Source organism: Janthinobacterium foliorum (genome assembly GCF_978021625.1).
In genome coordinates this window covers 167,543-224,413 of the sequence record NZ_CDXDQE010000001.1, presented here as the reverse complement: position 1 = coordinate 224,413, position 56,871 = coordinate 167,543, and the positions used below count along the sequence as shown (strand labels likewise).

At 63.4% G+C, this 56,871-nt stretch carries 53 protein-coding genes (2 of these 53 only partly in view); 47 read left to right on the top strand and 6 right to left on the bottom strand.

Annotated features, from left to right (window positions below; genetic code table 11):
- The 5 genes from ACZ92H_RS01065 to ACZ92H_RS01045 form a co-directional block, all read left to right on the top strand.
- Window positions 1-440, top strand: partial view of a succinate dehydrogenase iron-sulfur subunit gene (locus ACZ92H_RS01065; RefSeq protein ID WP_102293620.1) — the 3' portion only. The gene continues 271 nt to the left of window position 1, outside the view; the window shows 440 of its 711 coding nt (coding positions 272-711); its start codon lies beyond the left edge, outside the window; it ends in the stop codon at window positions 438-440.
- A gap of 117 nt (window positions 441-557) precedes the next feature.
- Complete coding sequence (locus tag ACZ92H_RS01060; protein ID WP_034752073.1) at window positions 558-839, top strand: FAD assembly factor SdhE; 282 nt, start codon at window positions 558-560, stop codon at window positions 837-839.
- 122 nt (window positions 840-961) lie between these two features.
- Complete coding sequence (gltA, locus tag ACZ92H_RS01055; protein WP_092795232.1) at window positions 962-2,266, top strand: citrate synthase; 1,305 nt, start codon at window positions 962-964, stop codon at window positions 2,264-2,266.
- Window positions 2,267-2,420: 154 nt separating this feature from the next.
- Complete coding sequence (locus tag ACZ92H_RS01050; RefSeq protein WP_465048307.1) at window positions 2,421-2,765, top strand: winged helix-turn-helix transcriptional regulator; 345 nt, start codon at window positions 2,421-2,423, stop codon at window positions 2,763-2,765.
- A 221-nt stretch (window positions 2,766-2,986) separates the two neighbouring features.
- Entirely contained in the window at window positions 2,987-3,526 is a 540-nt protein-coding gene (locus ACZ92H_RS01045; protein ID WP_465048308.1) for an NAD(P)H-dependent oxidoreductase, read from the top strand.
- Here the strand turns inward: ACZ92H_RS01045 and ACZ92H_RS01040 are convergent, their stop codons facing one another.
- Window positions 3,527-4,027, bottom strand: coding sequence for an MBL fold metallo-hydrolase (locus tag ACZ92H_RS01040; RefSeq protein WP_465048309.1), 501 nt, complete (start codon window positions 4,025-4,027; stop codon window positions 3,527-3,529). It abuts the gene before it with no gap.
- Between the two features lie 117 nt (window positions 4,028-4,144).
- On the opposite strand from ACZ92H_RS01040, the gene ACZ92H_RS01035 reads away from it, so the two are divergent.
- The 20 genes from ACZ92H_RS01035 (at window position 4,145) to ACZ92H_RS00940 (ending at window position 30,325) form a co-directional block, all read left to right on the top strand.
- Window positions 4,145-5,119 carry a LysR family transcriptional regulator gene (locus tag ACZ92H_RS01035; protein WP_465048310.1) on the top strand — a complete coding sequence of 325 codons (975 nt, stop codon included), beginning with the start codon at window positions 4,145-4,147 and terminating at the stop codon, window positions 5,117-5,119.
- Between the two features lie 255 nt (window positions 5,120-5,374).
- Window positions 5,375-8,227: a 2-oxoglutarate dehydrogenase E1 component gene (locus ACZ92H_RS01030; RefSeq protein ID WP_131372527.1), complete on the top strand. Its 2,853-nt coding sequence runs from the start codon at window positions 5,375-5,377 to the stop codon at window positions 8,225-8,227.
- 115 nt (window positions 8,228-8,342) lie between these two features.
- Entirely contained in the window at window positions 8,343-9,599 is a 1,257-nt protein-coding gene (gene odhB / locus ACZ92H_RS01025; RefSeq protein ID WP_465048311.1) for a 2-oxoglutarate dehydrogenase complex dihydrolipoyllysine-residue succinyltransferase, read from the top strand.
- A 93-nt stretch (window positions 9,600-9,692) separates the two neighbouring features.
- Window positions 9,693-10,076, top strand: a complete 384-nt coding sequence (locus tag ACZ92H_RS01020; protein WP_131372531.1) for a PspC domain-containing protein — start codon at window positions 9,693-9,695, stop codon at window positions 10,074-10,076.
- Entirely contained in the window at window positions 10,066-11,496 is a 1,431-nt protein-coding gene (lpdA, locus tag ACZ92H_RS01015; protein WP_465048312.1) for a dihydrolipoyl dehydrogenase, read from the top strand. Before ACZ92H_RS01020 ends, lpdA begins: the two co-directional genes overlap by 11 nt.
- Before the next feature lie 93 nt (window positions 11,497-11,589).
- Entirely contained in the window at window positions 11,590-12,687 is a 1,098-nt protein-coding gene (zapE, locus tag ACZ92H_RS01010) for a cell division protein ZapE (RefSeq protein WP_131372533.1), read from the top strand.
- Between the two features lie 16 nt (window positions 12,688-12,703).
- Window positions 12,704-13,411 (top strand): hypothetical protein, encoded by a 708-nt coding sequence (locus tag ACZ92H_RS01005; protein WP_465048313.1) that lies wholly within the window; start codon window positions 12,704-12,706, stop codon window positions 13,409-13,411.
- Between the two features lie 146 nt (window positions 13,412-13,557).
- Window positions 13,558-13,758: a YdcH family protein gene (locus ACZ92H_RS01000; RefSeq protein ID WP_010399897.1), complete on the top strand. Its 201-nt coding sequence runs from the start codon at window positions 13,558-13,560 to the stop codon at window positions 13,756-13,758.
- A gap of 62 nt (window positions 13,759-13,820) precedes the next feature.
- Window positions 13,821-15,845 (top strand): DNA repair helicase YoaA, encoded by a 2,025-nt coding sequence (locus tag ACZ92H_RS00995; RefSeq protein WP_465048314.1) that lies wholly within the window; start codon window positions 13,821-13,823, stop codon window positions 15,843-15,845.
- 278 nt (window positions 15,846-16,123) lie between these two features.
- Entirely contained in the window at window positions 16,124-16,729 is a 606-nt protein-coding gene (locus ACZ92H_RS00990) for a toll/interleukin-1 receptor domain-containing protein (RefSeq protein WP_131372539.1), read from the top strand.
- A gap of 19 nt (window positions 16,730-16,748) precedes the next feature.
- Window positions 16,749-19,202, top strand: coding sequence for a tetratricopeptide repeat protein (locus ACZ92H_RS00985; RefSeq protein WP_465048315.1), 2,454 nt, complete (start codon window positions 16,749-16,751; stop codon window positions 19,200-19,202).
- A 93-nt stretch (window positions 19,203-19,295) separates the two neighbouring features.
- Complete coding sequence (gene surE / locus ACZ92H_RS00980; protein WP_131372541.1) at window positions 19,296-20,033, top strand: 5'/3'-nucleotidase SurE; 738 nt, start codon at window positions 19,296-19,298, stop codon at window positions 20,031-20,033.
- A 35-nt stretch (window positions 20,034-20,068) separates the two neighbouring features.
- Entirely contained in the window at window positions 20,069-20,959 is an 891-nt protein-coding gene (locus ACZ92H_RS00975; protein WP_131372543.1) for a protein-L-isoaspartate(D-aspartate) O-methyltransferase, read from the top strand.
- Window positions 20,960-21,000: 41 nt separating this feature from the next.
- Window positions 21,001-21,915, top strand: a complete 915-nt coding sequence (locus ACZ92H_RS00970) for a peptidoglycan DD-metalloendopeptidase family protein (protein ID WP_465048317.1) — start codon at window positions 21,001-21,003, stop codon at window positions 21,913-21,915.
- Between the two features lie 8 nt (window positions 21,916-21,923).
- Window positions 21,924-22,955, top strand: coding sequence for an RNA polymerase sigma factor RpoS (gene rpoS / locus ACZ92H_RS00965; protein ID WP_465048318.1), 1,032 nt, complete (start codon window positions 21,924-21,926; stop codon window positions 22,953-22,955).
- A 243-nt stretch (window positions 22,956-23,198) separates the two neighbouring features.
- The gene (gene rlmD, locus ACZ92H_RS00960) at window positions 23,199-24,542 is read left to right on the top strand and encodes a 23S rRNA (uracil(1939)-C(5))-methyltransferase RlmD (protein ID WP_131372547.1); all 1,344 of its coding nucleotides are present in this window, start codon (window positions 23,199-23,201) and stop codon (window positions 24,540-24,542) included.
- A gap of 395 nt (window positions 24,543-24,937) precedes the next feature.
- Window positions 24,938-26,872 (top strand): glycosyl hydrolase family 18 protein, encoded by a 1,935-nt coding sequence (locus ACZ92H_RS00955; RefSeq protein WP_465048319.1) that lies wholly within the window; start codon window positions 24,938-24,940, stop codon window positions 26,870-26,872.
- Window positions 26,873-26,951: 79 nt separating this feature from the next.
- Entirely contained in the window at window positions 26,952-27,998 is a 1,047-nt protein-coding gene (locus tag ACZ92H_RS00950) for a cupin-like domain-containing protein (protein ID WP_465048320.1), read from the top strand.
- A 307-nt stretch (window positions 27,999-28,305) separates the two neighbouring features.
- A complete protein-coding gene (cfa, locus tag ACZ92H_RS00945) occupies window positions 28,306-29,451 on the top strand; it encodes a cyclopropane fatty acyl phospholipid synthase (RefSeq protein ID WP_465048321.1) in 1,146 nt (381 codons plus the stop codon).
- A 28-nt stretch (window positions 29,452-29,479) separates the two neighbouring features.
- Window positions 29,480-30,325, top strand: coding sequence for a LysR family transcriptional regulator (locus tag ACZ92H_RS00940; protein WP_465048322.1), 846 nt, complete (start codon window positions 29,480-29,482; stop codon window positions 30,323-30,325).
- A gap of 129 nt (window positions 30,326-30,454) precedes the next feature.
- On the opposite strand, the gene ACZ92H_RS00935 is transcribed toward ACZ92H_RS00940, so the two are convergent.
- Window positions 30,455-31,141 carry a Bax inhibitor-1/YccA family protein gene (locus ACZ92H_RS00935; protein WP_034752039.1) on the bottom strand — a complete coding sequence of 229 codons (687 nt, stop codon included), beginning with the start codon at window positions 31,139-31,141 and terminating at the stop codon, window positions 30,455-30,457.
- A gap of 221 nt (window positions 31,142-31,362) precedes the next feature.
- Between ACZ92H_RS00935 and ndk the strand changes: the two genes are divergently transcribed.
- From ndk to ACZ92H_RS00840, 19 genes are all read left to right on the top strand, one after another.
- Entirely contained in the window at window positions 31,363-31,779 is a 417-nt protein-coding gene (gene ndk, locus ACZ92H_RS00930) for a nucleoside-diphosphate kinase (RefSeq protein WP_092795197.1), read from the top strand.
- A 125-nt stretch (window positions 31,780-31,904) separates the two neighbouring features.
- Entirely contained in the window at window positions 31,905-33,080 is a 1,176-nt protein-coding gene (rlmN, locus tag ACZ92H_RS00925; protein ID WP_071326298.1) for a dual-specificity RNA methyltransferase RlmN, read from the top strand.
- Between the two features lie 11 nt (window positions 33,081-33,091).
- Window positions 33,092-33,892, top strand: coding sequence for a type IV pilus biogenesis/stability protein PilW (pilW, locus tag ACZ92H_RS00920; protein ID WP_465048323.1), 801 nt, complete (start codon window positions 33,092-33,094; stop codon window positions 33,890-33,892).
- 13 nt (window positions 33,893-33,905) lie between these two features.
- Window positions 33,906-34,877: a helix-turn-helix domain-containing protein gene (locus ACZ92H_RS00915; RefSeq protein WP_465048324.1), complete on the top strand. Its 972-nt coding sequence runs from the start codon at window positions 33,906-33,908 to the stop codon at window positions 34,875-34,877.
- Between the two features lie 44 nt (window positions 34,878-34,921).
- On the top strand, window positions 34,922-36,196 hold the full coding sequence (gene ispG / locus ACZ92H_RS00910) for a flavodoxin-dependent (E)-4-hydroxy-3-methylbut-2-enyl-diphosphate synthase (RefSeq protein WP_131372558.1): 1,275 nt from the start codon (window positions 34,922-34,924) through the stop codon (window positions 36,194-36,196).
- 83 nt (window positions 36,197-36,279) lie between these two features.
- The gene (hisS, locus tag ACZ92H_RS00905) at window positions 36,280-37,641 is read left to right on the top strand and encodes a histidine--tRNA ligase (protein WP_465048325.1); all 1,362 of its coding nucleotides are present in this window, start codon (window positions 36,280-36,282) and stop codon (window positions 37,639-37,641) included.
- Between the two features lie 53 nt (window positions 37,642-37,694).
- Entirely contained in the window at window positions 37,695-38,363 is a 669-nt protein-coding gene (locus tag ACZ92H_RS00900; protein ID WP_131372562.1) for a YfgM family protein, read from the top strand.
- Between the two features lie 85 nt (window positions 38,364-38,448).
- Complete coding sequence (gene bamB / locus ACZ92H_RS00895; protein WP_465048326.1) at window positions 38,449-39,594, top strand: outer membrane protein assembly factor BamB; 1,146 nt, start codon at window positions 38,449-38,451, stop codon at window positions 39,592-39,594.
- Window positions 39,595-39,599: 5 nt separating this feature from the next.
- Window positions 39,600-40,946 carry a ribosome biogenesis GTPase Der gene (gene der, locus ACZ92H_RS00890; RefSeq protein WP_070221915.1) on the top strand — a complete coding sequence of 449 codons (1,347 nt, stop codon included), beginning with the start codon at window positions 39,600-39,602 and terminating at the stop codon, window positions 40,944-40,946.
- A 250-nt stretch (window positions 40,947-41,196) separates the two neighbouring features.
- Window positions 41,197-41,433: an RNA chaperone Hfq gene (gene hfq, locus ACZ92H_RS00885; protein WP_008450615.1), complete on the top strand. Its 237-nt coding sequence runs from the start codon at window positions 41,197-41,199 to the stop codon at window positions 41,431-41,433.
- A gap of 114 nt (window positions 41,434-41,547) precedes the next feature.
- Window positions 41,548-42,792, top strand: a complete 1,245-nt coding sequence (gene hflX / locus ACZ92H_RS00880) for a GTPase HflX (protein ID WP_465048327.1) — start codon at window positions 41,548-41,550, stop codon at window positions 42,790-42,792.
- Between the two features lie 2 nt (window positions 42,793-42,794).
- A complete protein-coding gene (hflK, locus tag ACZ92H_RS00875; protein ID WP_465048328.1) occupies window positions 42,795-44,090 on the top strand; it encodes an FtsH protease activity modulator HflK in 1,296 nt (431 codons plus the stop codon).
- Window positions 44,090-44,977: a protease modulator HflC gene (gene hflC / locus ACZ92H_RS00870; RefSeq protein WP_131372570.1), complete on the top strand. Its 888-nt coding sequence runs from the start codon at window positions 44,090-44,092 to the stop codon at window positions 44,975-44,977. Before hflK ends, hflC begins: the two co-directional genes overlap by 1 nt.
- A gap of 269 nt (window positions 44,978-45,246) precedes the next feature.
- The gene (locus tag ACZ92H_RS00865; protein WP_131372571.1) at window positions 45,247-46,407 is read left to right on the top strand and encodes an ATP phosphoribosyltransferase regulatory subunit; all 1,161 of its coding nucleotides are present in this window, start codon (window positions 45,247-45,249) and stop codon (window positions 46,405-46,407) included.
- A gap of 3 nt (window positions 46,408-46,410) precedes the next feature.
- Window positions 46,411-47,724 carry an adenylosuccinate synthase gene (locus ACZ92H_RS00860; protein ID WP_099667093.1) on the top strand — a complete coding sequence of 438 codons (1,314 nt, stop codon included), beginning with the start codon at window positions 46,411-46,413 and terminating at the stop codon, window positions 47,722-47,724.
- 66 nt (window positions 47,725-47,790) lie between these two features.
- On the top strand, window positions 47,791-48,336 hold the full coding sequence (locus ACZ92H_RS00855; protein ID WP_034752020.1) for a phosphoribosyltransferase: 546 nt from the start codon (window positions 47,791-47,793) through the stop codon (window positions 48,334-48,336).
- Window positions 48,337-48,403: 67 nt separating this feature from the next.
- Window positions 48,404-48,913, top strand: coding sequence for a GNAT family N-acetyltransferase (locus ACZ92H_RS00850; RefSeq protein WP_465048329.1), 510 nt, complete (start codon window positions 48,404-48,406; stop codon window positions 48,911-48,913).
- Window positions 48,910-49,836: a WD40 repeat domain-containing protein gene (locus tag ACZ92H_RS00845; protein WP_131372577.1), complete on the top strand. Its 927-nt coding sequence runs from the start codon at window positions 48,910-48,912 to the stop codon at window positions 49,834-49,836. Before ACZ92H_RS00850 ends, ACZ92H_RS00845 begins: the two co-directional genes overlap by 4 nt.
- A complete protein-coding gene (locus tag ACZ92H_RS00840) occupies window positions 49,833-50,138 on the top strand; it encodes an NIPSNAP family protein (RefSeq protein WP_131372579.1) in 306 nt (101 codons plus the stop codon). The genes ACZ92H_RS00845 and ACZ92H_RS00840 overlap by 4 nt, the downstream gene beginning before the upstream one ends.
- Before the next feature lie 6 nt (window positions 50,139-50,144).
- Here ACZ92H_RS00840 and ACZ92H_RS00835 read toward each other — a convergent pair whose 3' ends face one another.
- The 3 genes from ACZ92H_RS00835 to ACZ92H_RS00825 all read right to left on the bottom strand — a co-directional run bounded on the left by ACZ92H_RS00835 (window position 50,145) and on the right by ACZ92H_RS00825 (window position 52,957).
- Window positions 50,145-50,804 (bottom strand): glutathione S-transferase family protein, encoded by a 660-nt coding sequence (locus tag ACZ92H_RS00835; protein WP_131372581.1) that lies wholly within the window; start codon window positions 50,802-50,804, stop codon window positions 50,145-50,147.
- Between the two features lie 182 nt (window positions 50,805-50,986).
- Entirely contained in the window at window positions 50,987-52,045 is a 1,059-nt protein-coding gene (locus ACZ92H_RS00830) for an AI-2E family transporter (RefSeq protein WP_465048331.1), read from the bottom strand.
- Between the two features lie 144 nt (window positions 52,046-52,189).
- Window positions 52,190-52,957: a hypothetical protein gene (locus tag ACZ92H_RS00825; protein WP_465048333.1), complete on the bottom strand. Its 768-nt coding sequence runs from the start codon at window positions 52,955-52,957 to the stop codon at window positions 52,190-52,192.
- Window positions 52,958-53,140: 183 nt separating this feature from the next.
- Between ACZ92H_RS00825 and ACZ92H_RS00820 the strand changes: the two genes are divergently transcribed.
- On the top strand, window positions 53,141-53,767 hold the full coding sequence (locus tag ACZ92H_RS00820; RefSeq protein WP_131372587.1) for a flavin reductase family protein: 627 nt from the start codon (window positions 53,141-53,143) through the stop codon (window positions 53,765-53,767).
- 9 nt (window positions 53,768-53,776) lie between these two features.
- On the opposite strand, the gene ACZ92H_RS00815 is transcribed toward ACZ92H_RS00820, so the two are convergent.
- Window positions 53,777-54,589, bottom strand: a complete 813-nt coding sequence (locus ACZ92H_RS00815; protein ID WP_131372589.1) for a FadR/GntR family transcriptional regulator — start codon at window positions 54,587-54,589, stop codon at window positions 53,777-53,779.
- A gap of 189 nt (window positions 54,590-54,778) precedes the next feature.
- Between ACZ92H_RS00815 and ACZ92H_RS00810 the strand changes: the two genes are divergently transcribed.
- A complete protein-coding gene (locus ACZ92H_RS00810) occupies window positions 54,779-56,107 on the top strand; it encodes an MFS transporter (protein ID WP_465048334.1) in 1,329 nt (442 codons plus the stop codon).
- Between the two features lie 16 nt (window positions 56,108-56,123).
- On the top strand, window positions 56,124-56,871 hold the 5' portion of the coding sequence (ltnD, locus tag ACZ92H_RS00805; RefSeq protein ID WP_465048336.1) for an L-threonate dehydrogenase. It continues 161 nt past the right edge of the window; only the first 748 of its 909 coding nucleotides appear in the window; it begins with the start codon at window positions 56,124-56,126; its stop codon lies beyond the right edge, outside the window.

Sequence of the window (56,871 nt, the reverse complement as noted above, 5' to 3'; positions counted from 1 at the left end):
GCCCGTTGCCAGGCTTGCCAGTCATCCGCGACCTGATCGTCGACATGACGCAATTCTTCAAGCAGTACGATTCGATCAAGCCGTTCCTGATCAACGACTCGATCCCGCCTGAAAAAGAACGCCTGCAGACGCCGGAACAGCGCGAAGAACTCGATGGCCTGTACGAGTGCATCCTGTGCGCATGCTGCTCCACGTCGTGCCCGTCGTTCTGGTGGAATCCGGACAAATTCGTCGGTCCTGCCGGCCTGCTGCAAGCCTACCGTTTCATCGCCGATTCGCGCGACGAAGCCACCGGCGCGCGTCTGGACAACCTGGAAGATCCGTACCGTCTGTTCCGCTGCCACTCGATCATGAACTGTGTCGACGTTTGCCCGAAAGGGTTGAACCCGAACAAGGCGATTGGCAAGATCAAGGAATTGATGGTCCGCCGCGCGATCTGATCCGTCAAATCGCGTCCGCCGGGCGCCGTTTCCGGGAAGGGAGTATGCTCCCTTCCTGCCGGGCGGCGCCTGCAAAGCAGCACCGTGCCGCAAGGCACACGTAAAGTGGTAAACCAAATGACAGAATCAATTTTGTCCTCGCATCAGGCCGACCCGGCCAACCGCGCCCGCCTGCGCTGGCGTTCACGCCGTGGCCTGCTGGAAAACGACATTATCCTGACCCGTTTTCTCGATGCGTATGAAACCGAATTGACCGATGAAGAAGTTGACGCGCTGACGCGTTTGCTGGATTTGTCGGACAATGCGTTAATGGATCTGGTACTGGCCCGTAAAGAGCCGGAAGGCGAAGTCGATCTGCCGCATGTGCGCGCACTGCTGCAACGACTGCGCATTGCCTAGACGCCTGGGCGATATATTGCAAACGGTGCGAGTGGCGCGCTGTAGCACTGCCGAATTGCGGTGCGAATTGCAGCCAGAATTTTTGATTTTAATTTCGACTCACTCCCGAGAAGGAAGAGCCCATGAATATCTCTGACACAAAAGCTACCCTGTCGTTCTCCGATGGCAGCCCATCGCTTGAATTTCCAATCTACAAAGGCACGGTTGGCCCGGACGTCATCGACATCCGCAAACTGTACGCCGGTAGCGGCAAGTTCACCTACGACCCAGGCTTTATGTCGACCGCCTCGTGCAATTCGTCGATCACCTACATCGATGGCGACAAGGGCGAACTGCTGTACCGCGGTTACCCGATCGAACAGTTGGCCGTCAACGCCGACTTCATGGAATCGTGCTACCTGCTGCTGAACGGCGAACTGCCGAACGCGGCACAGAAAGCCAAGTTCGTCGACACCGTGACCAAGCACACGATGGTGCACGAGCAGATGCAATTCTTCTTCCGTGGCTTCCGCCGCGACGCGCATCCGATGTCGATCCTGGTCGGCACCGTCGGCGCGCTGGCGTCGTTCTACCATGATTCGCTGGACATCAACGACCCGCGTCACCGCGAAGTGTCGGCCATCCGCCTGATCGCCAAGATGCCGACCCTGGTCGCCATGACCTACAAGTACTCGATCGGCCAGCCGTTCACGTACCCGCGCAACGACCTGTCGTACAGCGCCAACTTCATGCACATGATGTTCGCCAACCCGTGCGAAGACTACAAGGTCAACGACGTGCTGGTGCGCGCCCTGGACCGCATCCTGATCCTGCACGCGGACCACGAGCAGAACGCTTCGACGTCGACCGTCCGCCTGGCCGGCTCGTCGGGCGCCAACCCGTTCGCCTGTATCGCTGCCGGCATCGCCTGCCTGTGGGGCCCTGCCCACGGCGGCGCCAACGAAGCGGCACTGAACATGCTGAAGGAAATCGGCACCGTCGAGAACATCCCTGCCTTCATCGAGCAAGTCAAGGACAAGAACTCCGGCGTCAAGCTGATGGGCTTTGGCCACCGCGTGTACAAGAACTTCGATCCGCGCGCCAAGCTGATGCGTGAAACCTGCTACGAAGTGCTGAACGAACTGGGCCTGCAAGACGACCCATTGTTCAAGCTGGCGATGGAACTGGAAAAGATTGCACTGAACGACGAATACTTCGTTTCGCGCAAACTGTACCCGAACGTCGACTTCTACTCGGGCATCGTGCAATCGGCGCTGGGCATCCCCGTGTCGCTGTTCACCGGTATCTTCGCCATGGCCCGCACCATCGGCTGGATCGCCCAGTGGAACGAAATGATCGCCGACCCTGAGCAAAAAATCGGCCGTCCACGCCAGCTGTTCGTCGGTTCGACGACCCGCGAAGTACTGCCACTGGACAAGCGCGCTTAAGTTACGGTGCATTGTTCCTGCCGGGCCTTGCCGCCCGGCGCGCAAAAGCGAGCCCGCGGGCTCGCTTTTTTTATGCGCCGCTTCACTGGCCGTGGCAACGCCAGGCTGCCGGACTGGTATGCTCGGGGCCTGGTTAACCAAGAAGCAGAACGTGATGAACGAAGAAACATGCGCGCCCAGCGGCGTGGCCCTGGGCGAGACGGGATTCGGCTATACGCTGTCGCTGATCGGCGGCAAGTACAAGATGCTGATCCTGTATGCGCTGGCGGAAAACAAGGTGCTGCGGCATAACGAACTCAAGCGCCATCTCGATGGCATCGCCTTCAAGACCCTCAGCGTGGTGCTGAAGGAGCTGGAAGCCGATGCGCTGATCATCCGCAAGGAATACCCGCAAGTCCCGCCCAAGGTGGAATATTTCCTCTCCAGCAAGGGCGCCTCGCTGATCCCCGTCTTGAATACCCTGTGCGAATGGGGCGAGCAGCACCAGCGGGCCGGCTAGCGGCACGCAAGGGCTGGTCCATGCGGCCTTCTTTGGCTCTATAGCTTACTTTTCCTACTGTATGGGTAGTAAATGTGCGTACTTGTGAAAAGTACTCGCCGGGGCTATGCTGTTTTTGCCCCTGCCGGCGCGACAGCGCCCTGGGGCAGGGTACCGGCTTGCCTGCTTTCCTGAGGCGGCGGCCCGGTGCCTGCCGATCCCCTATCCATGAAAGCAGCATTATGAAAACCCTCGTTATCGTCTTCCATCCGTCCATCGGCACCTCCGTCGCCAACAAGCGCTGGCTGCAGGAAGTGGCGCTGCATCCGCAGCAGTACACCATCCACGACGTGCACCAGGCCTATCCCGACGGCATCATCGACGTGGCGCGCGAGCAGGCGCTGGTCGAGGCGCACGGCAGCGTGGTGCTGCAGTTCCCCGTGTACTGGTTCAACTGCCCGCCGCTGCTGAAGCAATGGCTCGACGAGGTGCTGGCATACGGCTGGGCCTACGGCACGGGCGGCGACGCCTTCCGCGGCCGCAAGGTGGCCCTGGGCGTCACGGCCGGGATACGCGAGGAAGATTTCACGCCGCAAGGCAAGTGGCAAACAACCCTGGCGCAGCTGCTGCTGCCGTTTGACGTGACGTTCCGCTACATCGGCGCCGAGCAGTGCCCGTTCTTCGCCTTCTACGGCGCGGAAGATGGCCCGTCGGAACAGGGTTATGCCGAACGGCTGGGGCGCAGCGCGCAAGACTATGTGCGCTTCCTGTCGGCGCTGTAATTACCGGATCGCCCCGTCCAGGCGGCGCAGGTCGACCTGCCGCCCTTCCAGTGGCAGGCTGGCCTCGTCATAAGGCTGGGGCAAGACGATGCAGCGGGGCGCATTGTGCTTGAGTATGCCGCCCCAGTGGGCGACCCGGGCACCGGCCTGGCGGCGGATCGCCTCGACCGTGTCGGCGCTGGCCAGGATGCGCGCCAGCGGGAACGCTGCCTGCAGCACGCCCAGCCCGAAATACGCCTGCGGCTGCGCGCAGCTGACGTAAATGGCGCGCAGGTGTTTGCCGCCCGCGCGTATCGTTTGCGCCACGTCCATCGCGTCGCTGTGCAGGAATTGGGCATTGACGAGGATGGCGTCGCGGGCACCGCTCAGCAGGATGGAGGGTGAGTGCGCACTGCCGATGTGCTGCATGGCAAAGCCGGCCAGCATGGCATGCGGGGCAGGGCAGCCGTCCGCAAGAGGGATGAAGGCGGGACGGTCATGCGGGGCAGGGTTCGACAACATGCGTTTTTCTCGTTATTCGTTATCACCGGCACATATTATCCTTTCGACTATGTGCAACAAATAGGGTAGATTGCAATACTTAGTTGCATGGATCGGCTGAATCAAAGGAGTGCCCGCATGGACCGCATCACCGCTGCACAAGTATTTGTCGCCATTGCCGAGCGCGGCAGCATGGTGGCCGCCAGCGACGCGCTGGACATGTCGCGCGCCATGGTGACGCGCTATCTGGCCGAGATGGAGCAGTGGGCGGGGGCACGGCTGCTGCATCGCACCACGCGCCGCCTGAGCCTGACGGATGCGGGCGACGCCACCCTGGCGCGCTGCCGGCAGATGCTGGAAGTGGCCGGCGCCATGGCCGTCGCCGCGCCGGAGGGCGCCGATACGCCGCACGGCTTGCTGCGCATCACGTGTTCGCAGTCGCTGGCGCAGACGGCGCTGGCGGGCGCAGTGACCGCTTACCTGCGGCGCTACCCGCGCGCCGCCGTCGACCTGCAGATGGAGAACCGCGCCGTCAACCTGGTGGAGCAGCGCATCGACCTGGCGATCCGCATCACGAACGCGCTCGAGCCGAACCTGATCGCGCGCCAGCTGGCCAGTTGCGCCTCCGTGGTGTGCGCCGCACCATCGTACCTGGCGGCGCATGGCACGCCGCGCCGGGTGGCGGACCTGGCCCTGCATAATTGCCTCACTTATACCTATTTTGGCAAGAGCCTGTGGCAATTCACGCACCAGGGGGAAGTGCTTACTGTGCCTGTCAGCGGGCGCTTGTCGGCGAATGAATCGCTGGTGCTGCTGGTGGCGACGGTGGCGGGGGCGGGCATCGCCATGCAGCCCCGCTATTCGGCCGCGCCGCTGATCGCCAGCGGCCAGCTGGTGGAACTGCTGCCGGCCTACGTGCCGCAGGACATGGGCATCTATGGCATCTATACGTCGCGCCAGCACATGTCGCCCCTGCTGCGCACCATGCTCGATTTTCTGGTGGAATGGTTCGCCCGCGATCCCCAGTGGCTGGCCGCCATCGCCGTCCCGCAGTTGTCAGGCAGACCACTTGCGCGCCAGCGCCGCGCCGGCGCGGATGGCGGAATCGCATAAGCGCAACAGTATGGCCCGCGCCAGCCCGGGAAATCAGGCATGCAGCTTACATTTGCTTGCCAAATAAAATTCAACTTGTGGTTGTTGCGTTACAATACCGCGTGCTATTCTAAATGACGGTATGAAGAATGCTGGCGCAATAAAAAAGCCCTTCCCCCACAACTTGATGTGCAATCCGCTAACCGGTCAGGCCGTGTCGCGGAAGGTTAGATTAACCCGCTAATCTCGCGAAGCGCGAAGAAAGGTGAGCAATATATGCAGCAATTAACGACCAACTCCTACCTGTTTGGTGGGAATGCTCCGTACGTGGAAGACTTGTACGAGGCGTATCTGAACAATCCCGGCTCGGTACCCGATAACTGGCGCTCGTACTTTGACGCCATGCAGCACGTGCCTGCCGTCGATGGCACCAACAAGCCTGACGTGGCGCATGCCTCCGTCGTCGCCTCGTTCGCCGAGCGCGCAAAAGCCGGTCCGATCCGTACCGTCACCGCTTCCTTCGATGCCGAAATGGGCCGCAAGCGCGTCGCCGCCACGCAGCTGATCGCCGCTTACCGCTACCTGGGCACGCACTGGGCCAACCTGGATCCGCTGCAGCGCCAGGAACGTCCGATGATCCCGGAACTGGACCCGAGCTTCTACGGCTTCACCGATGCGGACATGGACACCGTGTTCAACATCAGCAACACCTACTTTGGCCCCGAGACCGCCACCCTGCGCGATCTGCTGAACTATCTGCGCGATACCTACACGCGTTCGATCGGCGCCGAATTCATGTACATCTCCGACCCGGCCGAAAAGCGCTGGCTGCAAGAGAAACTGGAATCGATCCGCTCCACCCCGAATTTCACCCCAGAGAAAAAAATCCACATCCTCGACCGCCTGACTGCGGCTGAAGGCCTGGAGCGCTATCTGCACACCCGCTACGTGGGCCAGAAGCGCTTCTCCCTGGAAGGCGGCGAAACGTTCATCGCCTCGATGGATGAAACCATCCAGCGCGCCGGCGAAAAAGGCGTGCAGGAAATCGTCATCGGCATGGCCCACCGCGGCCGTCTGAACGTCCTGGTCAACACCCTGGGCAAGGCGCCGCAGGAACTGTTCGAAGAATTCGAAGGCAAGCATGGCGACGACCTGCCTGCCGGCGACGTGAAGTACCATCAAGGCTTCTCGTCGGACATCTCCACCGCGGGCGGCCCGGTCCACCTGTCGCTGGCGTTCAACCCGTCGCACCTGGAAATCGTCAACCCTGTGGTCGAAGGTTCCGTCAAGGCCCGCATGGATCGCCGCGGCGACGTGCACGGCGCGCAAGTGCTGCCGATCCTGGTTCACGGCGATGCCGCTTTCGCCGGCCAGGGCGTGGTCATGGAAACCCTGAATCTGGCGCAGACCCGCGGCTACGGCACGGGCGGCACGGTGCATATCGTGATCAACAACCAGATCGGTTTCACCACCTCGGACCCGCGCGATTCGCGCTCGACCCTGTACTGCTCGGACGTCGTCAAGATGATCGAAGCACCGGTCCTGCACATCAACGCCGATGATCCTGAAGCCGTGGTACTGGCGACGCAGATCGCGCTCGACTACCGCATGGAATTCAAGAAGGACATCGTCCTCGACATCATCTGCTACCGCAAACTTGGCCACAACGAGCAAGATACGCCGGCACTGACGCAGCCGCTGATGTACAAGCGCATCGGCCAGCATCCGGGCACCCGCAAGCTGTACGCGGACAAGCTGGTGGCGCAAGGCGTGATCCCTGCCGACGGCGGCGACAAGATGGTAGCCGCCTTCCGCGATGCCATGGACGCCGGCAAGCACACCGTCGATCCGGTCATCTCGAACTTCAAGAACAAGTACGCCGTCGACTGGCTGCCGTTCCTGAACAAGAAATGGACCGACTCGGCCGATACGGCCGTGCCGATGACGGAACTGAAACGCCTGGCCGCGCGCATCACCACCGTGCCGGAAGAATTCAAGGTCCACTCGCTGGTGGAGAAAGTCCTGGGCGACCGCGCCACCATGGGCCGCGGCGAAATGAACCTGGACTGGGGCATGGGCGAACACCTGGCCTACGCTTCGCTGGTATCGTCCGGCTACGCCATCCGCCTGACGGGCCAGGATGCGGGCCGCGGTACGTTCGTGCACCGCCACGCCGTGCTGCATGACCAGAACCGCGAGCGCTGGGATGCGGGCACCTACATTCCGCTGCAAAACGTCTCGGAAAACCAGGCACCGTTCACCGTCATCGACTCGGTGCTGTCCGAAGAAGCCGTACTGGCCTTCGAATACGGCTACTCGACCGCTGAACCGAACACCCTGACGATCTGGGAAGCCCAGTTCGGCGACTTCGCCAACGGCGCGCAAGTGGTGATCGACCAGTTCATCAGCTCCGGCGAAGTGAAGTGGGGCCGCGCTTCGGGCCTGGTCATGATGCTGCCGCACGGTTACGAAGGCCAGGGTCCCGAGCACTCGTCCGCGCGTCCGGAGCGTTTCCTGCAGCTGTGCGCAGACAACAACATGCAAGTGGTGCAGCCGACGACGGCTTCGCAGATTTTCCACCTGCTGCGCCGCCAGATGGTGCGCCAGTTCCGCAAGCCGCTGGTCATCCTGACGCCGAAGTCGCTGTTGCGCAACAAGGATGCCGGTTCGCCGCTGACCGACCTGGCCAAGGGCGGTTTCCAGACCGTGATCGGCGAAGTCGACGAGAAAATCGATGCCAAGAAAGTCAAGCGCGTCATCGCCTGCTCGGGCAAGGTCTACTACGACCTGGTCAACGCACGCAAGACCCGCGGCCAGACCGACACGGCCATCGTGCGCCTGGAACAGCTGTATCCGTTCCCGCACAAGTCGTTTGCTGCTGAACTGAAGAAGTTCCCGAACCTGGTCGAAGTCGTCTGGGCACAGGACGAGCCGCAGAACCAGGGCGCCTGGTTCCAGATCCAGCACAACATCTTCGAAGGCCTGGAATCGGGGCAGCGTCTGGCCTACGCCGGCCGTCCTGCTTCGGCGTCGCCTGCTGTCGGTTACTATGACAAGCACTACGCCCAGCAAAAAGATCTGCTGGAAACGGCATTCTCGAAGCTGAAGGGTTTCATTCTCACCAAGTAAGCGGGAATGCGGGCGCCGTGCGGCTTGCATGGCGCCTGATTACATAGATAATGACGGAGCGCCGCCCTTGCTACGCAGGGGCGGCGCCGCAAGAACAAAATAAACGGAGTTTTACATGGCACAAATCGAAGTCAAAGTTCCTCAGTTGTCGGAATCGGTTGCAGAAGCGACCCTGCTGGCATGGCATAAAAAAGTCGGCGAGCCAGTGGCGCGCGACGAAAACATGATCGATATCGAAACCGACAAAGTGGTCCTGGAACTGCCTGCGCCAGCCGCCGGCGTGATCATCCAGATCATCAAGGACAATGGCGCCACCGTCGTTGCCGGCGAAGTCATCGCCATCATCGACACCGACGGCTCGGCCAAGGTCAGCCCGATGGAAGTGTCGGCCGTTGCCGCGCCGGCCCTGGCTGCCGCCGCACAAGACGCTTCGACCGCTTCGGCGCCTGCCGCCGCGACCAAGGGCGATGTCGCCATGCCTGCCGCCGCCAAGATCCTGTCGGAAAAAGGCCTGTCCGCCGGCGACGTCGCCGGTTCGGGCAAGGATGGCCGCGTGACCAAGGGCGACGCCCTGGGCGCTGCCGCCAAGCCTGCCGTTGCGCCACTGGCGCCAGCCGCTGCCAAGCCAGCGCTGCAGCAAGTTGCCACGCCGTCCGCCGCCAACCTGGGCGACCGTCCGGAAGAGCGCGTGCCGATGAGCCGCCTGCGCGCACGTATCGCCGAGCGCCTGCTGCAATCGCAATCGACGAACGCCATCCTGACCACGTTCAATGAAGTGAACATGCAGCCGGTCATCGACCTGCGCAACAAGTACAAGGACAAGTTCGAGAAAGAGCACGGCGTCAAGCTGGGCTTCATGTCCTTCTTCGTCAAGGCCGCAGTCGCCGCCCTGAAAAAGTACCCGATCATCAACGCTTCCGTTGACGGCAACGACATCGTCTACCATGGCTACTTCGACATCGGCATCGCTGTCGGTTCGCCGCGCGGCCTGGTCGTGCCTATCATCCGCAACGCTGACCAGCTGTCGATCGCCGACATCGAGAAAAAAATCGGTGAATTCGGCGCGAAAGCAAAAGAAGGCAAGCTGACCCTGGACGACCTGACGGGCGGTACCTTCTCGATCTCGAACGGCGGCACCTTCGGCTCCATGCTGTCGACCCCGATCATCAACCCGCCGCAATCGGCCATCCTGGGCGTGCATGCGACCAAGGACCGCGCCGTTGTCGAAAACGGCCAGATCGTGGTGCGTCCGATGAACTACCTGGCCATGTCCTACGACCACCGCATCATCGACGGCCGCGAAGCCGTCCTGGGCCTGGTGGCGATGAAAGAAGCGCTGGAAGATCCTGCACGCCTGCTGCTGGACCTGTAAGCACTGTAGTCCCCCGGCCTGGCCGCCGGGGCAATGTAGCTGATACCCTTGCCAGAAGACGCAGCTGGCTGATCTCAACGAAAGAGGATTCCCATGAACGTCTCTGAAGAAATCAAGCGTCTGCACGATTTGCACCTGGCGGGCGCCCTGAGCGAGGCGGAATTCGCGCAAGCGAAAGCCAAGCTACTGAGCAGTATCAACCTGGACAAGCCGGACAGTACGTCCGGCTCCGCCGCGGGCTCCGGCCCGGCGAACGACCTGGTGCAGGAATTGAGCCGCCTGCGCCGTTCGCGCAACGACCGCTGGCTGGGCGGCGTGTGCGGCGGCCTGGGACGCGCCTCCGGCATGGAGGCGTGGATCTGGCGCCTGGTCTTCGTCCTGTTTACATTGACCTTCGGCTTCGGCGTGGTGATTTACCTTCTATTGTGGATTTTCGTACCAGACGAAGAGATTGGAATAACAAAACATGAGTACTAAACAATTTGACGTAGTTGTCATCGGCGCGGGCCCTGGCGGCTACATCGCCGCCATCCGCGCAGCGCAGCTGGGCTTTTCCGTCGCCTGCGTCGACGAGTGGTCGAACGCCAAGGGCGGCGCCGCGCCTGGCGGTACCTGCACCAACGTCGGCTGCATCCCGTCGAAAGCGCTGCTGCAATCGTCCGAGCATTTCGAACACGCGGGCCACAGCTTCGCCGAGCACGGCATCGACGTCGCCGGCCTGAAGCTGAACCTGGGCCAGATGCTCAAGCGCAAGGACACGGTCGTCAAGCAAAACAACGACGGCATCCTGTATCTGTTCAAGAAGAACAAGATCGCCTTCTTCCACGGCCGCGCCGCTTTCGCTGCCGCCGCCGCCGGCTCGTATGAAATCAGCGTCACGGGCGAAGCCAACGAAACCCTGTCGGCCAAGCACGTGGTCATCGCCACGGGTTCGAACGCACGCGAACTGCCGGGCGCACCATTCGACGAGAAACTGATCCTGTCGAACACGGGCGCACTGGCCATCGACGCCGTACCCGCCAAGCTGGGCGTCATCGGCGCCGGCGTGATCGGCCTGGAAATGGGCAGCGTCTGGCGCCGCCTGGGTTCCGACGTCACCGTGCTGGAAGGCCTGCCGGTCTTCCTGGGCGCTGTCGACGAGCAGATCGCCAAGGAAGCGTCGAAGCTGTTCACCAAGCAAGGCTTGAAGATCAACCTCGGTTGCAAGATCGGTGCGATCACGCCAGGCAAGAAAGACGTCACCGTGGAATTCGTGGACGCCAAGGGCGAAGCGCAAAAAGCCGTGTTCGACAAGCTGATCATCTCGATCGGCCGCACGCCGAACACGAATGGCCTGGGTGCCGACAAGGTCGGCCTGCAGCTGGACGAGCGCGGCTTCATCGCCGTCGACGGCGACTGCAAGACCAACCTGCCGAACGTGTGGGCAGTGGGCGACGTCGTGCGCGGCCCGATGCTGGCGCACAAGGCGGAAGAAGAAGGCGTTGCCGTGGCCGAGCGTATCGCTGGCCAGCACGGTCACACCAACTTCAACACCATTCCCTGGGTGATCTACACCTCGCCGGAAATCGCGTGGGTCGGCAAGACCGAGCAAACCCTGAAGGCCGAAGGCATCGCCTACAAGGCCGGCACCTTCCCGTTCATGGCCAACGGCCGCGCGCGCGCGCTGGGCGACACCTCGGGCATGGTGAAATTCCTGGCCGATGCGACCACCGATGAAATCCTCGGCGTGCACATCGTCGGCCCGATGGCGTCCGAGCTGATTTCCGAAGCCGTCGTGGCGATGGAATTCAAGGCCTCGGCCGAAGACATCGCGCGCATCTGCCACGCTCACCCGTCCTTGTCGGAAGCGACCAAGGAAGCGGCATTGGCAGTAGACAAGCGTACGCTGAACTTCTAAGCCAGTACAGTACCTCGCAGCGGGCCGGCAAAGCAGTTTCTGCCTTGCCGGCCCGTTTGCGCTATGTCCAGAATTCCAGTTGAATCGAATCCCATGAACGTTGAAGAGTTTTACCAGAACGCGTTGCAGAAGCGCGATTTCAAGGCCGACGCCGCCCAGCGCCGCGCGGTCGACCGCCTGCAGCAGTGCTATGACGAGTGGGTCGCCTACAAGGGCGCGCGCTCGAGCACCTTCAAGCGCCTGATCAACCGTCCCGCCGTGCCGAAAGGCGTGTACATGTGGGGCGGGGTGGGGCGCGGCAAGTCGTTCCTGATGGACAGCTTCTATTCCGTGGTGCCCGTGGTGCGCAAGACGCGTTTGCATTTCCACGAATTCATGCGTGGCGTGCACCAGCAGCTCGATGAATTGAAGGGCGTGGCCGATCCGCTCGACGAAGTGGCGAAACGCATCGCCAAGAAGTACCGTCTCATCTGTTTCGATGAATTCCACGTCTCGGACATCGCCGATGCGATGATCCTGTACAACCTGCTGTCGGCCCTGTTCGACAACGGCGTGTCCTTCATCATGACGTCGAATTACGACCCGGACCTGCTGTATCCGGATGGCCTGCACCGCGACCGCATGCTGCCGACCATCGCGCTGCTGAAGGACAAGCTCGACGTGATGAATGTCGATGCGGGCGTCGATTACCGGGGCCGCGCGCTGGAGCAGGTGGAAAGCTACTACACGCCGCTGGGCGCCGCCACCGACAAGGCCTTGCGCGACGCCTACGCGCGCATCGCCGAGACGGCCGACGAAGACGCGCGCATCCGCATCGAGAGCCGCGAAATCCACTGCCTGCGCCGCGCCGGCGGCATCATCTGGTTCGATTTCGCCACCCTGTGCGGCGGTCCCCGCTCGCAAAATGATTACCTGGAAATCGCCAGCCGCTTCCATACAGTGATATTGTCCGGGATACCGGCCATGTCGGCGGCGCAATCGTCCGAGGCGCGCCGCTTCACCTGGCTGATCGACGTCTTCTATGACCAGAAGGTCAAGCTGATCATGTCGGCCGAAGTGCCGCCCGAGCAGCTGTACACGAACGGCATGCTGGCCAATGAGTTTCACCGTACCGTTTCGCGTATCATCGAGATGCAGTCGCGCGAATACATGGAAAAAGAACAGCGCGGCGCTGCCGACGCGATCGTTTGAGGCAGGAAGAATGAACATGATGGCAAAAACACTCTACAAGCTGGCAGCGGGCGCTGGCCTGGCGCTGGTTCTGTCCGCCTGCGCCCACCAGGGCAGCGTTGCGCTGGATGAAGTCGGCGCGCCGCAGGTGCCCGCCACCCTCTCCGTCGACGAGGCGGATGCGAAACTGAAACAGGCCGCCAGCGAACGCGAGGCGGCGGAAAACGAGTATGCCGCCCGCGAACTGGAGTGCTACGACAAGTTTTTCGTGAATAACTGCCTCGACAAGGCCAAGGAAAAGCGTCGCCTGATCCTCGTGCGCCTGCGCGCCATCGAAGCCGAAGCGAACCACTTCAAGCGGGCCGAATCCGTGCGCCTGCGCGACATCGACCTGGCCAGGACGCAGGAAACGGCGCGCCTCGATGCGGAACAGCGCGCCGCCGCCGCGCCCAAGCCCATGAAAGTGGTGGCGCCCGAGCCGGAAGCGCCCAAGCCGCAAGGCAAGAGCGTGGCCGAGCGCGAGGCCGAGTATGCGGCCAAGGTGAAAAAACAGGCTGCCGACGATGCGGCCGAGGCGCCGCGCCGCGCTGCCCGCGAAGCGGCCTATGCCCGCAAGCAGGCCGAGGCCGTGGAGCGCCAGAAGCGCGTGGCGCAGCGCCTGGCCGAGCGCCAGGCCGAGGCGGACGCCAAGGCTGCCAAGGCGGCGGCCAGCGCATCGGCCCCGGCCGTTCCTCCCGCGAATTGACCGCCGCCGCGCGGGCAGGCCGGAAATGGCGTGCCGTATCGCGCGCGGCAGGTTAAACTATGCACTCGCCGGGAATCCCGGCGCAGATGTCCGCGCACGCGATGAAGGCGTGCGCCCGTTTCCCAACACTGCCTGGAACGCAACACATGAGCGATGCACAGCATATAGAGCGGCGCCTGATTGAACTCAACGTGGAACACCGTGACCTCGATGCCGTCATCGAGCTGCTGATACTCGATGGACACCATGACGAGCTGCAACTGCGCCGCTTGAAAAAGCGCAAATTGCAATTGAAGGATCACATCACCTTGCTGAAAATGCAACTGGTGCCCGACGTTCCAGCCTGAAGGGCGCTTGCCGCGCCCGGCCATGCCATCACTTTAAGTATATTTTGACCGATCACAATTTAATGTCAGCCAGCCAGGACGGCCAGCCACCCGAGGCCGCGGCCGAACCGCAGGCTGCGCCTGGCAAGCACGATGCCGATATCGAGCGCCTGTTTGGCGCCGGCGGTCCGCTGGGTCCGGCCGTCGGCAGCTACAAGCCGCGCCGCTCGCAAACGGAAATGGCCAAGGCCATCGCCAGCGCCATCGACAGCCAGACGACCCTGATCGCCGAGGCAGGCACGGGGACGGGCAAGACCTTTGCCTACCTGGTGCCGGCGCTGATGTGGGGCGGCAAGACCATCGTGTCCACCGGCACGAAGAACTTGCAGGATCAACTATTCCTGCGCGACATCCCCACCGTGCGCGCCGCGCTGCAGGCGCCCGTCTCCGTCGCCTTGCTGAAGGGCCGCTCGAACTACGTCTGCCATTACCATCTGGAACGCACCCTGCAAAACGGGCGCATGACGTCGCGCGACGACGTGGGGCATTTGCGGGAAATTTCGCGTTTCATCAAGATGACCAGCTCCGGCGACAAGGCGGAACTGGCCAAGGTGCCGGAAAACGCCATGATCTGGAACCTGGTGACTTCCACGCGCGACACCTGCATGGGCGCCGAGTGCCAGTATTACCAGGATTGTTTCGTCATGAAGGCCCGCAAGGAAGCCCAGCAGGCCGACGTGGTGGTAGTCAACCATCACCTGTTCTTTGCCGACGTGGCCCTGAAGGACACGGGCGTGGCGGAGTTGCTGCCTTCGGCCAATACCATCATCTTCGATGAGGCGCACCAGCTGCCCGACACGGCGACCCTGTTCTTCGGCAACACGGTGTCCACCTCGCAAATCCTCGAATTGTGCCGCGACGTGCTGGCCGAAGGCCTGGCGCATGCGCGCGGCATCGACTGGGCCAGGACGGTGACCGTCGTGGAAAAGGCCGCGCGCGACCTGCGCCTGACCTTCCCGCAGGACATCGTGCGCCTGTCGCTGCCGCAAATCGCCCCGTCCAGCGACTTCTTCCCCGCGCTGGACACTCTCAAGGATGAACTGGATGGCATGGTGGCCGTGCTGGAAACCCAGGCGGAACGGGCGGAAACGCTGGAGCAGTGCCGCGTGCGCGGCGTCGAGCTGGCGCAGCAGCTGAGCGGCTGGAAGTTCGACCCGAAAGCCAAGGTGGCGGCCGGCGAGGAAGCCGTGTTCTGGGTGGAAGCGTTTTCCAGTTCCCTGCAGCTGCATAAAACGCCGCTGTCGATCGCGCCGATCTTCAACAACCAGCGCGAAGGCACGCCGCGCAGCTGGATTTTCACCTCCGCCACCCTGGCCGTGAAAAACGACTTCAAGCATTTTTCCGAACAGATGGGCTTGACGGGCGAGCCGTCGCATACGTGGCCCAGTCCCTTCGACTATGGCCAGCAGGGCCTGCTGTTCGTGCCGCAGAACCTGCCTCAGCCGAATTCGCTGGGCTACACGGATGCCGTCATCGACTGCGCCCTGCCCATCATCGAGGCGGCGGGCGGGCGCACTTTCTTCCTGTGCACCACCTTGCGCGCCGTGAAGCGGGCGGCCGAGCGCCTGGCCGACGAATTTAAAAAGCGGGGGCTGGACTTCCCCCTGTTCGTGCAGGGCGACCGGGGCCGCACGGAATTGCTGGACCAGTTCCGCGCGGCCGGCAACGGCGTGCTGATCGGCAGCCAGAGCTTCTGGGAAGGCGTCGACGTGCGCGGCGACGCCTTGTCGCTGGTGATCATCGACAAACTGCCGTTCGCGCCGCCCGACGACCCGGTGCTGGCGGCGCGCATCGAAGTGATGGAAAAGCAGGGCAAGAATGGTTTCATGCACCATTCGCTGCCGGAAGCCATCATCAACCTGAAGCAGGGCGCGGGCCGGCTGATCCGCGACGAGGGCGACCGCGGCGTGCTGATGATTTGCGATCCGCGTCTCATTTCCAAGCCCTACGGCAAGCGCATCTGGCAGAGCCTGCCGCCATTCAAGCGCACGCGCGACACCGCCGAAGTGGTGGAGTTCTTCCGCAACCTGCCGCCGCGCGCCGGGTAGTCCATCTGGCCGGCGCGTGTGCGCCGGCTCTTTTCCTTTTGTAATTTTCTCTTTGTAATCAAGGTACTGCCGCTGCCGCGGGGCGCGTGCCTGCGCGCCTGGCGTGCCAAAAACCGGCGTGATCGCGCCAGCCGCTGGCATGGCGGCCCGTGTCCAGGACGCCAGACACATCTTTGCGCCAGCGCAAACAGGACGTTGCCCAGCGGTTTACAGTGGCTGCATGCCTTGTGCGATCAAGGCGCGGCGATGGCAGGCCGCACGGGGAACAGGGGGATGCCATGGATATCCGCTACGGCTGTTTCTTGAGCTACGCGCACGGCCAATATGCGTTCATGAACAAGTTCAAGAATGACCTCATTGAGGCGCTGGCCTGCTACCTGGAGCCGCACCTGGACCGCGAGGAAGTGCTGTTCATCGACAGCGAACAGCTCGGCGCCGGCGACGATATCGACATGCGCGTGGCGCGGGCCATGTGCCAGAGCGTGTGCATGATCGTGCTGTACACGCCGAAATACGAGGCGCACGGCTACACGCGGCGTGAATTCGCCGCCATGCAGTTGATCGAGCAGGAACGCCGCGCCTGGTATGACTTGCCCAGCCATCTGATCATTCCCATCATCATGACGCGCCATCCCGATGGCTTGCCGCAGCAGATCACGGAGTCGGGCCTGTACGTGGATTTTTCCGGCTACACGCTGGCCAGCGGCGACCTGAAATCGAATCCACGATACCTGCCCGACATTGAACGCATCGTGCAGCGCATTGCCACGCATTACCACTTGCTCAAACGGTCGACACCGCCGGGCCACGATTGCAGCCGCTTTGTGTTGCCCGATATTCCGCCGGAATGGCGCGCCGTTCCGCCTCCTCACTTTCCACGTTAATCACGTTAAAGGTACCGTCATGGAATGCCAACGCCTGTCCCTACCGCCTTTGAGCGCCCCTGGCGAAGTCGTCACTTTCTATTCCTACAAGGGCGGCACTGGCCGCACCATGGCGTTGTCGAATATCGCCGTGCTGCTGGCGCGGCGCGAAAACGCCAGCGTGCCCGTGCTGATGCTGGACTGGGACATGGAAGCGCCGGGCCTGCACCATTACTTTGAACAGCACGAGGAACGTCCCGGCGTGCTGGAATTCTTCGAGGCCTGCCGCCAGCAGCTCGAACGCATCGGCCTGGAAACGGGCGGCCAGCGGGGCTCGGGCGCGGACGATGCCGCCCTGGCGCAGCGCGTGCTCGACGCCATCGACTGGCAGCAATACGTGGTGCGCGTCGACCAGGGCAGCCCCCTGTACCTGATGCGCGCAGGGCGCTTCGACGCCAGCTACAGCGAGCGGCTGGCGCAGATGCGCTGGGATCAATTGTTCGACACGTGCCCGGCCCTGTTCCGTTGCTTCGCCGATACACTGGCCCAGCATTTCCGTTACGTGCTGGTCGATTCGCGCACGGGGCGCACGGACAGCGCCGGCATCTGCACCACCTTGCTGCCGAAAAAGCTGGTGGTGGTCTTCACGCCGAACCGGCAAAGCCTGGAAGGCGTCGATGCGCTCGTCACGCGGGCCATCGAGTACCGGCGCAGCCATGAAGACGAGCAGCGCCCGCTGCTCGTGTACCCCTTGCCGTCGCGCATAGAAATGGGCGATGGGGCGCAGCGCGCCGAGTGGCGCCGCGGCGATGCGCACAAGGGCATCGCCGGCTTCCAGCCCATGTTCGAGCGCCTGCTGCGCACTTCGTACGGCTTGCCGCAGATCGCCCTCGACAGCTATTTCGACGAGGTCCAGCTGCAGCAGACGAAAACCTTTGCCTATGGCGAGCAATTGGCCGTGCGCATAGACCAGGGCGGCGACCGTTTTTCCCTCACGCGCACCTTCGAGGCGTTCCTGCACTGGCTGACGGGCGGTTACTTTCCCTGGCAATCGAGCCGTGAAATCGCCTTGCTGGGGGCGATCGGCGAAGCGCGCCAGGCCGCGCTGCTGGAACCGGGTCGCGCCGTGGCCCTGCCGCTGGCGCGCGACCTGGCGCGGCTGGGCGAGCTATACCGCAAGGATGGCCGCAGCGCGCAGGCGCTCGATGCCTTCCGCCAAAGCGTCGAGATCCGCGTGCGCCTGCTGGGCGAGGAGCACCCCGACAGCCTGGCCGGCAAGAGCGGCATGGCGCGCCTGCTGCGCCAGCTGGGCAAGCTCGACGAAGCCCGTTTTCTGGAAGAAGACGTAGCCGACGTGCGCGAGCGCCTGCAGGGCGCCGAGCATCCCGACACCCTGGCCGCGCGGGCGTGCCTGGCGCAAACCCTGGCGCAGCAGGGCGACCTGGCGGGCGCGCTGCTGCTGCAGGACGCCGTGCTGGACAGTTATGCGCGTCTGCTGGGCGACGAGCATCCGATGACCCTGGGGGCCATGGATGGCCGCGCCGCCACCTTGCTGCGCATGGGCCGGCTGGCGCAGGCGCAGCAGGTGCTGGCCCGCGTGGTGGCGGCGCGTGAGCGCCTGTTCGGCGCCGAGCACGGCGACACCCTGCGCAGCAAGCTGGCCCTGGCGCAGGCCCTGGGGCGCGACGGCGACCTGGAAGGCGCGCGGCGCCTGCTCGACGCCGTGCTGCAGGCGCAGGAGCGGCGCCTCGGCGTCGACCATGCGGCGACCCTGGCCACGCGCGACTTGCTGGCCGATATCGTTGCCGGGCAGGGCGACTGGGCCGGGGCGCGCCAGTTGCATGAAGACCAGGTGGCGGCGCGCGAGCGCACGCGCGGGCTCGATCACCCTGAAACCCTGATGAGCCAGCGCAAGCTGGCGGAAGCCCTGCTGCGGCGCGGCGAGCTCGATGCGGCGCGCAGCGTGCAGGAGCAGGTGCTGGAAGTGCATGCGCGGCTGCTGGGCGAAGACCACCTCGATACCTTGCACAGCAAGAAGCAGCTGGCCGGTACCCTGCTGCAGCAGGGCGACAGCGAGGCGGCGCGCCAGCTGGAAGATGACGTGCTCAGCGGCAGCGACCGGCTGCTGAACGCGCCCGTGACGGGCCATGCCGACAGCGTGCTCGACGGTGCGCGCCACTTGCAGGAAACCATCCTGGCGGGCCGCGCCAACGGGCATGACGGCGCGGAGCCGGATACCCTGGCCAGCATGATCGGCATGCTGCAAGGCATGATCGAGCGCGAGCAGTATGCGCAGGCGGGCGAGCTGGCCGAGCACTTGAAGTCCTGCCTGCTGCGTCCCGGCGTGCCGGGCAAGCTGCGCAAGCGCGGCATGGCGCAGCTCAAAAGAATGTACAAACTGCAAGGCGACCTGGACGGCTTGCTGGCCTTGCAGGAGGATGAGGTGCAGGCGCTGGAAGGGGCGCTGTCGGAGGCGCGCATCGAACAGCGCTGAGGCCGCGCCCCATGGCGCAGCGGCGGCGAAAAAATGCAGCCGATCGGCGTGCCGTATGCGCAGTGTTGGCATTGCTTCAGGTAAAATCTCGTTATGAGAATTCTTATCAGTAACGACGACGGCTACCTCGCGCCTGGTATTGCCGCACTGGCCGACGCGCTGGCGCCCATCGCCGAGATCGTGGTGGTGGCACCCGACAGCAACCGCTCGGGCGCTTCCAATTCGCTGTCGCTGGATCGCCCCCTGTCCGTGCACAAGGCCGCCAACGGCTTTTATTTTGTCAATGGCACGCCCACCGACTGCGTGCACGTGGCGCTGACGGGCATGCTCATCGAACGTCCCGACCTGGTGGTGTCCGGCATTAACAACGGCCCCAACATGGGCGACGACACCCTGTATTCGGGCACGGTGGCGGCGGCCACGGAAGGCTATCTGTTCGGCATTCCCGCCATCGCCTTTTCCCAGTCCGAATTCGGCTGGGCCAACCTGGATGCGGCCGCCCGCATGGCGCGCGAGATCGTCGAGCGGCGCTTCGACGCCTTGCAAAAGCCGTATCTGCTGAACGTGAACATCCCGGCGATTCCCTACGAGCAAATGCAAGGCGTGGTGGCCACGCGCCTGGGCAAGCGCCATTCGGCCGAGCCGGTCATCCGCGCGCTCGACCCGCGCGGCCGCGAAATCTTCTGGATCGGCCCGGCCGGCGCCACCAAGGACGGCGGTCCCGGCACGGACTTCCACGCGGTGAAGCAAGGACAAGTGTCGATCACCCCGTTGCAGATCGACCTGACGCATACCACGCAACTCGATGCACTGGCACAAGGCCTGGCATGACCGCTGACCATGATTGCTCACGATGACCGCTCACCATGACCGATAAGCCGCGCACCTTCCCCCTTTCCCTCGATTCGCTGGCCGGCAAGCCTGCCAGGCAGGGCGGGGGGCAGACGCTGGCGCAATCGCGCATCGCCACGCCGCAGACGGCCACGCAGAACGCGGCGCAGAACGCGGCCCGGGGCGGGGCGCAGCCGTATGGCGCGCACGCGGCCATCGCGCCGTCGCGCGCCCAGGCCATCGCCAACGAGCGGGCGCAGCCAGCGGTCGCCGCGGCGCCACGGCAAAACCCGCTCGTGTCGGACGCCGTGCGGCGGGCCATGGTGGCGCGTATCGCCAGGCAGGGCGTGAAGGACCAGGTGGTGCTCGACGCCATGCAGGCCGTGCCGCGCCACATGTTCATGGACGAGGCGCTGGCCTCGCAGGCGTATATCGATGCGTCGCTGCCCATCGGCCACCACCAGACCATTTCGCAGCCCTATATCGTGGCGCGCATGATCGAGGTGATGCGCAATGGCGGGGCGCTGCAGCGGGTGCTGGAAATCGGCACGGGCTGCGGCTACCAGGCCACCGTGCTGTCGCTGGTGGCGAAAGAGGTGTATTCGATCGAGCGCATCCGCCCCCTGCACGAGCTGGCGAAGGCCAATTTGCGCCCGCTGCGCGTGTCGAATCTGCGCTTGCAGTACGGAGATGGTATGCTTGGCCTGCCGCAGGCGGCGCCCTTTGATGGCATCATCCTTGCCGCAGCCGGCCTGGAAGTCCCGCAAGCCCTGCTGGAACAGCTGACGCTCGGTGGGCGTCTGGTTGCGCCGGTCGGGGCGAAATTGCAACACTTACAACTCATTACCCGGGTGGGGAAAATGGAATGGACCAGCCAAACCCTGGAAGATTGCCATTTCGTGCCTTTGCGCCCGGGCACCATATGATCCCCGGATCAGTTAGCAGCAGGACCTACAATTACATGCGAATGATTAAGAAAAGTAACATACTCCTATGCAGCATCACCCTGGCCGCCCTGTTGAGCGGTTGCGGCACGACGGGCGTGCAGGCGCCGGTGGTGGAGCGCCAGCCCGTCACCAGCAATGCGGCGGCCAGCGATCCGCGCGACCGCGATCCCGCCTTTTACCGGGTCAAGCGCGGCGACACCCTGTTGCGCATCGCCCTCGAGCATGGCCAGAATTACCGCGACCTGGTGACGTGGAATGACTTGAGCAATCCGAACGACATCAAGGTCGACGAAATCCTGCGCGTGCTGCCGCCGACTGGCGAGTCGGGCGGCGCGCAAACGTCCGCCATCGTCATGCCGCCGTCCACGGAAGTGCGCGCCGCCGCGCCCGTGGTGCCGAAGAAAACCGGGCCGCGCGGCGAGAAGCGCGCCTATTCCGATGCCACGCTGGCCGAGCTGCGCGCCGATGGCGGCACGTCGGACGCCAAGCCTGCGCCGGCGGCGCCGGCGGCAACCGTCGCCGCCGCGCCGGCCGCGGCCGCCCCTGCGGCATCGGCGCCCGGCGACGAGAAGATCAGCTGGATGTGGCCTTCCGAAGGCAAGGTCATCGGTACTTTCGACGAAGGCAAGAACAAGGGCGTCGACATCGCCGGCAAGGCGGGCCAGCAAGTGGTGGCGGCCGGCGCGGGAAAAGTCATGTATGCCGGGAGCGGAATCCGCGGTTATGGTAATCTTGTTATCGTGAAGCACAGTAATAGTTTATTGTCGGCCTATGCGCATAACCGCAGCATCCTGGTGAAGGAAGGGCAGAACGTGAACAAGGGCCAGGCCATCGCCGAGATGGGCGATTCCGATGCCGACCGCGTGAAGCTGCACTTTGAAATTCGCCAGCAAGGCAAACCTGTCGACCCTTCGAAATTCCTGCCTAACCGTTAGGTAAAGCAATGACACACGCGCCGCACGACCAGCTGGATGATGACCAGGAACCGCCGGAAGACGGGGCGGACGAAGTCGTGACGGACGATGCCGGCGAACTCGACGGCATTGACGCCGTCGAGGCGGGCGAGGGCGGCGAAGTGGCCAGCGTCAGCGCGCTGGTCGAAAGTGTCGATGAATTGAAGAAAGTGCTGGCGGCCGAACTGTCGACCGATACCACGCAACATTATCTGAACCAGATCGGCACGCGGCCGCTGCTGACGGCGGCGCAGGAGGTGCATTACGCCACCCTGGCCAAGCAGGGCAATTTCGAAGCCCGGCAAACCATGATCGAGCACAACCTGCGGCTGGTCGTGTCGATCGCCAAGCATTACATCAACCGCGGCGTGGTGCTGCTCGACATGATCGAGGAAGGCAACATCGGCCTCATGCGCGCCATCGACAAGTTCGAGCCCGAGCGCGGTTTCCGTTTTTCCACCTACGCCACCTGGTGGATACGCCAGAGCATCGAACGGGCCATCATGAACCAGGCGCGCACGGTGCGCCTGCCCGTGCACATGGTGCGCGAACTGAACCAGATCCTGCGCGGCAAATACCACCTGGAAGCCCAGCACCACGACGGCAAGGATGCCACGGCGGAAGATATCGCCCACCTCGTGGGGCGTCCCGTGGAAGAGGTGCAGGACATCCTGGCCCTGTCCGAGCACGCCACCTCGCTCGACGCGCCGCTCGACAACGATCCGCAATCGTCCCTGATGGACATGCTGCCCGGCGCCAGCGAGGACAGTCCCGACTCGCGCGCCGAACACCATGAAATGACGGTGCTGGTGCGCGACTGGCTGACCAAGCTGCCCGACAAGCAGCGCGTGGTGATCATGCGCCGTTTCGGCCTCGACAACGACGACCCGGCCACCCTGGAAACCCTGGCCGAGGAAATGGGTGTGACGCGCGAGCGCGTGCGGCAGATCCAGCAGGAAGCCCTGATTAAGCTGAAGCGCGCCATGGCGGCGCGCGGCGTCGTGCGCGACTCCCTGCTGTAGCAAGTCTGATAAAACGCGCATGGCGGCGTTGCATGGCCTCGCCGTACTGGCCTGCTGTCTTCGGCAATGCGCCTTGCCCCGGACATTTTCTCAGGCACGCTAAGGCGGCGCAGCTGCGCTCCGGACTTAAGCCAGGCCGCATCTGCTATCATACGCCCCGCTCGCGGCGCCTGACCTTTCCCCCTTTGTTTGCAAGTTCCAGCGCGGCCCTGCGTCCTGGCCCACTCTTACCTATTGATCGCTATGCAAGAAAATATCATCGAAATCAAATCGCTCGACATGGACGCCCGTGGCGTTGGCCATATTGAGAACGAAGACGGCTCGCCGGGCAAGGTCGTGTTTGTCGAAGGCGCGCTGCCAGGCGAGCGCGTCAGCTTCGTGACATACAAGAAAAAGAAAAACTGGGAAATGGCCCGCATGACGGCGCTGCACCGCGAATCGTCCATGCGCGTGACGCCCAAGTGCAAGCATTTCGACAATTGCGGCGGCTGCTCCATGCAGCACCTAGAACCATCGGCGCAGGTGGCGATCAAGCAGCGCGTGCTGGAAGATAACCTGTGGCATATCGGCAAGGTGCGTCCGCAAAGCATCATGCGTCCCATGTATGGCCCCACCTGGGGCTACCGCTACCGCGCGCGCCTGTCGGTGCGCCACGTCAAGAAGAAAGACGCCGTGCTGGTGGGCTTCCATGAAAAGAAATCGGCCTTCGTTGCCGACATGGATAGCTGCGAGATCCTGCCGCCGCACATTTCCGCCATGCTGCTGCCGCTGCGCGGATTGATTGCGTCGCTGTCCATCTTCGACCAGATGCCGCAGATCGAGCTGGCCGTCGGCGAAGACGTCACCGCCATGGTCTTGCGCATCATGGCGCCGCTGACGGCGGACGATGAAACGAAACTGAAGGCGTTTGCCGACGAGTACGGCGTGCAATGGTGGCTGCAGGTGAAGGGCCCGGAAACGGCCGTGCCGTTCTACCCGCTGGACAAGCAGCTGCACTACCTGTTGCCGGAATTCGGCGTGAAGATGCCGTTCAAGCCCGTCGATTTCACCCAGGTGAACCACCACATCAACCGCGTGCTGGTGTCGAAAGCCTTGCGCCTGCTGGAAGTGCAGCCAACCGACCGCGTGGCCGACCTGTTCTGCGGCCTGGGCAATTTCACCTTGCCGCTGGCCACGCAAGGCAGCGAAGTGGTGGGCATCGAAGGCAGCACCACCCTGACGGAGCGGGCGCTGGAAAACGCCCTGGCCAATGGCCTGGCGGAAAAAACCTCGTTCTCCACGCGCAACCTGTTTGAAGTAACGACGGACGACCTGATCGCGCTGGGCAAGTTCGACCGCATCCTGATCGATCCTCCGCGCGATGGCGCCATGGCCCTGTGCCAGGCGCTGGTCGGCCTGTCGCAAGCGCGTCCGGACATGCTGCCGAAACGCATCGTCTATGTGTCCTGCAGCCCGTCGACGCTGGCGCGCGACGCCGGCATCCTGGCGCTGGAAGCGGGCTATGTATTGAGCAAGGCCGGCGTGGTGAATATGTTCCCGCATACCTCGCACGTGGAGTCCATGGCGGTATTTGACCTGGCGCAATAACTAGGTGCATCGGGCGGGTGGCCAGGCAGGCACCCGCCGCTGTTCAGTGCAACAAGGCAACAAGCCACCGCCATACCACTTACACTGTGTTATAAAATTGGTCTGTTTTTTCCTGATCAAGCCCTATTCTGCTGTTTCCCCCTGCAGTTTTTCCATCCTCCAGTAGGACAACACGCCATCGGCATATGCTTTCGCGCTTTTTGTTCAAAGTGGTATTGCATGGATTGATGCCACTTCAAAACCACTTGACCGCCTATTTTTTCAGCAGCATGCTGTTCTTGCAACTGAAGAAAAACGAAAACACAGGGTAGCTTTTATTGAAGCAGAGTGGTCTTTCCGCAACCTGAACAGGAGACAGCGTGGAAAATTTAATACTCAGAAAGACGATCAGAAACATGATGGTATGCCTGGCCAGCGGCGGTGTGCTGGCGGCATGCGGTGGCGGCGGTGACGCCGGCGGCCCAGGCGGCTCGCAATTGCTGGCGGCCAGCGCGGCGGTGGCCTGCGTGCCATGGCAAGAGGGCGGCACGTACAACGCGGGCACGGTGGTCACGTACCTGGGCGCCAATTACACGGCCCTGGTGACGCAGACCGATCACGTGGGTTCGGGTTGGAATCCCGTTTCCACGCCGAGCCTGTGGAGCGCCGGCGGCACTTGCGACGGCGGCACCACGCCAACGCCCACCCCGACGCCCACCCCGACGCCGACGCCGACGCCAAATCCAACGCCGACACCGACTCCAACGCCAACGCCAACGCCGACGCCGACGCCAGCCGGCGGCACGTGCGCGCTGGCCTGGGCCGCCGGCACGGCATACAGCGCGGGCGCCACCGTCAGCGTGGGCGGCACGAATTACCGCGCCAACTACTGGACGCAGGGCGACAACCCGACCACCAGCAGCGGCGCCGCCGGCACGGGCAAACCATGGACCAGCCTGGAAATCTGCAGCACCACGCCAACGCCGACGCCAACGCCTACTCCAACGCCGACCCCGACGCCTACTCCAACGCCTACTCCAACGCCGACGCCGACGCCAACGCCGACGCCAACGCCAACGCCAACGGGCCGCGAAGTGGGTTCCTATTTCGCGCAGTGGGGCGTGTATGGCCGCGACTATGAAGTGGCGAACGTGCACACGAGCGGCGTGGCCGACAAGCTGACCTTCATCAACTACGCCTTCGGCAATATCTATCCGAAAAACGGCGGCTACGAGTGCGGCATGATCACCAAGGCCGAGCCGGGCGCGACGAACCCGAATGCGCCGGACGCGGGCACGGGCGGCGATGCCGAGGCCGACTACATCCGCACGCCGAAGCGCACCGTCGATGGCCAGGCCATTCCTTGGGATGCTCCACTGTCGGGCAACTTCCTGCAGCTGAAAAAGCTCAAGGCGGCGCACCCGAATCTCAAGCTGTTCATCTCGCTGGGCGGCTGGAGCTGGTCGAAGAATTTCTCCGTCGGCTCTGCCACCGATGCACTGCGCAAGCAGATGGTCAGTTCCTGCATCGACCTGTACATCAAAGGCAACCTGCCGCTCTCGCAAGGGCGCGGTGGCCCGGGTTCGGCGGCGAATATCTTTGACGGCATCGACATCGACTGGGAATATCCGGTCGGCGGCGGCCAGCCGTACAACACGGTCAGCCCGAACGACAAGCGCAATTTCACCTTGCTGATGGCGGAATTCCGCAGCCAGCTCGATGCGCTGGGCGCCGCGAATGGCAAGCGCTACTTGTTGACGGCCGCCGTCGGTGCGGGCAAGGACAAGATCGACAACACGGAACCGGCCCTGTACTCGCAGTACATGGACTGGATCAACCTGATGACCTACGACTTCCACGGCGGCTGGGAAAACAGCACCAACTTCAACGCCCAGCTGTTTGCCGATCCTGCCGATCCATCGACGGGCATGGCGCGCGAATACGTGGGTGACAAGGCGGTGCAATACATGATCGCCGCCGGCGTGCCGCGCAACAAGCTGCTGCTGGGGATTCCATTCTATGGCCGTGGCTGGACAGGCGTGGCGCCGGGACCGAATGGCGATGGCCTGTACCAGGCCGCCACCGGCACGGCGCCGGGCACCTACGAGTCGGGCATCGACGACTACAAGGTCCTGGTGGCCAAGGCCGGCACGCGCTACTACCATCCCGTCACCAAGCAGCTGTACCTGTACACGGGTGCGGGCGGCCAGTGGTGGAGCTATGACGATCCGACCGTCATCGGCACCAAGGTGAAATACGTCAAGGACCAGGGCTTGCGCGGCGCGTTCTCGTGGGAACTCGATGGCGACGCGAATGGCGTGCTGGCGACGGAGGTGTGGAAAGTGCGCTAACAGTGTGCTAGCGTAGGATGCGGCCGGGCAGTGCAAGCTGCCTGGCCGCTTGACCATATAAAAACACAGGAGACGGGCGATGGCGGCGGTATCGACATTGGGAGTCAAGCAGCACGAGCAGAAGCTGGAGCAAGAGCTGAGCCGCGAATGGCGCAGCTGGATCGCGGAAAACCTCATGCTGGGCAGCCATCCATCGGCGCTGATGCCGGTGCTGCAACAGGCCGGCATCAGCGCGCCGCTGGCGCGCCGCGAAGTGGAGCTGGCGCTGCAAAGTCCCTACCTGGCAGGCGCCGTGCGCCTGTCGAACCGGCTGGCCAAGCGCGACTGGGTGATCGACATCCAGCGCCGGCTGAACCACCTGCGCAATCCCGGGATTCCCCGCCGCGAGAAGCTCTCCGCGCAGGCGTTCCTGGACGAATACTATTCCCTCAACCAGCCCGTGATCATCACCGGCATGATGGACGACTGGCCGGCCATGGCCAAGTGGAATCCCGCCTACTTCCGCGCGCATTTTGCACAGCGCGAAGTGGAAGTGCAGTTCGGCCGCGAAGCCGATGCCCAGTACGAAATGAACAGCGTGGCGCACAAGCGCAAGATGGCCTTTGGCGAATACGCCAGCCTGGTCGAGAACAGCGGCGCCACCAACGATTTCTATATGACGGCGAATAACAATTCGCAGAACCGGCAAGCCTTGCGCGAGCTGTGGGACGATATCGGCCAGCTGCCCGAATACCTGAAGCAGGATGGCGGCCCCACGGGCTTTCTGTGGTTCGGCCCGGCCGGCACGGTGACGCCATTCCACCACGACCTGACGAACAACTTCATGGCGCAAGTGGCGGGGCGCAAGCGGCTGCGCATCATGGCCGCCTGCGAAGTGGCGCGCGTGTACAACCAGCGCCACTGCTTTACCCCCGTCGACGGGCGCGACATCGACGTGCAGCGCTATCCGCTGATGGCCGACGTGCAGGTGCGCGAGTGCGTGCTGGAACCGGGCGAGATCCTCTTCCTGCCTGTCGGCTGCTGGCATTTCGTCGAGGCGCTGGACGTCTCGATGACGGTGGCTTTCACCAACTTCAAATGGGAGAACGATTTTTACACCAAGTATCCGCCGAATCACGACTTTTGATCGTCGCGCGCAGTGCCGCGAACGCGCAGGGAACAGCCGCCGAACAGGCGGCTTTTTTCATGCTACGGCTTGCTTCGTGCCGTGGATATTTCTAAAAAATAATTGATTCAAGTCATTTCAAAGCAAAATTTTTGATATGAACGGCCATGATGTTTCATTATCCAGATGGCCATGGCGGGCGGATAATTTTATGGCTGATGCGCCGCCAGCCCTTTGCATGACTGGCCGGCGCGCACCAGCACCGACAATCATCTGGAGGCGGCAGGGCATGAATACGCAGCACACGACACAAGCACGAATGCAGGCTATGCAGTCGCAGCAAGCACCGAAGATCACCCTGGACACGCGGCTGACGCGCGAAGCGGCCGAATTGCTGGCCAAGGCCGATATCCACCTGAATGGCCGCGCCGCCTGGGACATGCAGCTGCGCAAGCCGGGCGTGCCCGAGCGGGCCTTCGCCAGCGGCAACCTGGGCCTGGGCGAGGCCTACATGGACGGCGACTGGGACGCAAATCAGCTCGACGAATTCTTTTGCCACCTGCTGCGCGCCAGGGTGGCCGACGACGTGCGCCCCATGCGCCTGGCCTTCCACGCGCTATATGCGCGCCTGTTCAACCTGCAGACGGAGCGCCGCGCCTGGGTGGTGGGCAAGGAACACTACGACCTGGGCAACACTTTTTATGCGGCCATGCTCGATCCGCGCATGACCTATACCTGCGGCTACTGGAAAGACGCCAGCACCCTGGCCGAGGCGCAGGAGGCCAAGCTGGACCTGGTGTGCCGCAAGCTGGGCCTGGAGCCGGGCATGCGCGTGCTTGACATCGGCTGCGGCTGGGGCAGCTTCATGCGCTATGCGGCGGAAAAGTACCAGGTGCAGTGCGTCGGCGTGACCATCTCGAAAGAGCAGGCCGCCTATGCGCGCGCCATGCCGGGCGGCGAGCGCCTGGACTTCCGCCTGCAGGATTACCGCGAGACGGATGAAAAATTCGACCGCATCGTCAGCATCGGCATGTTCGAGCACGTAGGCCACAAGAACCACCGCACCTTCATGGAAGTGGCGCACCGCTGCCTGGAAGACGATGGCCTGTTCCTGCTGCACACGATAGGCAAGAACAAGCGCCACTCCACGTGCGACCCGTGGATCGACAAATACATCTTCCCGAACGGCGACCTGCCGTCGATCGGCCAGATCGGCGACGCCATGGACGATCTGTTCGTGGCCGAGGATCTGCACAATTTCGGCGCCGACTACGACAAGACCCTGATGGCCTGGCATGCCAACTTCGAGCGCGCGTGGCCGCAGTTTTCCGCCCAGCTGGGCGAGCGTTTCCACCGCATGTGGTCGTATTACCTGCTGTCCTGCGCCGGCGCCTTCCGCGCGCGCGACTTGCAGCTGTGGCAGTGGGTGCTGTCGAAGCAGGGCGTGCTGGGCGGCTATGCGCGCATGAGTTGAGATGTGTGGCAACTGATATCATGGCCTGATGGATATCAATCAAGCGCGGACCTTTCTCGAAGTGGCGTCCAGCGGCAGTTTCATCATGGCGGCCGAGCGCATGCACGTGACGCAGACGGCCGTCAGTGCCCGCATCCGCACCCTCGAGCAGCAGCTGGGGCGCCAGCTCTTCGTGCGCAACAAGGCGGGCGCGCGCCTGACCCCGGCCGGCGAGCGCTTCATGCGCCACGCGGCCACCATGGTGCAGGTATGGGAGCGGGCGCGCCACCAGGTGGCCCTGCCGCCGGGGCGCGACGACGCCATCAGCATCGGCTGCGAACTGAGCTTGTGGCAGCCGCTGCTGGGCGACTGGCTGATCCGCATGAGCCGGGACTGCCCCGAGATCGCCCTGCGCGCGGAAGTCGACAGCCCCGCGCGCCTGCTCGACGCCGTGCACGACGGCTCGCTGGACCTGGCCGTGCTGTACAACCCGCCGCAGCGCCCGGGCCTCGTCAGCGAGTTGCTGGCCGAGGAAAAGCTGGTGATGGTGACCACGCGCGCCGACGGCCAGATGCATGCCGATGCGTATGTGTACGTGGACTGGGGGCCGGCGTTTGCGGCGAACCACCAGGCCGCGTATCCGGAGCTGAGCAGCCCGCCCGTTTCCATTTCGCTGGGACCGCTGGCCCTCGTCTACCTACTGGACGTGGGCGGCGCCAGCTACTTCCGCATCGGCAGTGCCCAGCCCTATCTGGACGCGGGCCTGCTGTATCGCGTGCGCGACGCCCCCGAATTCTCGCATTCCGCCTACGCCGTGTATGCGGCCCAGCGCGACAACCCCACCCTGGACCGCGCCCGCGGCTGCCTGCTGGACGTTGCCGAGAAGGCCAGATAGATTCGCCAGACGTAAAAAAGCCGACCCGAGGGTCGGCTTTTATTTTCGGGCGTCAGCGCCAAAGCGCAGCGCATAAAACGTTCAGGGCAAGGCACTGTAACCCCGCCCTGGGCGTTTTTGCGTCAGCGCTTAGTCGCGGCTGCCGCCGGCGAAGCCCAGGAGCGACAGCAGGCTGGTGAAGATGTTGTACACGTCCAGGTAGATGCGCAGGGTGGCCGAGATGTAGTTGGTCTCTCCGCCGTTGATGATTTGCTGCACGTCATACAGGATGTAGGCCGAGAAGATGGCGATGGCGACCATGGAGATCACGATCGACAGTGCCGACAGGCCCAGGAAAATATTCGCCACCGATGCCAGGATCAGTACGATCACGCCGGCGAACAGCCATTTGCCCATGGCGGAAAAATCGCGCTTCGACACCGTGGCGATGGTCGCCATGACTGCCAGGATGGTGGCCGTGCCGCCGAACGCCGTCATGATCAGCATGCCGCCGTTCGAATAGCCGAGCGTGCGCGTCAGGATAGGCGTGAGCATCAGGCCCATGAAGAAGGTAAAGCCCAGCAGGACGGCGACGCCCAGGCCCGAGTTCTTGGTTTTCTCGATCGCGTACATGAAGCCGAACGCGACGGCCATGAAGATGATGAAGCCCATGCCGCCGGTCAGCATCGGCAAATGCATTTGCACGCCGATGAAGGCGCCCAGCACGGTCGGTATCATGGACAGTGCCAGCAGCCAGTAAGTGTTGCGCAAGACCTGGTGGCGGACTTGCTGCATGCCCCCCGACAGGTCAAAGGTGCGTTGCATGTTCTGATTCATAGTGCCTCCGTGTTGTCAATTCAAATTACTACTTTGCCCAAGGATAGCATGGACCCCGGTTTTTACAAAAAAACCAGCTTAAGATTTAATTAAACACAGGCATCAAGGAAGGGTGTCCCCTGCCTGTCTGGGTGATATGGGGTGGAGTATGGTAAAATCAAAGGTTGATTGAGTTATCAATTTACCGTTTTAAACCTTTCTTTTTATTGGAGTTTTCACACATGGCAATCGAACGCACCCTGTCGATCATCAAACCAGACGCAGTTGCAAAAAACGTAATCGGTCAAATCTACACCCGTTTTGAAAACGCTGGCTTGAAAATCATCGCTGCGCGCATGACCCAACTGACCCGCGAACAAGCCGAAGGCTTCTACGCAGCGCACAAAGAGCGCGGCTTCTTCAAGGATCTGGTTGACTTCATGGTTTCCGGTCCAGTCATGATCCAAGCCCTGGAAGGCGAAAACGCCGTTCTGGCCCATCGTGACCTGATGGGCGCGACCGATCCGAAGAAAGCAGAAAAAGGCACGATCCGCGCCGATTTCGCCGATTCGATCGACGCTAACGCCGTACACGGCTCCGACGCCGTCGAAGCTGCTAAAGTGGAAATCGCTTACTTCTTCCCAGAACTGAAGGCTTAATTGCCTTAGATAACGTTATTTCCTGGCGTTATCTGTGAAATAACTTATCACCCCCTGTTCCCGCTGCGCTGTGGAGTTTTCGCTCCGGATGCGCGCGGGGACGGATTTTTAGAATAGACATGATCATGAATACGACGACCCTCACCAACTTGCTGGACCTCGATCCCGCGCAACTCATCGCCTACTGCGCCGAGTTGGGAGAGAAACCGTTTCGTGCGAAACAATTGCAACGTTGGATACACCAGTTCGGCGCTTCCGATTTCGACGCCATGACGGACCTGGCCAAGTCGCTGCGCGACAAGCTGGCCACGCGCGCCGAAGTGCGCGCCCCGGCCATCATCAGCGACCACACGTCGACGGATGGCACGCGCAAATGGCTCGTCGACGTGGGCAATGGCAATGCCGTGGAAACCGTGTTCATTCCGGAAGACAACCGCGGCACCCTGTGCATCTCGACCCAGGCCGGCTGCGCCGTGAATTGCCGTTTCTGCTCGACGGGCAAGCAAGGCTTCAACCGCAACCTGTCCGTGGGCGAAATCATCGGCCAGCTGTGGATGGCGGAATTCGAATTGCGCCGCACCAAGGGCATCGAGCCGGGCCCGAAAGGCGAGCGCCAGATCACCAATGTGGTGATGATGGGCATGGGCGAACCGCTGCTGAACTTTGAGCCAACCGTCACCGCCCTGAAATTGATGCTCGACGACAACGCCTACGGCCTGTCGCGCCGCCGCGTGACCCTGTCCACCTCGGGCGTGGTGCCGATGATGGACAAGCTGTCGCAGGAAGTGCCGGTGGCCCTGGCCGTCTCGCTGCACGCCTCGAACGACACCTTGCGCGACGGCTTGATTCCACTGAACAAGAAATACCCGCTGAAGGAATTGATGGCGGCCTGCAAGCGCTACCTGGAATTCGCCCCCCGCGATTTCATCACCTTCGAGTACTGCATGCTGGACGGCGTCAACGACAGCGACGAGCACGCGCGCGAACTGCTGGCGCTGGTGCAGGACCGCGAGTTCGGCGTGAACTGCAAGTTCAACCTGATCCCGTTCAACCCGTTTCCCGAGTCGGGCCTGTTCCGCTCGAAAAACCCGCGCATCAAGGCCTTTGCCCAGGTGCTGATGGATGGCGGCATCATTACCACCGTGCGCAAGACGCGCGGCGACGATATCGATGCGGCCTGCGGCCAGCTGGCCGGCGAAGTCAAGGACCGCACGCGGGTGCAGGAGCGCATGGAAAAAATGACGGAATACCAGCAAAAGTTTGGCGCCAATTTCGGCAAGATCGTGGAGATCCGCTCCTGATGGGGGAAGGCATGGCTTACCATCGCTCACTCGCTGTGGCCGCTGTTAGCCTGGCTGTGCTGCTGGTCGGCTGTGCTTCCTCTGTGCCGCAGGCGGGCGCCGCAGCCGGGCGCCAGGACGGACTGGCGAGCGCCGGGGAGCGCGCCGCGCTGCGCCTGCAGCTGGCCAGCGCGTATTATGCGCAAGGCCAGCTGGACGTGGCCCTGGCGGAAGCGGCGCAAGCCGTGCAGCTGGCGCCCGGCGATGCGCAGGCGTATGGCATGCGCGCCTTGATCCTCGCCGCCCAGCGGCAAACTTTGCCCGCTGAGAAAGATTTCCTTTACGCTTTGCGCCTGGCGCCCCACAATCCTGAGTTGAGCAATAATTACGGCCTGTTTTTGTGCCAGACGGGACGCGCCGCGCAAGCGCTGGCGTATTTCGATGCGGCGCTGGCCGACGCGGCGTATGTGTCGCCGGAAAAAGCGCTCGGCAACGGGGGCGCCTGCAGCCTGGCCCTGAACGATTACCCGCGTGCCGGCGCATATTTATTGCGCGCGGTACGCATCGCACCGGACGTGGCAGTGACCAACGCCGGCCTGGTGCGCGTGTATTACCAACAGCAAGACTACCGGCAAGCGGCTTATTATCTTGAGCGGCTCGGTAAAATAGCGACAATGGAGAGCCAGACGGCCGATGTGCTGTGGCTCGGGATCAAGGTGCAGCATAAGCTCGGGGATGCGGGTGCGGAAGCTGGCCTGGGGGCGCATTTGCGCAACCACCATTCCGGCTCGTCCGAATATGCTGCTTATCAAAGTGGGGCGTTTGATGAGTGAGACAGGGATACCAATGAATTCAGAGTGGGCAGAAACGCCTCAGCAGCAGCCCCAGGGCAATCTGGCGTCGGCAGGCGCGCAGTTGAAGGCGCAGCGCGAAGCGCTGGGCTGGCCGGTGGAACAGGTGGCGGACCAGCTCAAGCTGGCGCCGCGCCAGGTGATCGCGCTGGAAGAGGGCGACATGGCGGCCTTGCCGAACCTGGCCGTGGTGCGCGGTTTCGTGCGCGCCTACGCCAAGGTGGTGCGTCTCGACGCGGCGCCGCTGGTGGCCATGATCGAAGTCCATCCGGCGCCGGCGCAAGACCCGGCCGCGCCCGTGCGGCGTGAAATTTCCGCCACGTTTTCCGAATCGCGCTTCCCGTCGATGACGCAGCGTTCGTCGAACCAGGCGCCCCTCTGGATCGCCGGCGCCGTGGCCGTTGTCGTGGCGGCCGCCTTTGGCGCGTATAAACTCGGCTATGTGCCGGCCAGCCTGCTGTCCGCGCACGCCGAGAAGGAAGCGCCGCATGCCGACGTGGGTCCCGTGGAAACGACCCTGATCAAGCCGGGCCAGGATCTGACGCCCGTGCAGACGCCGTCCGTGCCGCTCATTTCCGTGCCGCCGCCACCGGGTAACGACACGCAGACGGGCGCGCCAGCCGCGTCCGCCATCGCCCCGGCGTCCGCCGCAGTGCCGCCGGCCGGCGCACCGGCCGCGGCGGCCACGCCGGCCGCCGTCACGCCGCCTGCCGCCGCTGCGGCCGTTGGCGCGAATGCGCTGGTGCTGAAGGTGGAGCAGGATTCGTGGGTCGAGATCCGCCGTCCTGGCGCCACGCCGCTGATTTCGCGCATGGTCAAGGCGGGCAGCACGGAAACATTCGATATCACGGGGCCGGCCACGTTGGTGGTAGGCAAGCCGGGTGTCGTGCAGGCAACCTTGCGCGGTACCAAGCTGGACTTGCCGACCGTCGCGGGCGGCACGATCTCGCGCGTGAGCATCAAGTAATTTTAGTTTAGCAACCAGTTCAAGCAAACTCAGAAGATAATATTATGGCTACCTCGAAAACAGCGATCGGCTCCGGTCCATCCGACCGGCGCGACAGCCGCAAGGTGCTGATTGCGCACGGCCAGCGCCAGATCTGGGTGGGCGGCGACGCCCCCGTGGTGGTACAGTCGATGACGAACACGGATACGGCCGACGCCATCGGCACGGCGATCCAGATCAAGGAACTGGCGCGTGCCGGTTCGGAACTGGTGCGCCTGACGGTGGACCGTCCGGAAGCGGCTGCGGCCGTGCCGTACATCCGCGAGCAGCTCGACAAGATGGACATCGACGTGCCGCTGGTGGGCGATTTCCACTACAACGGCCATACCCTGCTCAACGATTATCCCGATTGCGCGCGCGCGCTGTCGAAGTACCGCATCAATCCAGGCAACGTGGGCAAGGGCGCCAAGCGCGACACGCAGTTTGCGCAAATGATCGAAGCGGCCTGCAGGTACGACAAGCCGGTGCGCATCGGCGTGAACTGGGGCAGCCTGGACCAGGCCTTGCTGGCGCGTATCATGGACGAGAATGCGGGCCGCGCGGAACCGTGGCCGGCGCAAGCCGTCATGTACGAGGCGCTGGTGACGTCGGCCATTGAAAACGCCGTGCGCGCCGAAGAACTGGGGCTGGGCCGCGACAAGATCATCCTGTCCTGCAAGGTCTCGGGCGTGCAGGACCTGATCGCCGTGTACCGCGAACTGGCGCAGCGCTGCGACTATCCGCTGCACCTGGGACTGACGGAAGCGGGCATGGGCAGCAAGGGCATCGTCGCGTCCACGGCGGCCCTGGCCGTATTGCTGCAAGAGGGCATCGGCGACACCATCCGCATTTCGCTCACCCCGGAACCGGGCGGCGACCGCACGCGCGAAGTCATCGTCGGCCAGGAAATTTTGCAGACCATGGGCTTGCGCAAGTTCGCGCCGATGGTCATTGCCTGCCCTGGCTGCGGGCGCACGACGTCGACCACGTTCCAGGAACTGGCCGACAACATCCAGACGTATCTGCGCGAGCAGATGCCGGAATGGAAAAAATCGTATCCGGGCGTGGAAGCGATGAACGTGGCCGTCATGGGCTGCATCGTCAACGGTCCCGGCGAATCGAAGCATGCGAACATCGGCATCAGCCTGCCCGGCACGGGCGAATCGCCGGCCGCGCCCGTGTTCGTGGACGGCGAAAAAGTCGTCACCCTGCGCGGCGAACGCATCGTCGAGGAATTCCAGGACATCGTCCTGAATTATGTTAAAAGCCATTATGGCAAAGCCGCACCGGTTGCCGCGTAACCGGTCGGGTAGGTCGGATTAGCGGGGCCGCCGAGGCGCTACGCGCGTCATCCGACAATCAAGTTAAAGCAAAGAAGAACACTATGTCCGAAAATAAAAAATTCGATAAAATTACCGCGGTGAAAGGCATGAATGACGTGCTGCCCGCCGATGCCCCGCTGTGGGAATTGTTTGAAAACACGGCGCAGTCCGTGCTGCAAAGCTATGGCTTCCAGCAGATCCGCACGCCGATCGTGGAAGAGACGAAATTGTTCGCGCGCGCCATCGGCGCCGTGACCGATATCGTGGAAAAGGAAATGTATTCGTTCACCGATTCGATGAACGGCGACAACCTGACCCTGCGCCCGGAAGGCACGGCGGGCGTGGTGCGCGCCGTGGTCGAGCACAACCTCGTCTACGAAGGTCCGAAACGCCTGTGGTACAAGGGCCAGATGTTCCGCCACGAGCGCCCGCAAAAGGGCCGCTACCGCCAGTTCCACCAGTTCGGCGTGGAAGCCATCGGCTTCACGGGCCCGGATATCGACGCCGAGATCATCATGCTGTCGCGCCGCCTGTGGGATGACCTGGGCCTCGAAGGCATCCGCCTGGAACTCAATTCGATCGGCGACGCGCAAGAGCGCCTGCGCCACCGCGCCGACCTGATCGCCTACCTGGAAGGCCACAGCGAGTTGCTCGACGAAGAAACCAAGCGCCGCCTGCACAGCAATCCGCTGCGCATCCTCGACACCAAGAATCCTGCCATGCAGGACCTGGTCAACGGCGCGCCGAAGCTGCTGGACTACCTGGGCGAGGAATCGCTGGCGCATTTCCACGGCGTGCAGAAGATCTTGAATCACAACAATATTCCATTCACCATCAATCCACGCCTGGTGCGCGGCCTGGATTACTACAACCGCACCGTGTTCGAGTGGGTCAGCGACAAGCTGGGCGCACAGGGCACGGTCTGCGCCGGTGGCCGCTATGACGGCATGGTGGAAATGTTTGGCGGCAAGCCGACGCCCGCCGTCGGTTTCGGCATGGGCGTCGAACGCCTGGTACTGCTGATGAAGGACGCGGCCGAACCAGAGCAGCCGGCGCAGTGCGACGTCTACCTGGTGCACCAGGGCGAGCAGGCAGGCTTGCAAGCCTTCGTGCTGGCCGAGCGCATTCGCGATGCGGGTCTGGACGTTGTGCTACATTGCGCAGCGAGCAACGGCGGCGGCAGCTTCAAGACGCAAATGAAGAAGGCCGACGCCAGCGGCGCGGCGTTTGCCGTGATCATGGGCGACGATGAAATCGCCAATAACGTCGCCACGGTGAAAGCCATGCGCGAGGCCGATGCGGGCGCGCAGCAAAACACGGTGCCGTTCGACGATGTCGTCGACTACGTGGTGGACCAGATCATCGGCGACCACGACTGCGGCCATGACCATGGTCCTGGCGGCCACGTGCATCACCACCACTGATTTGAAGCAATACAGTTCTACCCTCGATCAACTACTCATTAAAACTGACGACCATGGCATACGATCACGAAGAACAAGAACAACTGGCAACCCTCAAGGCCTGGTGGCAGCGCAATGGCAATCTGACCTCCTGGGTCCTGATCGTGGCGCTGGCAGGTTATAGCGGCTGGGCCGGCTGGCAGTACTACCAGCGCACCCAGGCGGCGCAAGCGGGCCAGTTGTACGACGAGCTGCAAAACGCCATCGCCGCCAAGGATACGGCCAAGGTCATGCGCGCCGCCGGCGACATGCAGTCGCGCTTCAGCGGCACGGCCTACGCGCAGATGAGCGCCCTGGCCGCGGCCAAGGTGGCGTTCGATGCGAACGACCTGAAAACGGCGAAGGCCCAGCTGCAATGGGTAGCCGAGCATGGCACGGACGAATACAAGGCCATCGCCAAGCTGCGCCTGGCCGGCGTCCTGCTGGATGAAAAAGCCTACGATGAAGCGCTGAAAGTGCTGGCGACGGCTACCGTGCCGCAATTTGCCGGCGCCGTGGCCGACCGCAAGGGCGACATCCTGGTGGCGCAAAACAAGCTGTCCGATGCCCGCACCGCCTATCTGGCCGCGATAGCAGCGACGGACAAGAACAATCCAGGCCGTCAACTGATCCAGGTCAAACTGGAAGCGATCGGCGGTACGGTACCGGAAGACAAGGCCAAGGCTGACAAGGCCGCCGCCTGACAGGAACACTGATGGTGCGGCCGTGCGGCGTTCTTCGCCGCCCGCCTTGCCCTTACAAGTACAAGAAAAAGGTTGGATAACACTTATGCGTGTCACTGAAAAGCTGGTAGCTGCAAGCCTGTTGGCCCTGATGGCCGGTTGCTCGTCCTGGAACCCGTTCGCCTCGAAAGATCCGAAAACCGAACCGGCCAAGCTGGTCGAGTTAAAATCGAGCATCGCCGTGCGCGACGCCTGGAAATATTCGATCGGCAAGGCGGGCGTGTATGCGTTCACGCCGGCACTGGCCGGCAGCAGCCTGTACGTGGTCAACGCCGACGGCGCGCTGGCGCGCCTCGATGCGGCCAGCGGCCGCGAAACCTGGCGCATCAAGGCGGGCAGCGATATCACCTCGAGCGCCGGCAGCGATGGCAGCGTGGTGGCCGTGGGCGCCGCCAAGGGCGCCGTGCTGGCATTTGACGCGGACGGCAAGCAGCTGTGGAAGGCGCAGGCGTCCAGCGAAGTGCTGACGCCGCCAGTCGTCGGCCAGGGCGTGGTGGTGGTGCGCAGCGTGGATAACCGCATCGTCGGCTTCGATGCCAAGACGGGCGAGCGCAAATGGACCGTGCAGCGCGCCACGCCGGCGCTGACCCTGCGCAATGCCCCGGGCATGGTGCTGGGCGGCGCGAACGTGTATGTGGCCCAGCCGGGCGGCAAGCTGCTGGCCCTGACGGCGGCGACCGGTGTGGTACGCTGGGAAATCGTCGTCAGCGAACCGCGCGGCGCAACCGAACTGGAGCGTGTCTCCGACATCGCCGGCACGCCGGTGGTGTTCGAGGGCGAAGTGTGCGCCGTCACGTACCAGGGCAAGGTCGGCTGTTTCGACGCCGCCACGGGCGTGCCGCGCTGGACCAAGCCGATCTCGTCCGATGTGGGCGTGGCCGTCGACCAGCGTTTCGTGTTCACCGCCGACGACCAGGGCGCCGTGGTGGCGTTCAGCCGCGACGGCGGCCAGAGCGCGTGGAAGAATGATGCGCTGGCGCGCCGCCGCCTGTCGACGCCGGCCTCGTTTGGCCGCAGCGTCGCCGTCGGCGACTATCAAGGTTATATCCACTTCCTGTCACGGGAAGATGGCGCATTAATAGGTCGGGTCAGCACCGACGGCAGCCCGATTGTTTCGGCTCCCGTTGTTGCCGGTTCGAATTTGATTTTTCAAACCCAATCAGGGACAGTGACCGCTCTCGCGGTCGAGTAATACAAATGAAGCCGGTAATTGCACTAGTAGGTCGACCCAATGTTGGGAAATCGACTTTATTCAATCGTCTGACCCGCTCGCGCGATGCGCTGGTGGCGGATTTGCCTGGGTTGACGCGCGATCGTCACTATGGCGAAGGCCGTGTCGGCGAACGTCCCTTCCTGGTCATCGATACGGGTGGTTTCGAACCCGTCGCCAAGGAAGGCATCATGCACCAGATGGCACTGCAGACCAAGCAGGCCGTGGCCGAGGCCGATGTGGTGGTCTTCATCGTGGACGGCCGTCAAGGCCTGACTCCGCATGACAAGACCATCGTCGACTTCCTGCGCAAGAGCGGTCGTCCGGTCTTGTTGGTGGTCAACAAAAGCGAAGGCATGCGCTACACGGCCGTCGTGTCCGAATTCTATGAATTGGGCATGGGCGATCCGTACGCGATCTCGTCGGCGCACGGCGACGGCGTCAACGACCTCGTCGAAGTGATGCTGGACCTGGCGTTCGCGCAGCGTCCGGATGAGCCTGAAGAGCTGGAAAAGACCGACCGCGGCATCAAGATCGCCCTCGTCGGCCGTCCGAATGTGGGCAAGTCGACCTTGATCAACACCCTGCTGGGCGAAGAGCGCGTGATCGCCTTCGACATGCCGGGCACGACGCGCGACTCGATCGAGATTCCGTTCGAGCGCGATGGCCAGCAATACACGCTGATCGACACGGCCGGTATCCGCCGCCGCGGCAAGGTATTCGAAGCGATCGAGAAATTCTCGGTGGTGAAAACCCTGCAGTCGATTTCCGAGGCCAACGTGGTGGTGCTGATGCTCGACGCGCAGCAGGATATTTCCGAGCAGGATGCGCATATCGCCGGCTTCATCCTGGAATCGGGCCGCGCGCTGGTGGTGGCCGTGAACAAATGGGATGGCCTGCAATCGCACCAGCGCGACGAGATCAAGATCGATATCGACCGCAAGCTCGATTTCCTGTCGTTCGCGCAGATGCATTTCATTTCCGCGCTGAAGGGCACCAACATCGGTCCACTGATGAAGTCGCTCAATGCCGCGTATGCGGCCGCCATGTGCGACCTGTCGACGCCGAAGCTGACGCGCGCCCTGATCGAGGCCGTGGAGAAGCAGGAGCCGCGCCGCAAGGGTTCGATTCGTCCGAAGCTGCGCTATGCCCACCAGGGCGGCATGAACCCGCCTGTGATCGTTATTCACGGCAATGCACTGGATGCCGTTGGCGATCCGTACAAGCGCTATCTGGAAAAACATTTCCGCGATACCTTTGCGCTCGTCGGCACGCCATTGCGCATCGAGCTGCGCACGGGTAAAAATCCGTTTGCACGCACGCCCAGCAAGTAAAAACTGCGGACTCAAGCGTTAAGTTAAGCGTTAATTAAGGCGCCGCGGCAATAATGCGGCGCCGACAGCAAATAAATATGGCCATTTGCACGGAAATAATAAAGTGTTAATGCGCCATGCGCGACAGCGATCGCGAAAACAGGTTACAGTAGCTGTGACGCATCTTTCTCTCTTTGAAAGGTGTGAGAGCACTTGAAATCAAGCGAGTCGCCTCCAATTCTTACACAACAACATAAACAACGGAGCTGTTATGAGCAACAAAGGGCAACTGTTACAAGACCCATTCCTCAATGCATTACGCAAAGAGCATGTTCCTGTCTCGATCTATCTGGTCAATGGCATTAAATTGCAGGGCCATATCGAATCGTTCGATCAATATGTCGTATTGCTGCGCAATACGGTCACGCAGATGGTGTACAAGCACGCCATCTCGACAGTGGTGCCGGCCCGTGCCGTCAATCTCAATATTGAATCCGAAGCGGAGTAAAGCGTTGAGCTTGACGGCCCAGCGCCTTTCACCCTTCATCGCCCCCGTCCGCGCCAGCGGCGCTGATGCGTTTGCATCGGCGTCGGCGTCCGTTTCAACGACACAGTTGCCATCATGCGCGCGGCACTAGTCGGGGTTGACTTCGGTCACAGCGACTTCGCCGCCAGCATGGAGGAACTCATGCTGTTGTCGCGTTCGGCTGGCGCGGAACCGATTTCCACCATCACGGCCAAGCGTTCCAGTCCGGATTCCGCGTATTTCGTCGGCAGCGGCAAGGCCGATGAAATTGGCGACGCCGTCGTCAACGATGGCCTGGAAATCGTCATCTTCAATCACGCCCTGTCACCTGCCCAGCAGCGCAATCTGGAAAAGCGCCTGAATGTGCGGGTGCTCGACCGTACCAGCCTGATCCTCGACATCTTCGCGCAGCGCGCCAAGAGCCACGAGGGCAAGCTGCAAGTCGAGCTGGCCCAGCTGCAGCATCTGGCCACGCGCCTGATCCGCGGCTGGACCCATCTGGAACGGCAGAAGGGCGGTATCGGCTTGCGCGGTCCCGGCGAGACGCAGCTCGAGACCGACCGCCGGCTGATCGGCGACCGCGTCAAGGCCTTGCGCGCGCGCCTGGAAAAACTGCACAAGCAACGCGAAACGCAGCGCCGCGCGCGCGGCCGCAATCACACATTCTCGGTGTCCCTGGTCGGCTATACCAACGCCGGCAAGTCGACCCTGTTCAATGCCGTGACCAAGGCCGGCGTGTATGTCGCCGACCAGTTGTTCGCCACCCTGGACACGACCTCGCGCCGGGTGTACCTGGGCCAGGAAGTGGGCAATGTGGTGATCTCCGACACGGTCGGCTTCGTGCGCGAATTGCCGCACCAATTGGTGGCCGCTTTCCGCGCCACGCTCGAAGAAACCATCCATGCCGATTTGCTGCTGCACGTCGTCGACGCCGCGTCGCCGGTGCGCATGGAGCAGATCGAACAGGTCAACCTGGTCTTGAAAGAGATCGGCGCCGATCATATTCCGCAAATTCTCGTGTGGAACAAGATCGATGCGGCCGGCCTGGAGCCTTCGGTCGAGCGCGACGAATATGCTACGATCAGTCGCGTGTTCGTCAGCGCGCAGAAGGGCAGCGGCCTCGATCTGCTGCGCGATGCCATTGTCGAGATGGCCAGGAAGGCGCCGGGTTCGGCCCACCTCTATCAGAACGATGGGAGCGGCGAAGCCCAGCTGCAGGAAGATCAGTTTGACGGTCAGTACGACCAGCAGGACCAGCACGATGGCGCCGCCCCGGACCAGGCCGAAGAGCCTGGCGAGGACGATAGGTTTTCCACCCACTCCAAAGTCGGAACACGATAGTTATGCTTGTCTCCCTACTCAAAAAAACAGGCTTGAAGTTGTCCCTGAACGATCCCCGCTGGGGCAATCGCAAGGACGACGGCAAGAAAGCCCAAGAAGGCAAAAAGCCCGGTGAAGGTCCGCCGGACCTCGACCAGTTATGGCGCGATTTCAATCAGCGCCTGAATGCCTTTTTCGGACAGAAGAACCGTCCCGACAATGGCGGCAATAACAATGGCGGCGGCAACGGCCCGCGTCCCGACATGAAGGGCGCCGGCATCACCGCCGGCGTCGTCGGCGTGATCGCGGTGCTGATCTGGCTCGCCAGCGGCGCCTTCATCGTGCAAGAGGGCCAGAGCGGCGTCGTGCTGACCTTCGGCAAATACACGCGCACCACGCCGGCCGGTTTCAACTGGCGCTGGCCGTATCCGTTCCAGACCGACGAAACCGTCAACGTGTCGCAAGTGCGCACGGTGGAAGTGGGCTATCGCCAGTCGCTGCGCAACAAGCAGGCCAGCGAGTCGCTGATGCTGACGGACGATGAAAACATCATCGACATCCAGTTTGCGGTGCAGTACACGCTGAAAGATCCCGTTGAATGGCTGTTCAGCGTGCGCGACCAGGAAGACACCTTGCGCCAGGTCGCCGAAACGGCGATCCGCGAAGTGGTCGGCCGCAGCAAGATGGACTTCGTGCTGTATGAAGGACGCGAGAAGGTCGCGTACGAAACGCAGCAGCTGATGCAGCAGATCCTCGACCGCTACAAGGTCGGTGTCTTCATCAACAACGTGACGATGCAGGCCGTGCAGCCGCCGGAGCAGGTGCAAGCCGCCTTCGACGACGCCGTCAAGGCAGGCCAGGACCGCGAACGCCAGAAGAATGAAGGCCAGGCTTACGCCAACGACGTCATTCCGAAAGCGCGCGGCGCGGCATTCCGCCTGATGCAGGAAGCCGAAGCGTACCGCGCGATGGTGACCGAGAACGCCGAAGGCAATGCCTCGCGCTTCAAGCAGGTGCTGGTCGAGTACCAGAAGGCGCCGGCCGTGACGCGCGACCGCATGTACCTGGAAACCATGCAGCAGGTGTTCAGCAGTGCCAGCAAGGTCATGGTCGACGCCAAGACGGGCAGCAATCTGCTGTACCTGCCGCTCGACAAATTGATCGCCCAGACGGCGGCATCGGACGCCTCGGCCGCGGCAGCGCGCGCCGCAGCGGCCGCACCCGCAGCCAACACCGTAATGCCACAGGAAGCCATGCAGACAGTAGAAGTCAATTCGCGTCGCGACAGCCGCTCTTCGCGTGAACGGGAGAGCCGCTAATGAACCGTATCGTTGCCGCCCTGATCGCGGGCTTTATCGCGATCATGCTGTTGTCCTCGACCGTGTTCGTCGTCGACCAGCGTAAATACGCCATCGTCTTCGCCCTCGGCGAAGTCAAGGAAGTGATCAGCGAACCTGGCTTGTACTTCAAGCTGCCGCCGCCATTCCAGAACGTCATGTACCTGGACAAGCGCGTGCTGACCATCGATACGCCGGAACCCGAGCGCTTCATCACGGCCGAGAAGAAAAACATCCTCGTCGACGCCTTCGTCAAATGGCGCATCGCCGATCCGAAGCTGTATTTCCGCAGCTTTGGCGGCGATGAGAGCCGCGCCCGCAACCGCATGTCGCAAATCGTCAAGGCTGCGCTGAACGATGAAATCACCAAGCGCACCGTGCGCGAAGTGATCTCGGGCCAGCGCGGCAAGGTGATGGAAGCCATCCTGGCGAAGGTCGCGGCCGAAGCCAAGTCCATCGGCGTGGGCATCGTCGATGTGCGTCTGAAGCGCGTCGACTACGTCGAGCAGATCAACAACTCGGTGTACGACCGCATGAAGTCCGAGCGCGTGCGCGTGGCGAATGAACTGCGTTCGACCGGTTCGGCCGACTCCGAGAAAATCCGGGCGGACGCCGACAAGCAGCGCACGGTGATCCTGGCCGAAGCCTACCGCGAAGCCGAGAAGATCCGCGGCGAAGGCGATGCCAAGGCGTCGCAAGTGTACGCGGAAGCGTTTGGCAAGAATCCGGAGTTCTACAAGTTCTACCGCAGCCTGGAAGCTTACCGCGCCACCTTCAAGGACAAGGGCGACGTGATGGTCATCGATCCAAGCTCGGAATTCTTCAAGTACTTCAAGGGCAACGGCAGCGCCGCGCCATCCAAGAAGTAAGGCAGCATCCAGACCGTCCCGGCCCGCGAGGGCAGGGGCGGCACCAGCGGGGCCGGCATTGACGCCGGCCCCGTTTTTTTGTGCCCGCCACGTTGTTGCGGGAAGGCGTAAAATCAGGGGTTTTTAAGGCTGCGCGGCAGCAAATCGGAGAACTTATCCCTAAAGGGCGGGGTTTTCGCGTAAAATATCAGGTTCGGCCTCTTGCCTGGCGCGCCCGCCGCTGCCTCGCATGATGCATTTTTCAACTTTCTTCCGTATCTCGCTCCCTCATGCCGAATTGGCTTTTGCCCGAAAATATTGCCGATGTTCTGCCGTCGGAAGCGCGCAAGATCGAAGAGCTGCGCCGCCTCATGCTGGACAATTTCCGTCTCTACGGATATGAACTGGTGATGCCGCCGCTGCTCGAGTATCTGGAATCGCTGATGACCGGCGCTGGCAAGGATACCGACCTGCGCACGTTCAAGCTGGTCGACCAGCTGTCCGGCCGCATGCTTGGCCTGCGCGCCGACATGACCACGCAAGTGGCGCGCATCGACGCCCATTTGCTCAACCGTGCCACCGTGACGCGCCTGTGCTACGCCGGCAGCGTGCTGCATACCCGTCCATCGGGCTTGCACGCCACGCGCGAGCCGCTGCAGATCGGCGCCGAAATCTATGGCCACGCCGGCCTGGAAGCGGACGCCGAGATCCAGGAGCTGGCGCTCGCCTCGCTGGCACTGGCCGGTTTTGATTCCGTGCGGCTGGATTTGTCGCACGTCGGCCTGTTGCGCGCTATCATTGCGCAAGACGCCGCCGCCATGCGCGACGAGGCTGCGCTGTACACTTTGCTGCGCGCGAAAGATGCGCCGGGCTTGCGCGCGCTGACCGCCGGCTACGACGCCGTGACGCGCGATGCGCTGCTGGCCTTGCCGAACCTGTATGGCGACATCGACGTGCTGGCGCGTGCGCGCGAAGTGCTGCCGCCGCTGCCCGGCGTGCTCAAGGCGCTGGCCGAACTGGCGGCGCTGGCAGGATCCGCTTTGGGGCGCGCCGAAGTGGCGATCGACCTGGCCGACCTGCGCGGCTACCAATATGAAAGTGGCGCGATGTTTGCGCTGTATGTACCTGGCTTGCCGAACGCGGTTGCGCGCGGCGGCCGTTATGACCACGTCGGCGAAGCGTTCGGCCGGGCACGTCCCGCGACCGGCTTCTCGCTCGATTTGCGCGAACTGGCGCGCCTGCTCCCCACGGCGGAACGGAAGCATTCGATCCGCGCCCCATGGGGCAGCGCGCCAGAATTGAAGGAAAAAATCGCCGAGTTGCGCAAGGCGGGCGAGGTCGTGATCCAGAGTATGCCGGGTCACAGTAATGAACAAGACGAGTTCGAGTGCGATCGCGTGCTGGTACTTGCCGATAATGGTAGTAGCTGGATTCTTAAAAACTTAGGTTGAGTGATGTCAAAGAAAATTATGGCAAAGAACGTTGTTGTCATCGGCACCCAATGGGGCGATGAAGGTAAAGGCAAGATCGTCGATTGGTTGACCGATCACGCCCAAGGCGTGGTGCGCTTCCAGGGCGGCCACAATGCAGGCCATACGCTGGTCATCGGCGGCGTGAAAACCGCGCTGCAGCTGATCCCGTCGGGCATCATGCGTCCGGGCGTCGCCTGCTACATCGGTAACGGCGTGGTCGTTTCCGTGCCGGACGTGCTGCGCGAAATCGACAAGCTCGAAGCCGTCGGCGTCGAAGTCGCCTCGCGCCTGAAAGTGTCGGACGCCGCACCGGTGATCCTGCCTTACCACTCGGCACTCGACCTGGCCCGCGAAGCGGCGCGCGGCGCGGCCAAGATCGGCACTACGGGCAAGGGCATCGGCCCGGCCTACGAAGACAAGGTGGCGCGCCGCGCCATCCGCGTCGCCGACCTGCTGAACGAAACCCGCTTCGCCGAAAAACTGGCGGAAAACCTCGATTACCACAACTTCGTGCTGGAGCACTACCTGAAGGCGCCGCGCATCGATTACCAGAAGACCCTCGACGACGCGCTGGCCTATGTGCCGCGTCTGCGTCCGATGGTCACCGACGTGTCGAGCGCGCTGTACAAGGCGCACAAGGCCGGCGCCAACCTGCTGTTCGAAGGCGCGCAGGGTTCGCTGCTGGACGTCGACCACGGCACCTATCCGTTCGTCACCTCGTCGAACTGCGTGGCCGGCAATGCCGCCGCCGGTTCGGGCGTCGGTCCTGGCATGCTGCACTACATCATGGGCATCACCAAGGCCTACACGACGCGCGTCGGCTCCGGTCCGTTCCCGTCGGAACTGCCAACGGATGCCGGCGTAGGCCACCATCTGGCGCAAGTGGGCCATGAATTCGGCACCGTGACGGGCCGTGCCCGCCGCTGCGGCTGGTTCGATGCTGCCCTGCTGCGCCGCTCCGTGCAGATCAACGGCGTGACGGGCATGTGCCTGACCAAGCTCGACGTGCTGGATGGTATCGAGACCCTGAAGCTGTGCACCGGCTACACCATCGACGGCGTGGCCACGGACATCTTCCCGTCGGGCGCCGAAGAAGCGGCCCGCTGCGTGCCGGTGTACGAGGAAATGCCAGGCTGGACGGAAAGCACCGTCGGCGCGAAATCGCTGGCGGCCCTGCCGGCGACGGCGCGCGCCTACATCAAGCGCATCGAAGAACTGGTCGGCGTGCCGGTGGACATGGTGTCTACCGGTCCGGATCGTGAAGAAACGATCGTGCTGCGCCACCCATTCGAGTAAGCTGCTGGACACAATCCGCCGCAAGGCGGATTTTTTTAATCAAGCCAAGAATAAGATTCCACTATCATGACTACCCCACAATCGAACGATCAACATCTCTGGGTCAACTGGGAAGAGTACCACCGCCTGATCGAGCGCCTCGCGCTCAAGGTCTACGAATCGGGCTGGAAATTCGACCAGGTATTGTGCCTGGCGCGCGGCGGCGTGCGTCCTGGCGACGTGTTCTCGCGCATCTTTGATTTGCCACTGGCCATCCTGTCGACCAGCTCCTACCGCGAAGACGCTGGCACGGTGCGCGGCGACCTCGATATCGCCAAGTACATGACCATGACCAAGGGCCCGCTGGCCGGCCGCATCCTGCTGGTCGACGACCTGGCCGATTCCGGCGTCACCCTGGATAAAGTCACGCGCCACCTGAAGGAAAACTTCCCGGACGTGACCGAAGTCAAATCGGCAGTGATCTGGCTGAAGGGCTGCTCCGTCGTGCGTCCTGACTACTTCCTCGACGAACTGCCGCACAATCCATGGATCCACCAGCCATTCGAAGACTACGATGGCCTGCGTCCGCACCAGCTGGCGGCGTGGATCAAGAAGGGCGAAGCAGGCAAGTAATTTTGCGTGCGCTCTTGCTAAAAAAAGACGATCGTGTATCGTCTTTTTTTTCGTCCAAGGAAATGCGATGACCATCCTGCACACGGCGCGCCTGCGCCTCGAACCCGTCACCGACCAGCATTACGACGCCATGCACGCCATGAACTCGGATCCCGAAGTGATGACCTACCTCAATGCTGGCCAGCCGGAGACGGAAGAGCACACGCGCGCCGCCGTTGCGCGCATCATGGGGCGCTGGGCCGAGTGGGGCTATTCCTGGTGGGCCCTGATGCGTGCCGAAGACGAGGTGCTGGTGGGGCTGGCCTGCCTGCAGCATATCGGCGGCGACAAGGCCAAGCCGCATGAAATCGGCTGGCGCCTGGCGCGGGCCGGCTGGGGGCGGGGCTATGCCAGCGAGGCGGCCAATGCCATCGTCGCGCATGCCTTCGACGTCGTCGGCGCGCCCGAAGTGGTGGCCGTGGCGCATCCCGACAATGCCGCCTCGATCAAGGTCATGACGCGCCTGGGCATGCAGTACGTGGGCATGGAGCGCCATTACGACATCGACAGCGTCGTGTACCGGCTGGCGCGCCCATGACGGCAGCGGCCAAGCCCTTGAAGCTGGGCTGCAGCTACGGCGTGCAGTTTTCGCCGGACGGCACGCGCCTGGCCGTGCTGGGGCGCGACCTCGTCGTGTGGGACGTGGCTACGCGCCAGAAGGCATGGCGCGGCAAATTCATCGCGCACTGTTCCAGCATGGCGTTCTCGCCCGATGGCAGCCGCATCGCCGTCAAGAGCACGACGGGCCAGATGGCCGTGGTCGATGCCCTGTCGGGACAACTGCTGTTCAACTTCCAGAACAAGAAGGATGGCGAAGGCTGCGGCCCCGCATGGTCGCCCTGCGGCCGCTATCTTGCCGATGGCGGCTGGGATGGTTGCCTGCGGGTGCGCGACGCGCAAACGGGCCACGTCCTGTTCATGCAGCAGCACGCGGGCGAGATGCTGCGCGGCGCCAGCGCCATCGACGGCGGACGGCGGCTGCTAATCCTGCATGGCGTGAAATCGGTGGACGAAGGGCAGGTGCAGCCGCCCGACTATTGCAGCGTGTGGGAATGGCCGTTGCAGGCCGGTGCCGGCCGCGTGCTGCTGTCGCTGCCAGGCATCAGGTCATGTTCGCCATCGCCCGACGGCGGGCGCCTGGCCGTGCTGCACCACGCTGGCGGCGAAGAGTACCTGTCCGTGCATGCGCTGGACGATGGGCGCCGCCTGGCCACGGCGCCGGTGGAGGCGGGCGGCGGCACGGGCGACGCCTTGCGCTGGCTGCCCGACGGCAGCGCGCTGGGACGCATCGGCAAGGGCAAGCTGCTTTTTTATGGCTGGCCTGGCCTGGGCGTGCTCGCCGAACACGCCTTTACCTATCCGTGCGCGCTGGCCTTCTTGCCTGGCTCGCCGCTGGCCGCCATCGGTTCCTGGGAAGCGGGCCTGCTGAAGGAACTCCATTTACACAAGGAAGATGCATGATCACCTGTTACCTGCGCTACATTATCGACCCCTATAAACTGAAGGAATTCGAAGCCTACGGCAAGCTGTGGATACCGCTGGTGGAACGCTTCGGCGGCCAGCACCATGGCTACTTCCTGCCGTCGGAAGGTGCCAGCAACGTGGCGCTGGCCATGTTTTCGTTTCCCAGCCTGGCGCTGTATGAACAGTACCGCAGCGACTCGATGCAGGACGCCGAGTGCCAGGCCGCTTTCCGCTACGCCGAGGAGACGCGCTGCATCGTCAGTTACGAGCGCAGTTTCTTCCGCCCCGTGTTCGGCTGAAGGGCGTCAGTCGCGCTGCGGCGCACCGAGGGGGAAGAGGTGGCGGTACGGGCGCGCCTCTTCCACCGCGCGGGCGAACGATGGACGGGCCAGCAGGCGCGCCCGGTAGGCGCGCAGCAGCGGCAAGGTGGCGGGAATCGGCTGCGTCCAGTCCGCATAGAACAGGGACGGGGCGGCGGCGCAATCGGCCAGGCTGAATTGCTCGCCGGCGGCCCACGTCTTGCCGGCCAGGCGCTCTTCCAGCCAGGCGTAGGCGAGGTCCAGCTTTTCTGCGGCGAGCGCGCGGCCTTCGCGGGTCTTCGCCGGGTCGCCCGTCAGGGCGGCGCCGACGGCATGCTGCACGGGCGACATGACGTGCAGGTCGAAGCAGCGGTCGAGAAAACGCACGTCCAGCGCCTGCAGCGGGTCGTCCGGCAGCAGGCGTAGCGGGCCGGGATGGGCCAGCTGCAGGTATTCGATGATGATGCTGGTTTCGGCCACGTTGCGCTCGCCGTCCGCCAGCAGCGGGAACTTGCGCAGCGGCCAGCGCTCCAGCCACTGCTGCAGGTGCTGCGGCATGTCCGGCGCCAGGCAGCGGAAGGTGAAGGGCAGGGCGTTCTCGTAGAGGGCGATGAGCACCTTCTGCGTGTACGAGGAAAAAGGATGGCCGTAGAGGATGAGCGACACGGTGGATCTCCTGTGCAAGGTTGGCAGCACGCGCGTGCAGCAACGATAGTGCAATGGCAGGATCAATGCAAGCGGTTCGGGCAAGGCGCGAGCGCTTTGCCATTGCGATCCCGCCCGCGCATCCTGGCGGCCGCTATTGCGCGCGGTTGCCCGCGCCCCGTGTGCGCGCGAGGGTAGCCGGCTCAGTCCGCATGGAACTCGCTGGCCGAGACGAACAGGTCCCACGAGGCGATGAACAGGGCCGCCACCACGGGGCCGATGACGAAGCCGTTCAGGCCGAACAGGGCCATGCCGCCCACGGTCGACAGCAGCACCACGTAATCGGGCATCTTGGTATCCTTGCCCACCAAAACGGGGCGCAGCACGTTGTCGACCAGGCCGATGACGAAGACGCCGAAGGCGGCCAGGCCCGCGCCTTGCCAGGTGGCGCCCGTGGCCAGGAAGTAGACGGCCACGGGCGCCCAGACGAGGGCGGCACCGACGGCCGGCAGCAGCGACAGGAAGGCCATCAGCACGGCCCACAGCAGGGGCGCCGGCACGTCGAGGAACCAGAATGCCAGGCCGCCCAGGGCGCCCTGGGCGATCGCCACGAGGATGTTGCCCTTCACGGTGGCGCGGATCACGGTGGTGAAATTGGTGAACAGGCGCTGCTTGTACTTGCGGCTCAGCGGCACGGCATCGCGGATGCGGGCCGACAGGGTCGAGCCGTCGCGCATGAGGAAAAACAGCAGGTACAGCATGATGCACAGGCTGGTGATGAATTCGAAGGTGTACAGGCCCACATTGATGGCTTTCACGGCCACCACCTGGCTCACCTGCTTGGCGCCCTCGGCCAGCTTGTCTTGCAGGCTCGCCAGGCTGGACAGGTTGAAGCGCTCAAGCAGGTTGATCAGCCATTGCGGCAGCACGGCCATGATTTTATTGAAGAACATGCCGACCGTGATTTCACCCGAGCGCACCATCTCCACCACGCCCGCCGCCTGGTTTACCAGCGACACGGAAATGAGCGACAGCGGCAGGATGACGATGAAGATAATCAGCAGTAAGGTCAGCAGCGAGGCCAGCCCGGCGCGCCCTCGCGTCTTGAGCAGCAGCCAGCGGTAGACGGGCGCGAACAGGATCGCCAGCACCACGCCCCAGAAGATGGCGCCCGCATACGGCGCCAGTATCCAGCCGAAGCCGATGGTGACGATGCTCAGCAGGAGCAAGAACACTTTCTGGTGCAGCGTGAGGGTAGGCATGGGCGGTAGCGGAATGATAATGGTTGAGTTGCCTCATCATAAGCGAGGGCCGGGCGCCGGGGCTACACAATTGTGGTGCTGCGTGCGCCATGCCACCATTGTCATGGCATCTGCGGCACGCTGCTGATGGAGCGGCTGAAAAAATCAGAACCGGATCGGGCAAGGCGCCGCCGTTCCCTCGCCAAAACCGGCGTAGCCGGACCTCGAGCTCAGGTTGAGCGACATGTTGCCCTTGTCCGGTAAATAGATGCAGTATTCGCCCGTCGCCGTGACGACGCGGTAGATGCGCCTGGGGTCGTTTGGTGCGCTGAACAGCTCGATACGGGCCGCTTCAAACCACTTCGGCTTGACCGCCGCATGCGCCTCCGCGAAGCCTTTCGCCAGGCGCGTCTGCGCCGTTTCGGGAGGCGCCACGAACTCCTGCGGATGCTCGGCGCGCAGCTGGCGGTCGATGGCGCCGGCTGCCAGCAATGCCTGTTGCGCCAGCGAGCGGGAAGCCCTTGCTGGCGCGGCAGGCGCCGGCTCCGCCAGCAGGGCATTGTCCTGCGGCCGGTCCTGCGGCCGCTCTTGTGGCTGCTCGTGCGTCCATGCCTGCGTCGATGCCGGGGGCGTGGCGGGAGCCGTATCCTTCGGTGGCGACATGGCCGCCGCGCTGGCGGGAAGGGCTGGCCGGCGCGGCATGGGGGCAGGCAGTGGATCGGGCTCGACGGGAGGGGAGTATCCTCGTGCGGGCGCCAATGGCGGGATCAGTTGCAGCCAGACCCGGTTGTCGTGCTCCATTCCCTTGTGTAGCGGCCGCGTGGCCACCCAGAACAGCGCCAGGTGCAGCAGGACAATCGCGGCGATGTAGCGGCCCCGGGGGCGCCGGCCGGGAGAAAAATCATGCTCATGGAGCGCAAGGGCGGTGCTCATCTGTTCCACGGTTCCCGTGATGAAGGTGGCACCAGTATGCAAATTTGCAACAGCGCTGTAAACAGGTTTCCGCCGGAACGCAGATTTCGCCCCCCAAGGTACTGGAAAGCGCGCCCGTGCCATGATTTTGTTAAGCTGTCACTCCAGGCGCCCGGTCCGGCGCCATTCACTTCAGGAATCCGCGTGGCCGATCCCATCCACTTTTATGAACCTGCGCAAGGCCATGGCTTGCCGCACGATCCGTTCAACGCCATCGTCGGGCCGCGGCCCATCGGCTGGATCGCCTCGCGCAGCGCCGAAGGCGTGCTCAATCTGGCGCCGTACAGCTTTTTCAACGCCTTCAATTACCACCCGCCGCTGATCGGCTTTTCCAGCATCGGCCGCAAGGATACCTTGCGCAATATCGAAGCGACCGGCGAATTCGTCTGGAACCTGGCCACCCGGCCGCTGGCCGAGGCCATGAACGCCAGCTGCGCGCCGGCGCCGCCCGAAGTGGACGAGTTCGTGCTGGCCGGCCTGACGCCGGCCGCCCCGCGCATCGTCAAGGTGCCGCGCGTGGCCGAAAGCCCCGTGTCGTTCGAATGCCGGCGCACGCAGATCATCGAGCTGCAAGGCATGAACGGCGACGGTGTCGGCAGCTGGCTGGTGCTGGGCGAAGTGGTGGGCGTGCATATCGCGCGCCACCTGCTGGTCGACGGCGTATATGACACGGCGGCCGCGCAGACCATCCTGCGCGGCGGCGGCCCGGCCGACTATTTCGAGATTGGCCCGGAGAACCTGTTCCAGATGCGCCGGCCCGCTTACCCCTGAGCCGGCGCGCTATTTCTGCATGATGGGATCGCGCCCCAGGGTGCGCGCCAGCGCGCCGCCGTCGCCCCGCCAGAATTCGCGGTCGGCCAGGCGCACCCGTTCGGCCGCATGCTGCATGTGCTCCATTGCCGCCTGGCGCGCCAGCTGCGGGTCGCCGGCAGCGATGGCTTGCACGATCTTTTCATGTTCGCGCCGCACCTCGATGGAAAAGTCCGTGCGCCTCGCCTCGTTCGCGCGCGTTACCTTGACGGCCGAGCGGATCGGGTCGGCGAACATGGCGACGAACTTCGGCCAATAGGGATTGCCCGTCGCTTCGGCGATGCACAGGTGCAGGCGCACGTCTTCCTCCACGCCGTCGACGCCGGCCGCCACCGCCTCCTCGATGCGCCGCAGCGCGTGTTCGATATCGGCCAGCTGGCCCGGCGTGCGGCGCACGGCCGCCAGCGCGGCGATTTCCGCTTCCAGTCCCTGGCGCACCTCGATCAGGTTCAGCAGCGATTGCACGGATTGTTCCGTCAGCGCGTCGCCCCGTTCGCCGCTCTTCGCGCCATCCTGCGCGCACACGAAGGTGCCGCTGCCCTTGCGCGTGGCGAGAATGCCTTCCGCCTGCAGCAGGGCGATGGCTTCGCGCAGCACCGTGCGGCTGACGCCGAAGTGCCCGGCCATCGCCTGCTCCGACGGCAGGCGCGTGCCGCCAGCCAGGCCGTCGTGCTGGATCTGCTGGCGCAAGCGGGCCGCCACCCGCGCGCCCAGGGTGCCGGTGGTGAAGCTGCCCGCGGCGGGCTCCGGCGCGGGGAGGGTGAAGCTGAACGTGCGGTCCATCGGGTGCATCCTTGCGCTAACGGTTTTCAAAGGGGATTGCCTGCTTGCCATTATATGGAATATACAGCTTGACACACATAAAACACACACATAATATACATCCATACAAATTTTAGACAAGTTGCCAGCCACCTCCGGTGGACCATAAAAACCCGGCACGGTCGATCCCCCCGTGATCAGGAGACAAGCATGGAAGTGTCACAAACAATGCCGGGCCAGCCGGCAGGCGCCGCCGCCAGCCAGAAAATCATCGATGACGCCGTCTACCGCAAGGTGACCTGGCGCATCATCCCGTTCCTCATGCTGTGCTACATCGTCGCTTACCTCGACCGTGTCAACGTGGGGTTCGCCAAGCTGCAAATGCTGGCCGACCTGCAGTTTTCCGAAACCGTGTACGGCCTGGGCGCCGGCGTGTTCTTCCTCGGCTATTTCCTGTTTGAAGTGCCCAGCAATGTGATGCTGCACAAGATCGGCGCGCGCGTGTGGATCGCCCGCATCATGATCACCTGGGCCATCATCTCGGGCGCCTTCATGTTCGTCACCACGCCGACCATGTTCTACATCATGCGCTTCCTGCTCGGCGTGGCCGAAGCGGGCTTTTTCCCCGGCATCATCCTGTATTTGACCTACTGGTATCCGTCCGAGCGTCGCGCGCGCATGGTCTGCACCTTCATGGCCGCCATTCCCGTGGCGGGCCTGATCGGCGGCCCGCTGTCGGGCTGGATCATGGAAACCTTCGCCGGCGTGCATGGCTATGCGGGCTGGCAGTGGATGTTCGTGCTCGAAGCGGTACCCGCCGCGCTGATGGGCGTGGCCGTGCTGCTGTACCTCGATAACAGCATCCGCGCCGCGAAGTGGCTGACGGAAGACGAAAAATGCCTGCTCGAGCAGCGCATCGCCACGGAAGCGAAGGGCAAGGTATCGCACCCGTCGATCCGCGCCATGTTTGCCGATCCGCGCATCTGGGTCATGGCCCTGATTTATTTCTGCTGCGTGATGGGCCAGTACTCGCTGACCTTCTGGCTGCCCAGCCTGATCAAGGCGGCCGGCGTGACGGGCGTGCTCAATATCGGCCTGTTTACGGCGATTCCGTATTCGTTCGCCGTGGCCTCCATGATACTGCTGGGGCGCAGCTCGGACAAATACCGCGAACGCCGCTGGCACATGGCCGTCCCGTTGGTGATCGGCGCCGCCGCCATCGTCTGCAGCGCGCTGGCTGGCGCCCATAACACCGGCTGGGCCATCTTCTTCCTGACGATCGCCGCCGGCGGCATCCTGGCTGCCTCGCCCATGTTCTGGAGCCTGCCGACGGCCTTCCTCGGTGGCGTGTCCGCCGCCGCCGGCATCGCCGCCATCAATTCGGTGGGCAACCTGGCCGGTTTCGCGGCGCCGTACATGATCGGCTCGATCAAGGATCTGACGCAGTCGACGGACATCGCCATCTACCTGCTGGCCGCCATCCTGGTGATCGGCGCGATCATCATCATGCGGGTGCCGGCCAAGCTGGTGAACAAATAAACAAATGGAGCAGACAATGAGCGCAAGAATCGAAGAGGTGGGCGCAGTGGGAGTAATTGGCCTGGGCGCCATGGGCATGGGCATCGCGCAATCCCTGCTGCGCGCCGGCTTCGAAGTGCATGCCTGCGACGTGCGCCCCGAGACCGTGCAGCAACTGGTGGACAAGGGCGCCCACGCGGCGCAATCGCCCGCCGCGCTGGCGGCGCAGGTGCAAGCCTTGCTGATCGTCGTCGTCAACGCGCAGCAGATGGAAACCGTGCTGTTTGGCGAACATGGCGCGGCGGCCAGCCTGGCGCCGGGCAGCGTGGTGATCGCCTGCGCCACCGTGGCGCCGGAATTTGCCGAGGCGCTGGGTGCGCGCCTGGCGGCCATGAACCTGCGCTTTATCGACGCGCCCATTTCCGGCGGCGCGGCCAAGGCGGCGGCCGGCGAGATGTCCGTGATGGCGGCTGGCGCGCCCGAGGCGTTCGACGCCTGCGCCGGCATCTTTGACGCCATCTGCGCCAAGCTGTACCGCCTGGGCGAACAGCCGGGGCAAGGCTCGAAAGTCAAGATGATCAACCAGCTGCTGGCCGGCGTGCACATTGCCGCCGCCGCCGAAGCGATGGCGCTGGGCTTGCGCGCCGGCTGCGACCCGGACGCGCTGTACGAAGTGATTTCGAACAGCGCCGGCAGTTCGTGGATGTTCCAGAACCGGGTGCCGCATATTTTGAAGGGCGACTACACGCCGCTGTCGGCCGTGAACATCTTCGTCAAGGATTTGG

What these genes read in the sequence shown, in the direction of transcription:
- ACZ92H_RS01060 (WP_034752073.1), top strand. Translation starts at nt 558, where the DNA reads ATGACAGAATCAATTTTGTCCTCGCATCAGGCCGACCCGGCCAACCGC.
- gltA (WP_092795232.1), top strand. Translation starts at nt 962, where the DNA reads ATGAATATCTCTGACACAAAAGCTACCCTGTCGTTCTCCGATGGCAGC.
- ACZ92H_RS01050 (WP_465048307.1), top strand. Translation starts at nt 2,421, where the DNA reads ATGAACGAAGAAACATGCGCGCCCAGCGGCGTGGCCCTGGGCGAGACG.
- ACZ92H_RS01045 (WP_465048308.1), top strand. Translation starts at nt 2,987, where the DNA reads ATGAAAACCCTCGTTATCGTCTTCCATCCGTCCATCGGCACCTCCGTC.
- ACZ92H_RS01040 (WP_465048309.1), bottom strand. Translation starts at nt 4,027, where the DNA reads ATGTTGTCGAACCCTGCCCCGCATGACCGTCCCGCCTTCATCCCTCTT.
- ACZ92H_RS01035 (WP_465048310.1), top strand. Translation starts at nt 4,145, where the DNA reads ATGGACCGCATCACCGCTGCACAAGTATTTGTCGCCATTGCCGAGCGC.
- ACZ92H_RS01030 (WP_131372527.1), top strand. Translation starts at nt 5,375, where the DNA reads ATGCAGCAATTAACGACCAACTCCTACCTGTTTGGTGGGAATGCTCCG.
- odhB (WP_465048311.1), top strand. Translation starts at nt 8,343, where the DNA reads ATGGCACAAATCGAAGTCAAAGTTCCTCAGTTGTCGGAATCGGTTGCA.
- ACZ92H_RS01020 (WP_131372531.1), top strand. Translation starts at nt 9,693, where the DNA reads ATGAACGTCTCTGAAGAAATCAAGCGTCTGCACGATTTGCACCTGGCG.
- lpdA (WP_465048312.1), top strand. Translation starts at nt 10,066, where the DNA reads ATGAGTACTAAACAATTTGACGTAGTTGTCATCGGCGCGGGCCCTGGC.
- zapE (WP_131372533.1), top strand. Translation starts at nt 11,590, where the DNA reads ATGAACGTTGAAGAGTTTTACCAGAACGCGTTGCAGAAGCGCGATTTC.
- ACZ92H_RS01005 (WP_465048313.1), top strand. Translation starts at nt 12,704, where the DNA reads ATGATGGCAAAAACACTCTACAAGCTGGCAGCGGGCGCTGGCCTGGCG.
- ACZ92H_RS01000 (WP_010399897.1), top strand. Translation starts at nt 13,558, where the DNA reads ATGAGCGATGCACAGCATATAGAGCGGCGCCTGATTGAACTCAACGTG.
- ACZ92H_RS00995 (WP_465048314.1), top strand. Translation starts at nt 13,821, where the DNA reads ATGTCAGCCAGCCAGGACGGCCAGCCACCCGAGGCCGCGGCCGAACCG.
- ACZ92H_RS00990 (WP_131372539.1), top strand. Translation starts at nt 16,124, where the DNA reads ATGGATATCCGCTACGGCTGTTTCTTGAGCTACGCGCACGGCCAATAT.
- ACZ92H_RS00985 (WP_465048315.1), top strand. Translation starts at nt 16,749, where the DNA reads ATGGAATGCCAACGCCTGTCCCTACCGCCTTTGAGCGCCCCTGGCGAA.
- surE (WP_131372541.1), top strand. Translation starts at nt 19,296, where the DNA reads ATGAGAATTCTTATCAGTAACGACGACGGCTACCTCGCGCCTGGTATT.
- ACZ92H_RS00975 (WP_131372543.1), top strand. Translation starts at nt 20,069, where the DNA reads ATGACCGATAAGCCGCGCACCTTCCCCCTTTCCCTCGATTCGCTGGCC.
- ACZ92H_RS00970 (WP_465048317.1), top strand. Translation starts at nt 21,001, where the DNA reads ATGATTAAGAAAAGTAACATACTCCTATGCAGCATCACCCTGGCCGCC.
- rpoS (WP_465048318.1), top strand. Translation starts at nt 21,924, where the DNA reads ATGACACACGCGCCGCACGACCAGCTGGATGATGACCAGGAACCGCCG.
- rlmD (WP_131372547.1), top strand. Translation starts at nt 23,199, where the DNA reads ATGCAAGAAAATATCATCGAAATCAAATCGCTCGACATGGACGCCCGT.
- ACZ92H_RS00955 (WP_465048319.1), top strand. Translation starts at nt 24,938, where the DNA reads ATGATGGTATGCCTGGCCAGCGGCGGTGTGCTGGCGGCATGCGGTGGC.
- ACZ92H_RS00950 (WP_465048320.1), top strand. Translation starts at nt 26,952, where the DNA reads ATGGCGGCGGTATCGACATTGGGAGTCAAGCAGCACGAGCAGAAGCTG.
- cfa (WP_465048321.1), top strand. Translation starts at nt 28,306, where the DNA reads ATGCAGTCGCAGCAAGCACCGAAGATCACCCTGGACACGCGGCTGACG.
- ACZ92H_RS00940 (WP_465048322.1), top strand. Translation starts at nt 29,480, where the DNA reads ATGGATATCAATCAAGCGCGGACCTTTCTCGAAGTGGCGTCCAGCGGC.
- ACZ92H_RS00935 (WP_034752039.1), bottom strand. Translation starts at nt 31,141, where the DNA reads ATGAATCAGAACATGCAACGCACCTTTGACCTGTCGGGGGGCATGCAG.
- ndk (WP_092795197.1), top strand. Translation starts at nt 31,363, where the DNA reads ATGGCAATCGAACGCACCCTGTCGATCATCAAACCAGACGCAGTTGCA.
- rlmN (WP_071326298.1), top strand. Translation starts at nt 31,905, where the DNA reads ATGAATACGACGACCCTCACCAACTTGCTGGACCTCGATCCCGCGCAA.
- pilW (WP_465048323.1), top strand. Translation starts at nt 33,092, where the DNA reads ATGGCTTACCATCGCTCACTCGCTGTGGCCGCTGTTAGCCTGGCTGTG.
- ACZ92H_RS00915 (WP_465048324.1), top strand. Translation starts at nt 33,906, where the DNA reads ATGAATTCAGAGTGGGCAGAAACGCCTCAGCAGCAGCCCCAGGGCAAT.
- ispG (WP_131372558.1), top strand. Translation starts at nt 34,922, where the DNA reads ATGGCTACCTCGAAAACAGCGATCGGCTCCGGTCCATCCGACCGGCGC.
- hisS (WP_465048325.1), top strand. Translation starts at nt 36,280, where the DNA reads ATGTCCGAAAATAAAAAATTCGATAAAATTACCGCGGTGAAAGGCATG.
- ACZ92H_RS00900 (WP_131372562.1), top strand. Translation starts at nt 37,695, where the DNA reads ATGGCATACGATCACGAAGAACAAGAACAACTGGCAACCCTCAAGGCC.
- bamB (WP_465048326.1), top strand. Translation starts at nt 38,449, where the DNA reads ATGCGTGTCACTGAAAAGCTGGTAGCTGCAAGCCTGTTGGCCCTGATG.
- der (WP_070221915.1), top strand. Translation starts at nt 39,600, where the DNA reads ATGAAGCCGGTAATTGCACTAGTAGGTCGACCCAATGTTGGGAAATCG.
- hfq (WP_008450615.1), top strand. Translation starts at nt 41,197, where the DNA reads ATGAGCAACAAAGGGCAACTGTTACAAGACCCATTCCTCAATGCATTA.
- hflX (WP_465048327.1), top strand. Translation starts at nt 41,548, where the DNA reads ATGCGCGCGGCACTAGTCGGGGTTGACTTCGGTCACAGCGACTTCGCC.
- hflK (WP_465048328.1), top strand. Translation starts at nt 42,795, where the DNA reads ATGCTTGTCTCCCTACTCAAAAAAACAGGCTTGAAGTTGTCCCTGAAC.
- hflC (WP_131372570.1), top strand. Translation starts at nt 44,090, where the DNA reads ATGAACCGTATCGTTGCCGCCCTGATCGCGGGCTTTATCGCGATCATG.
- ACZ92H_RS00865 (WP_131372571.1), top strand. Translation starts at nt 45,247, where the DNA reads ATGCCGAATTGGCTTTTGCCCGAAAATATTGCCGATGTTCTGCCGTCG.
- ACZ92H_RS00860 (WP_099667093.1), top strand. Translation starts at nt 46,411, where the DNA reads ATGTCAAAGAAAATTATGGCAAAGAACGTTGTTGTCATCGGCACCCAA.
- ACZ92H_RS00855 (WP_034752020.1), top strand. Translation starts at nt 47,791, where the DNA reads ATGACTACCCCACAATCGAACGATCAACATCTCTGGGTCAACTGGGAA.
- ACZ92H_RS00850 (WP_465048329.1), top strand. Translation starts at nt 48,404, where the DNA reads ATGACCATCCTGCACACGGCGCGCCTGCGCCTCGAACCCGTCACCGAC.
- ACZ92H_RS00845 (WP_131372577.1), top strand. Translation starts at nt 48,910, where the DNA reads ATGACGGCAGCGGCCAAGCCCTTGAAGCTGGGCTGCAGCTACGGCGTG.
- ACZ92H_RS00840 (WP_131372579.1), top strand. Translation starts at nt 49,833, where the DNA reads ATGATCACCTGTTACCTGCGCTACATTATCGACCCCTATAAACTGAAG.
- ACZ92H_RS00830 (WP_465048331.1), bottom strand. Translation starts at nt 52,045, where the DNA reads ATGCCTACCCTCACGCTGCACCAGAAAGTGTTCTTGCTCCTGCTGAGC.
- ACZ92H_RS00825 (WP_465048333.1), bottom strand. Translation starts at nt 52,957, where the DNA reads ATGAGCACCGCCCTTGCGCTCCATGAGCATGATTTTTCTCCCGGCCGG.
- ACZ92H_RS00815 (WP_131372589.1), bottom strand. Translation starts at nt 54,589, where the DNA reads ATGGACCGCACGTTCAGCTTCACCCTCCCCGCGCCGGAGCCCGCCGCG.
- ACZ92H_RS00810 (WP_465048334.1), top strand. Translation starts at nt 54,779, where the DNA reads ATGGAAGTGTCACAAACAATGCCGGGCCAGCCGGCAGGCGCCGCCGCC.